Annotated in this window: 56 protein-coding genes, 1 tRNA gene and 1 pseudogene (1 of these 58 only partly in view); 19 read left to right on the forward strand and 39 right to left on the reverse strand. The window is 66.9% G+C overall.

Translation table 11 applies throughout. From position 1 onward, the window contains the following. Window positions 1-74 precede the first annotated feature (74 nt). The 6 genes from ACWAUG_RS09830 to ACWAUG_RS09855 form a co-directional block, all read right to left on the reverse strand. Window positions 75-1,409, reverse strand: coding sequence for a recombinase XerD (locus ACWAUG_RS09830; RefSeq protein ID WP_460802307.1), 1,335 nt, complete (start codon window positions 1,407-1,409; stop codon window positions 75-77). Window positions 1,410-1,462: 53 nt separating this feature from the next. Beyond that, entirely contained in the window at window positions 1,463-1,756 is a 294-nt protein-coding gene (locus ACWAUG_RS09835) for a helix-turn-helix domain-containing protein (protein ID WP_460802308.1), read from the reverse strand. A 47-nt stretch (window positions 1,757-1,803) separates the two neighbouring features. After that, window positions 1,804-2,910 (reverse strand): tyrosine-type recombinase/integrase, encoded by a 1,107-nt coding sequence (locus ACWAUG_RS09840; RefSeq protein ID WP_460802309.1) that lies wholly within the window; start codon window positions 2,908-2,910, stop codon window positions 1,804-1,806. 405 nt (window positions 2,911-3,315) lie between these two features. Next, window positions 3,316-4,122: a class I SAM-dependent methyltransferase gene (locus ACWAUG_RS09845; protein ID WP_298036157.1), complete on the reverse strand. Its 807-nt coding sequence runs from the start codon at window positions 4,120-4,122 to the stop codon at window positions 3,316-3,318. Further along, window positions 4,106-4,633: a GrpB family protein gene (locus ACWAUG_RS09850; protein WP_460802310.1), complete on the reverse strand. Its 528-nt coding sequence runs from the start codon at window positions 4,631-4,633 to the stop codon at window positions 4,106-4,108. The genes ACWAUG_RS09845 and ACWAUG_RS09850 overlap by 17 nt, the downstream gene beginning before the upstream one ends. After that, a complete protein-coding gene (locus ACWAUG_RS09855) occupies window positions 4,630-6,987 on the reverse strand; it encodes an ATP-binding cassette domain-containing protein (RefSeq protein WP_460802311.1) in 2,358 nt (785 codons plus the stop codon). The genes ACWAUG_RS09850 and ACWAUG_RS09855 overlap by 4 nt, the downstream gene beginning before the upstream one ends. Window positions 6,988-7,111: 124 nt before the next feature. Between ACWAUG_RS09855 and ACWAUG_RS09860 the strand changes: the two genes are divergently transcribed. Further along, entirely contained in the window at window positions 7,112-7,738 is a 627-nt protein-coding gene (locus ACWAUG_RS09860) for an HdeD family acid-resistance protein (RefSeq protein WP_460802312.1), read from the forward strand. A gap of 68 nt (window positions 7,739-7,806) precedes the next feature. Here the strand turns inward: ACWAUG_RS09860 and ACWAUG_RS09865 are convergent, their stop codons facing one another. Next, window positions 7,807-8,571 (reverse strand): SDR family oxidoreductase, encoded by a 765-nt coding sequence (locus tag ACWAUG_RS09865; protein ID WP_298036148.1) that lies wholly within the window; start codon window positions 8,569-8,571, stop codon window positions 7,807-7,809. Between the two features lie 122 nt (window positions 8,572-8,693). Here ACWAUG_RS09865 and ACWAUG_RS09870 point away from each other — a divergent pair, with 122 nt between their 5' ends. From ACWAUG_RS09870 to ACWAUG_RS09885, 4 genes are all read left to right on the forward strand, one after another. Continuing rightward, complete coding sequence (locus ACWAUG_RS09870; protein WP_460802313.1) at window positions 8,694-9,164, forward strand: NfeD family protein; 471 nt, start codon at window positions 8,694-8,696, stop codon at window positions 9,162-9,164. Window positions 9,165-9,191: 27 nt separating this feature from the next. Next, on the forward strand, window positions 9,192-10,103 hold the full coding sequence (locus ACWAUG_RS09875; RefSeq protein WP_298036701.1) for an SPFH domain-containing protein: 912 nt from the start codon (window positions 9,192-9,194) through the stop codon (window positions 10,101-10,103). Beyond that, complete coding sequence (locus tag ACWAUG_RS09880; RefSeq protein WP_298036141.1) at window positions 10,100-10,879, forward strand: glycerophosphodiester phosphodiesterase family protein; 780 nt, start codon at window positions 10,100-10,102, stop codon at window positions 10,877-10,879. Before ACWAUG_RS09875 ends, ACWAUG_RS09880 begins: the two co-directional genes overlap by 4 nt. 104 nt (window positions 10,880-10,983) lie before the next feature. Continuing rightward, window positions 10,984-11,358 carry an RNA polymerase-binding protein RbpA gene (locus tag ACWAUG_RS09885; protein WP_298036140.1) on the forward strand — a complete coding sequence of 125 codons (375 nt, stop codon included), beginning with the start codon at window positions 10,984-10,986 and terminating at the stop codon, window positions 11,356-11,358. Here the strand turns inward: ACWAUG_RS09885 and lnt are convergent. The 9 genes from lnt to ACWAUG_RS09930 are packed head-to-tail and all read right to left on the reverse strand — an operon-like array spanning window position 11,355 to window position 21,100. Further along, on the reverse strand, window positions 11,355-12,893 hold the full coding sequence (gene lnt / locus ACWAUG_RS09890; RefSeq protein WP_460802314.1) for an apolipoprotein N-acyltransferase: 1,539 nt from the start codon (window positions 12,891-12,893) through the stop codon (window positions 11,355-11,357). The two genes, ACWAUG_RS09885 and lnt, sit on opposite strands and share 4 nt — an antisense overlap. Next, on the reverse strand, window positions 12,890-15,361 hold the full coding sequence (locus tag ACWAUG_RS09895; RefSeq protein ID WP_460802315.1) for a DEAD/DEAH box helicase: 2,472 nt from the start codon (window positions 15,359-15,361) through the stop codon (window positions 12,890-12,892). Before ACWAUG_RS09895 ends, lnt begins: the two co-directional genes overlap by 4 nt. Further along, a complete protein-coding gene (gene tatC, locus ACWAUG_RS09900) occupies window positions 15,358-16,125 on the reverse strand; it encodes a twin-arginine translocase subunit TatC (protein ID WP_298039470.1) in 768 nt (255 codons plus the stop codon). Before tatC ends, ACWAUG_RS09895 begins: the two co-directional genes overlap by 4 nt. Window positions 16,126-16,179: 54 nt before the next feature. Beyond that, a complete protein-coding gene (tatA, locus tag ACWAUG_RS09905) occupies window positions 16,180-16,437 on the reverse strand; it encodes a Sec-independent protein translocase subunit TatA (protein WP_298039466.1) in 258 nt (85 codons plus the stop codon). 33 nt (window positions 16,438-16,470) lie between these two features. Further along, window positions 16,471-17,457, reverse strand: a complete 987-nt coding sequence (locus ACWAUG_RS09910; protein WP_298039463.1) for a helix-turn-helix transcriptional regulator — start codon at window positions 17,455-17,457, stop codon at window positions 16,471-16,473. Next, complete coding sequence (locus ACWAUG_RS09915) at window positions 17,457-18,443, reverse strand: helix-turn-helix transcriptional regulator (protein ID WP_460802316.1); 987 nt, start codon at window positions 18,441-18,443, stop codon at window positions 17,457-17,459. Before ACWAUG_RS09915 ends, ACWAUG_RS09910 begins: the two co-directional genes overlap by 1 nt. Before the next feature lie 2 nt (window positions 18,444-18,445). After that, window positions 18,446-19,396 carry an FKBP-type peptidyl-prolyl cis-trans isomerase gene (locus tag ACWAUG_RS09920; RefSeq protein ID WP_298039457.1) on the reverse strand — a complete coding sequence of 317 codons (951 nt, stop codon included), beginning with the start codon at window positions 19,394-19,396 and terminating at the stop codon, window positions 18,446-18,448. Between the two features lie 10 nt (window positions 19,397-19,406). Then, window positions 19,407-20,423: a tRNA (adenine-N1)-methyltransferase gene (locus ACWAUG_RS09925; protein WP_298039454.1), complete on the reverse strand. Its 1,017-nt coding sequence runs from the start codon at window positions 20,421-20,423 to the stop codon at window positions 19,407-19,409. Beyond that, on the reverse strand, window positions 20,420-21,100 hold the full coding sequence (locus tag ACWAUG_RS09930) for an HAD family hydrolase (protein ID WP_298039476.1): 681 nt from the start codon (window positions 21,098-21,100) through the stop codon (window positions 20,420-20,422). Before ACWAUG_RS09930 ends, ACWAUG_RS09925 begins: the two co-directional genes overlap by 4 nt. Window positions 21,101-21,200: 100 nt before the next feature. Between ACWAUG_RS09930 and ACWAUG_RS09935 the strand changes: the two genes are divergently transcribed. After that, window positions 21,201-22,055, forward strand: a complete 855-nt coding sequence (locus ACWAUG_RS09935) for a PAC2 family protein (RefSeq protein ID WP_298039452.1) — start codon at window positions 21,201-21,203, stop codon at window positions 22,053-22,055. Here the strand turns inward: ACWAUG_RS09935 and ACWAUG_RS09940 are convergent. Then, on the reverse strand, window positions 22,052-22,879 hold the full coding sequence (locus ACWAUG_RS09940) for an undecaprenyl-diphosphate phosphatase (protein ID WP_298039449.1): 828 nt from the start codon (window positions 22,877-22,879) through the stop codon (window positions 22,052-22,054). The genes ACWAUG_RS09935 and ACWAUG_RS09940 overlap by 4 nt on opposite strands. A gap of 206 nt (window positions 22,880-23,085) precedes the next feature. On the opposite strand from ACWAUG_RS09940, the gene ACWAUG_RS09945 reads away from it, so the two are divergent. Further along, a tRNA-Leu gene (locus ACWAUG_RS09945) sits at window positions 23,086-23,169 on the forward strand. Between the two features lie 90 nt (window positions 23,170-23,259). Here ACWAUG_RS09945 and ACWAUG_RS09950 read toward each other — a convergent pair. Both ACWAUG_RS09950 and ACWAUG_RS09955 read right to left on the reverse strand, forming a co-directional pair. Further along, window positions 23,260-24,354 carry a VIT1/CCC1 transporter family protein gene (locus ACWAUG_RS09950; protein WP_460802317.1) on the reverse strand — a complete coding sequence of 365 codons (1,095 nt, stop codon included), beginning with the start codon at window positions 24,352-24,354 and terminating at the stop codon, window positions 23,260-23,262. A 38-nt stretch (window positions 24,355-24,392) separates the two neighbouring features. Then, a complete protein-coding gene (locus ACWAUG_RS09955; RefSeq protein ID WP_298039444.1) occupies window positions 24,393-26,135 on the reverse strand; it encodes a DEAD/DEAH box helicase in 1,743 nt (580 codons plus the stop codon). 125 nt (window positions 26,136-26,260) lie between these two features. On the opposite strand from ACWAUG_RS09955, the gene ACWAUG_RS09960 reads away from it, so the two are divergent. Then, window positions 26,261-27,109, forward strand: coding sequence for an SGNH/GDSL hydrolase family protein (locus ACWAUG_RS09960; RefSeq protein ID WP_460802318.1), 849 nt, complete (start codon window positions 26,261-26,263; stop codon window positions 27,107-27,109). On the opposite strand, the gene ACWAUG_RS09965 is transcribed toward ACWAUG_RS09960, so the two are convergent. Beyond that, window positions 27,098-27,898, reverse strand: a complete 801-nt coding sequence (locus ACWAUG_RS09965) for a TrmH family RNA methyltransferase (protein WP_298039438.1) — start codon at window positions 27,896-27,898, stop codon at window positions 27,098-27,100. The two genes, ACWAUG_RS09960 and ACWAUG_RS09965, sit on opposite strands and share 12 nt — an antisense overlap. A gap of 63 nt (window positions 27,899-27,961) precedes the next feature. Between ACWAUG_RS09965 and ACWAUG_RS09970 the strand changes: the two genes are divergently transcribed. Further along, window positions 27,962-28,801 carry a Sir2 family NAD-dependent protein deacetylase gene (locus ACWAUG_RS09970; protein WP_460802319.1) on the forward strand — a complete coding sequence of 280 codons (840 nt, stop codon included), beginning with the start codon at window positions 27,962-27,964 and terminating at the stop codon, window positions 28,799-28,801. Next, window positions 28,798-29,382, forward strand: coding sequence for a histidine phosphatase family protein (locus ACWAUG_RS09975; protein ID WP_460802320.1), 585 nt, complete (start codon window positions 28,798-28,800; stop codon window positions 29,380-29,382). The genes ACWAUG_RS09970 and ACWAUG_RS09975 overlap by 4 nt, the downstream gene beginning before the upstream one ends. A gap of 3 nt (window positions 29,383-29,385) precedes the next feature. On the opposite strand, the gene ACWAUG_RS09980 is transcribed toward ACWAUG_RS09975, so the two are convergent. The 5 genes from ACWAUG_RS09980 to ACWAUG_RS10000 are packed head-to-tail and all read right to left on the reverse strand — an operon-like array spanning window position 29,386 to window position 35,318. After that, on the reverse strand, window positions 29,386-30,198 hold the full coding sequence (locus ACWAUG_RS09980) for an HpcH/HpaI aldolase/citrate lyase family protein (protein WP_298039428.1): 813 nt from the start codon (window positions 30,196-30,198) through the stop codon (window positions 29,386-29,388). Continuing rightward, complete coding sequence (locus tag ACWAUG_RS09985) at window positions 30,195-30,668, reverse strand: MaoC family dehydratase (protein ID WP_298039423.1); 474 nt, start codon at window positions 30,666-30,668, stop codon at window positions 30,195-30,197. Before ACWAUG_RS09985 ends, ACWAUG_RS09980 begins: the two co-directional genes overlap by 4 nt. Then, window positions 30,665-31,828 (reverse strand): acyl-CoA dehydrogenase family protein, encoded by a 1,164-nt coding sequence (locus ACWAUG_RS09990; RefSeq protein ID WP_460802321.1) that lies wholly within the window; start codon window positions 31,826-31,828, stop codon window positions 30,665-30,667. The genes ACWAUG_RS09985 and ACWAUG_RS09990 overlap by 4 nt, the downstream gene beginning before the upstream one ends. Then, window positions 31,825-33,765, reverse strand: coding sequence for an acetyl/propionyl/methylcrotonyl-CoA carboxylase subunit alpha (locus ACWAUG_RS09995; RefSeq protein ID WP_460802322.1), 1,941 nt, complete (start codon window positions 33,763-33,765; stop codon window positions 31,825-31,827). The genes ACWAUG_RS09990 and ACWAUG_RS09995 overlap by 4 nt, the downstream gene beginning before the upstream one ends. A gap of 5 nt (window positions 33,766-33,770) precedes the next feature. Continuing rightward, window positions 33,771-35,318 (reverse strand): carboxyl transferase domain-containing protein, encoded by a 1,548-nt coding sequence (locus ACWAUG_RS10000; RefSeq protein ID WP_460802323.1) that lies wholly within the window; start codon window positions 35,316-35,318, stop codon window positions 33,771-33,773. Between the two features lie 95 nt (window positions 35,319-35,413). On the opposite strand from ACWAUG_RS10000, the gene ACWAUG_RS10005 reads away from it, so the two are divergent. Further along, complete coding sequence (locus ACWAUG_RS10005; RefSeq protein ID WP_298039407.1) at window positions 35,414-36,025, forward strand: TetR/AcrR family transcriptional regulator; 612 nt, start codon at window positions 35,414-35,416, stop codon at window positions 36,023-36,025. Here the strand turns inward: ACWAUG_RS10005 and ACWAUG_RS10010 are convergent. The 3 genes from ACWAUG_RS10010 to pdhA are packed head-to-tail and all read right to left on the reverse strand — an operon-like array spanning window position 36,022 to window position 39,510. Beyond that, entirely contained in the window at window positions 36,022-37,386 is a 1,365-nt protein-coding gene (locus tag ACWAUG_RS10010; protein WP_298039402.1) for a dihydrolipoamide acetyltransferase family protein, read from the reverse strand. The genes ACWAUG_RS10005 and ACWAUG_RS10010 overlap by 4 nt on opposite strands. After that, window positions 37,383-38,393: an alpha-ketoacid dehydrogenase subunit beta gene (locus ACWAUG_RS10015; RefSeq protein ID WP_460802324.1), complete on the reverse strand. Its 1,011-nt coding sequence runs from the start codon at window positions 38,391-38,393 to the stop codon at window positions 37,383-37,385. The genes ACWAUG_RS10010 and ACWAUG_RS10015 overlap by 4 nt, the downstream gene beginning before the upstream one ends. A 1-nt stretch (window position 38,394) precedes the next feature. Beyond that, on the reverse strand, window positions 38,395-39,510 hold the full coding sequence (gene pdhA / locus ACWAUG_RS10020) for a pyruvate dehydrogenase (acetyl-transferring) E1 component subunit alpha (protein ID WP_298039393.1): 1,116 nt from the start codon (window positions 39,508-39,510) through the stop codon (window positions 38,395-38,397). 168 nt (window positions 39,511-39,678) lie between these two features. Between pdhA and ACWAUG_RS10025 the strand changes: the two genes are divergently transcribed. Then, entirely contained in the window at window positions 39,679-40,152 is a 474-nt protein-coding gene (locus tag ACWAUG_RS10025) for an Lrp/AsnC family transcriptional regulator (protein WP_298039388.1), read from the forward strand. On the opposite strand, the gene ACWAUG_RS10030 is transcribed toward ACWAUG_RS10025, so the two are convergent. Beyond that, window positions 40,124-41,053: an alpha/beta fold hydrolase gene (locus ACWAUG_RS10030; protein ID WP_298039385.1), complete on the reverse strand. Its 930-nt coding sequence runs from the start codon at window positions 41,051-41,053 to the stop codon at window positions 40,124-40,126. The genes ACWAUG_RS10025 and ACWAUG_RS10030 overlap by 29 nt on opposite strands. A gap of 59 nt (window positions 41,054-41,112) precedes the next feature. Between ACWAUG_RS10030 and ACWAUG_RS10035 the strand changes: the two genes are divergently transcribed. Continuing rightward, entirely contained in the window at window positions 41,113-41,826 is a 714-nt protein-coding gene (locus tag ACWAUG_RS10035) for a 3'-5' exonuclease (RefSeq protein ID WP_298039382.1), read from the forward strand. A gap of 61 nt (window positions 41,827-41,887) precedes the next feature. Here ACWAUG_RS10035 and ACWAUG_RS10040 read toward each other — a convergent pair whose 3' ends face one another. Both ACWAUG_RS10040 and ACWAUG_RS10045 read right to left on the reverse strand, forming a co-directional pair. Beyond that, window positions 41,888-42,142, reverse strand: a complete 255-nt coding sequence (locus tag ACWAUG_RS10040) for a type B 50S ribosomal protein L31 (protein ID WP_298039379.1) — start codon at window positions 42,140-42,142, stop codon at window positions 41,888-41,890. Between the two features lie 92 nt (window positions 42,143-42,234). Then, window positions 42,235-43,020, reverse strand: a complete 786-nt coding sequence (locus ACWAUG_RS10045) for an ABC transporter ATP-binding protein (RefSeq protein ID WP_298039377.1) — start codon at window positions 43,018-43,020, stop codon at window positions 42,235-42,237. 96 nt (window positions 43,021-43,116) lie between these two features. Here ACWAUG_RS10045 and serB point away from each other — a divergent pair, with 96 nt between their 5' ends. Then, on the forward strand, window positions 43,117-43,752 hold the full coding sequence (gene serB / locus ACWAUG_RS10050) for a phosphoserine phosphatase SerB (protein ID WP_298039374.1): 636 nt from the start codon (window positions 43,117-43,119) through the stop codon (window positions 43,750-43,752). Window positions 43,753-43,834: 82 nt separating this feature from the next. Here the strand turns inward: serB and ACWAUG_RS10055 are convergent, their stop codons facing one another. Continuing rightward, the gene (locus ACWAUG_RS10055) at window positions 43,835-44,545 is read right to left on the reverse strand and encodes a beta-ketoacyl-ACP reductase (protein WP_460802325.1); all 711 of its coding nucleotides are present in this window, start codon (window positions 44,543-44,545) and stop codon (window positions 43,835-43,837) included. A 90-nt stretch (window positions 44,546-44,635) separates the two neighbouring features. Between ACWAUG_RS10055 and ACWAUG_RS10060 the strand changes: the two genes are divergently transcribed. From ACWAUG_RS10060 to ACWAUG_RS10070, 3 genes are read left to right on the forward strand one after another with little or no spacing between them, the layout of a single operon-like run. Then, a complete protein-coding gene (locus ACWAUG_RS10060; RefSeq protein WP_298039370.1) occupies window positions 44,636-44,995 on the forward strand; it encodes a DUF3099 domain-containing protein in 360 nt (119 codons plus the stop codon). Continuing rightward, window positions 44,992-45,183 carry a hypothetical protein gene (locus ACWAUG_RS10065; RefSeq protein WP_298039366.1) on the forward strand — a complete coding sequence of 64 codons (192 nt, stop codon included), beginning with the start codon at window positions 44,992-44,994 and terminating at the stop codon, window positions 45,181-45,183. The genes ACWAUG_RS10060 and ACWAUG_RS10065 overlap by 4 nt, the downstream gene beginning before the upstream one ends. Next, the gene (locus ACWAUG_RS10070) at window positions 45,180-45,995 is read left to right on the forward strand and encodes an SURF1 family cytochrome oxidase biogenesis protein (protein ID WP_460802326.1); all 816 of its coding nucleotides are present in this window, start codon (window positions 45,180-45,182) and stop codon (window positions 45,993-45,995) included. Before ACWAUG_RS10065 ends, ACWAUG_RS10070 begins: the two co-directional genes overlap by 4 nt. Window positions 45,996-46,028: 33 nt before the next feature. Here ACWAUG_RS10070 and trmD read toward each other — a convergent pair whose 3' ends face one another. The 4 genes from trmD to rpsP are packed head-to-tail and all read right to left on the reverse strand — an operon-like array spanning window position 46,029 to window position 48,005. Continuing rightward, the gene (trmD, locus tag ACWAUG_RS10075; RefSeq protein ID WP_298039362.1) at window positions 46,029-46,715 is read right to left on the reverse strand and encodes a tRNA (guanosine(37)-N1)-methyltransferase TrmD; all 687 of its coding nucleotides are present in this window, start codon (window positions 46,713-46,715) and stop codon (window positions 46,029-46,031) included. A gap of 15 nt (window positions 46,716-46,730) precedes the next feature. Then, window positions 46,731-47,351: a ribosome maturation factor RimM gene (gene rimM / locus ACWAUG_RS10080; protein WP_460802327.1), complete on the reverse strand. Its 621-nt coding sequence runs from the start codon at window positions 47,349-47,351 to the stop codon at window positions 46,731-46,733. Beyond that, complete coding sequence (locus ACWAUG_RS10085; protein ID WP_298039356.1) at window positions 47,335-47,565, reverse strand: RNA-binding protein; 231 nt, start codon at window positions 47,563-47,565, stop codon at window positions 47,335-47,337. The genes rimM and ACWAUG_RS10085 overlap by 17 nt, the downstream gene beginning before the upstream one ends. A 5-nt stretch (window positions 47,566-47,570) precedes the next feature. Further along, the gene (gene rpsP / locus ACWAUG_RS10090; protein WP_460802328.1) at window positions 47,571-48,005 is read right to left on the reverse strand and encodes a 30S ribosomal protein S16; all 435 of its coding nucleotides are present in this window, start codon (window positions 48,003-48,005) and stop codon (window positions 47,571-47,573) included. 207 nt (window positions 48,006-48,212) lie between these two features. On the opposite strand from rpsP, the gene ACWAUG_RS10095 reads away from it, so the two are divergent. After that, window positions 48,213-49,358, forward strand: a complete 1,146-nt coding sequence (locus ACWAUG_RS10095) for a glutamate--cysteine ligase (RefSeq protein ID WP_298039352.1) — start codon at window positions 48,213-48,215, stop codon at window positions 49,356-49,358. A gap of 1 nt (window position 49,359) precedes the next feature. Here ACWAUG_RS10095 and glpK read toward each other — a convergent pair whose 3' ends face one another. Next, the gene (glpK, locus tag ACWAUG_RS10100) at window positions 49,360-50,859 is read right to left on the reverse strand and encodes a glycerol kinase GlpK (protein ID WP_460802329.1); all 1,500 of its coding nucleotides are present in this window, start codon (window positions 50,857-50,859) and stop codon (window positions 49,360-49,362) included. 106 nt (window positions 50,860-50,965) lie between these two features. Next, window positions 50,966-51,932: pseudogene (locus ACWAUG_RS10105) on the reverse strand (sugar-binding transcriptional regulator). A gap of 88 nt (window positions 51,933-52,020) precedes the next feature. Between ACWAUG_RS10105 and ACWAUG_RS10110 the strand changes: the two are divergent. Further along, window positions 52,021-53,730 carry a glycerol-3-phosphate dehydrogenase/oxidase gene (locus tag ACWAUG_RS10110; RefSeq protein WP_298039344.1) on the forward strand — a complete coding sequence of 570 codons (1,710 nt, stop codon included), beginning with the start codon at window positions 52,021-52,023 and terminating at the stop codon, window positions 53,728-53,730. 56 nt (window positions 53,731-53,786) lie between these two features. Here ACWAUG_RS10110 and ffh read toward each other — a convergent pair whose 3' ends face one another. Then, window positions 53,787-54,906: the 3' portion of a signal recognition particle protein gene (gene ffh / locus ACWAUG_RS10115; RefSeq protein WP_460802330.1), read on the reverse strand. It continues 437 nt past the right edge of the window; the window shows 1,120 of its 1,557 coding nt (coding positions 438-1,557); its start codon lies beyond the right edge, outside the window; it ends in the stop codon at window positions 53,787-53,789.

A 54,906-nucleotide genomic window follows, 5' to 3' on the forward strand; every position in this document is an offset into this window, starting at 1 on the left:
CTATGCTGTCCAAGCCGACCACGATCAGCTGGTGGGAATCAAATAGCGCGAGTCTCCATCAGACCCAGGGCGCTTCAGTTGTAGCTATAGCCGAGGCTGTCGGCGACGATCGGTGCTGGCATCTCGAGAACGAGTGTCCGTAGGGCGGCGTTACGCGCACCGCGCAGGTCGATTCCGCGATCTCGGAGCTTGTGCATCATCGTCGACTGGTGCATAGGTTCACCCGGCCTGGCCCCAGGGAACAACCACTGACTGTTGCGATGCGCCGAGGTATTCGTGTTCGGCAGATCTCTCAGATGGGCTCGTACGATCTCGTCGAATGGCGTGGGCACGACGAGTTCATCGGCGGTGATAGCAACCGTCAGACGGTCACCAGCATCAGCAACTTGCGAGAGACGCATGCGCGCGATTCGAGTGAGCGGCTGCGCGTAGAGGAGAAAGAGCATGCCTGCGACTTGCTCGGCCGTTTCGGACTCGACGTGCGTGTTGAGGAGCGTTCGAAGATGCTGCACGCGCTGCTGCTGCGTGATGATCGGCTGCGTCTTCGCTACGCGGTACGGGAACTCGACCGATGCGATGTGACCGTTCTTGACGCCCCAGCGCACGAATGTACGGGCGAGACTTCGCGTGGTGGGACCTCCAGTCAGCCAATCGTCTACATCTGCTTGCACGCATTCCGACGGCGTGTGTCCGCGTTCACGCAGATGACGGAGGAATCCGATCGCGGTGGACGTGCTCTGTTTGGCCGATAGGAACGTCCCTTTGCGCATTTTTCCTGCGGCGTCGAGGGCGTGCATTCGTTGTAGATGCACCCAGCGGGCGAACTGTCGAATCAGTCGCGCCTCGCTTGCGGGCTCAGCCGCGGTCATTTGATCGACCCAGGCTTGGAATCGTTCGATGTCGAAGTTCACACGTTCGAGGAGTCCGTGTTCGATGCAGAGCTGGCGGAGGAACAAGACTTTTTCGGGGGAGGGGTGCGTCGTGAACGTGTCATGCGTGAGCGGCGCAGCTCCGGTCGCGAGGTCACGCAGGAGCTGCTTCGCAGCGGGATTGACGGTGAGCCATATCGTGGCGCTTCGAGCGAGAGTCTGCGTTGAGAGAGCGTCGAAGAGTGGTCGGACGATGGGGGAGATGTCGCCATCGTCCCCGGCGAGGAGCCCGCTGAGATCGTCGGTGAGGCAGCAGTGCGCGCAGAGCCCTCGTCGTACCGGTTCGTCCTCGCGGCCGCAGCGAGTGCAGCGGAAGTCTTTTGGGATGTCGGCGCAGTCCACGCATGCTGGTTCGCCGTCGATGAGTCCGGGCAAGAGGCGCGTGGTGCCGCAGGAGATGCACGCACCGTGGATGCGCGTGGCTCGCTGGTAGCAGCGGCGACAGATGCGTCCTTCCGGCCACGTCGTGGCGAACTTCACGCCGGACTGCTGGCAGCGGGCGCAGACAGCGTGGGGTTTGTCTGGTGGAATGTTCATTCGGGGCGGTGGATGCGGGCGCGTCGCGGGCGCATCGCGTCCTTCCGGTCGCTGGACCCGCCGTTCGTGCCGTTCGCGGCGAGCCTTGCAGGTGTTGCGACGACGGCGACGGGGCAGAGTTCTTCGAACGTGCAGTCGAGCACGTCAAGCAGTGCCCCTAAGAGCGCGATGCTCATTCGCTCAGGTTTTGCACCGACGAGCCTGTAGATCTGCGACGCCGAAAGCTCGATGCCACGGTCCTTCAACTGAGGGATGAGGTCGGAGATATTGTGCATGCCGCCAGCGGTCATCAGTTCGCGCAGCCGCCAGGTGTACTCGATACGTCTTTGCACGTTGTTCAGTTCTCCTTCGGGCTGTCGGTGGTCGTGGCGTGAGCCATGCGGGCGATTGCGTCGTTGACGACGCGGGCGCGGTAGTCGGGGGAGAGGCCGGTGTAGATAGAGGTTGTCGATGCGTGTTCGTGGCCGACCTGCTGCTGGATGAAGAAGGCGTCGTATCCGATCTCCACCAGGTGCGTGACGTAGGAACGGCGCAGGGAATGGAAGTCGAGCGTGTCGTCGAGGCCAGCTTCGCGCTTGACCTCGTTGAATGCGCGTGACACCGAGTCCGCCGCGATCGGCGACGCCCCGTGGCCGCGTTCACTCGGCCACAGCATGGTCGCCAGCGGCGCGACGAAGAGGGGACGCACCTCTGTCAGCCATTCTTCGATACATTCGACGGCCCAGGCGAACTCTGGGAGTGTGAGCACCGCGCGGCGTTTCGGGGGAGACCCACGCATCGCCTTGCCGTGTCGGACATAAACGATGCCCAGGTCGTTGAACTGACGCGCCTGTGGGTTGGAGGCGAGATCGACGAGATCGAGCATTCGCACTTCGTTGCGGCGCAACCCCCACGCGTAGGCGGTCTTCATGAGTGTGGCAATACGGAACGCCGGGATCCAGCCTTTTGACCCAGCGCGTCGGATACGCACGACTCGTTCATCCGCGCAGTCAAACAGGTCTTCCAGCTCATTGCGGGTGTAGGGGCGTTTGCCCGGTTCGCCGACTGCGTCCTGCACATGACGGGCAGTGTTCCACTCATGGAAGACCTGAGCGGGGTGAGTGCCGAAGCGTTCCCAGCACAGCTCTCCCCATCCATACGTGGGGTCCGTGAGATATCCAAGAAACATGCGCAACGCATTCTGGTAGCCGAGCACCGTCGATCGCGACCCGCCTCTGAGTGCACGCAGCTCCATGAAGAAATGATCGACCTGCTCTACAGTCCACGCCCACGGATACTCCTCAGCGAAGTCACGAAACCGCTCAGCGAGGCGACGTCGACTAACGATCGTCGATAGCGACAGGTTCCTCGCGAGCTGTTGAGCCGACCATCCGTCTAGCATTGCCGCCCACACTGTCTCCGGCTCGTTCAGGATCGCGACCCCCGGGGGCAGCAACGCACGCACGGTCGCAGCGTCCGGAGAGCGGGGGGATTGAGTTCGCATTATGTGCGAAAGTATCGCATGATCTGCGAACTGGCGTCAAAAGCCGGGACAAAATACCAGGCCAGATGCAATTTGCGATCACCTTCTCGCTGTCATCCGGGCGAATGAAGCGAGGATGGAGCGGCATCCATGCGAGGTCGTGGGCAAGCTAACCCAGGAGAGTCGTGGCAACCGGCGTACTCGCATCTACCGAGAACATGTCGTCTTCGATCTGACATAATGTGCATTATCGGCTTATCCATTGCAACCGATACAGCCCTCGAACCGATCAACGCATCACGCCGCTTACTGGTGAAAGACCTCCGCATGCTCCGCGCACAATGAGAGCATAAGTACGAACCAGAGCGAGTCGACAAAGTTCAGGAGTCACCCAGCTCGCTGCACGACACCGATGCCAAGTAGGTGTCCGCTGAAGTCCCGGATACCGGGCGTCGAGCTCGATGCCCGAGCAATCGTGCGGGCCGCCATCGCAGCATCCGGGCCGGCGTCGGCCGGGACCTGTTCGAGGAAGAGCCCCGCAGGGCCCTCGATGCCGTGGACCTCGACATCCGCGATACCGTCCCGCGACAGCTCATCGCTGAGCTCTTCCGAGGTATGGAAGTGTCCTACTGGAAAGCGGATGCGCGGAGAAGGCTTGCCGTCTCGGAGCAGGCGGATCCATTCATCCGTATCTCCTGTCGCCGGATCGGTGGTCAGGTAGAGCTGACCGAAGGCGATGAAGCGCGAGATGGCCCCGGCGAAGATGTGACCGCCCTGACGGGTGACCCGCACGGCCTCCGCGATCGCGAGATCGCGAGCCTCCGGTTCGGCCAGGTGATACAACGGCCCGAGCATGATCGCCGCCTCGAACTCCGCGTCCGAGAAGGGCAGGTCCCGCGCATCATCCACCTGTGCGTCGAGGCCCGACCTGCGGGCCGCATCGACGTGGTTCTGCACCGGGTCAATGAGCATGACCTCATATCCCGCGTCGCGGAGGGCGACGGCATGAGCACCTGCTCCCCCGCCGATATCGATGATCCGAGAGCCCGCAGGAACGTGCGAACGGACCAGCTCCTGCACACGGTCGAACTCGAGCGGCCCCTGCGCAGAGCGCGTCGTAAGGCGCGCCCGCTCGTCGAACACACCGCCGTAGTACTCCTGAATGCGTCGGTCGATATCAGCCTGCAGCGTCATGCGCGCTCTCGTCTGTCGATATCCCCGCAAGCAGTGCGGCGACGATATCTGACTTGCCCGCGGTGTACGCGCCCCAGCCGGTCGCGGTGGCGGCAGACTGCCGCTTCACCTCAAGATAGCGATGCCGCGCCGCGGCGTCGCTTCGCAGCAAGTCGCGGAAGGCCAACCGACGCCGCCATTGCTCACCTCCGGCTTCAACGACGTGCACCACTGCCTCACGAGCGCCCCGAGACGGCACGCTCAACCACGCGTGGCGATCACGACACCCTTCCTCATCGAATCCCGCGTTCTTAAGAACCCTCGATACGACGGCGATCTGTTCTCTTGGCACACCCACGAGCACATCCACGACATCCTTTGCCTCGTATGCCGGGACTGCCGTCGAGCCAATATGGGCGATTCGAGCGCCAGGAGCGAGACTGTGGATTCTCGCCGCGAGCGATTCGAATCGCGCATGCCACTCCGCGTCTTTTCCGCTCACCAAGATCACAGCGGTACCGTCGTCGTTCACCGCACCCCCACGTACTCCGCGAGGTACTCGCCCGTCAGCGTCGATTTCGCCGCCACAAGATCCGCCGGCGTGCCCTCGAACACGATCCGTCCGCCGTCATGCCCCGCTCCGGGACCGAGGTCGATGATCCAGTCCGCGTGGGCCATCACCGCCTGATGGTGTTCGATGACGATGACGGTCTTGCCAGTATCCACGAGACGGTCCAGCACGCCGAGGATCGTGTCCACATCTGCGAGATGAAGCCCCGTCGTCGGCTCGTCGAGCACGTAGACGTCGCCTTTCTCCCCCATCTGGATCGCCAGCTTCACACGCTGGCGCTCACCGCCCGACAGAGTCGACAGGGGTTGGCCGAGCGAAAGATATCCGAGACCGACATCGGCAAGGCACTGGAGGATCTTCACCGCCGCAGGCAGCTTCGCTTCCCCCTCGGAGAAGAAGTCCAAGGCCTCCGCGACGGGCATATCGAGCACCTCGGTGATGTCCTTGCCTGCGAGCCGGTATTCGAGCACCGATGCCTGGAACCGTTTCCCGCCGCAGTCCTCGCAGGGCGTGGAGATGGTGTCCATGAAGCCCAGCTCGGTGACGATGACACCCGCGCCCTTGCACGACGGGCACGCACCCTCGGAATTGGCGCTGAACAGCGCCGGTTTCACCCCGTTCGCCTTCGCGAAGGCCTTCCGGATCGGCTCCAGCAGGCCCGTGTACGTCGCGGGATTACTGCGCCGGGACCCCTTGATCGCACTCTGATCGATCGCGATGACGCCATCGCGAGGTGCCACCGAGCCGTGGATCAGCGAGCTCTTGCCGGAACCTGCGACACCCGTTACGACGGTCAGCACCCCGGTCGGGATGTCCACATTCACGTCCTGCAGGTTGTTCGCATCCGCACCGCGGACCTCGATCATTCCGGTCGCTTCGCGCACAGCATCCTTCAGCGAAGCTCGATCCCCCAGGTGCTTTCCCGTGAGCGTCCCACTGGCACGAAGATCATCGACGGAACCTTCGAAGCAGATCTCTCCGCCTCTGGATCCGGCTCCTGGTCCGAGATCGACGACACGGTCGGCGATCGCGATCGTCTCCGGCTTGTGCTCGACGACGAGCACGGTGTTGCCCTTGTCGCGCAACTGCAGCAGCAGCGCGTTCATCCGCTGGATGTCGTGCGGGTGCAGGCCGATGGTCGGCTCGTCGAACACATAGGTCACGTCGGTGAGCGCCGATCCCAGATGCCGGAGCATCTTGATGCGCTGCGCCTCTCCCCCGCTCAGCGTCCCCGACGGCCGCTCCAGGCTGAGATAACCCAACCCCAGCGTGACGAATGCATCGAGATTCGCGCGCAAAGACCCCAGCAATGGGCCGGCTCCGGGGAACGAAAGACCGCGGACCCAGGCTGCGAGATCCGTCACCTGCATCCGACAGGCATCAGCAATGCTGACGCCCTCGATCTTCGACGAGCGCGCGCCCTCCGTGAGTCGGGTGCCATCGCATTCGGGACAGGTCGTGAAGGATGCCACACGCTCCACGAACGCGCGGATATGCGGTTGCAGCGCATCGAGGTCCTTCGACAGCATCGACTTGGTGATCTTCGGGATCAGCCCCTCGTAGGTCATGTTGATGCCGCTGATCTTCACCTTCGTCACCTCGCCATAGAGGAAGAGGTGGCGCTGCTTCTCGCTGAAGTCCTTCACCGGTTTATCGGGCGGGTAGAACCCGGATTCGGAGAAGCCCTTCACCATCCATCCGTCGGCGGTGTAACCGGGAACCATGATGGCTCCCTCGTCGAGCGACTTGGACTCGTCGACGATCTGCGCGAGGTCGAGATCGGAGACCGCACCCCTGCCCTCGCACCGCGGGCACATCCCACCGAGGTAGATCGCGTCCTTCACGATCTTGCGCTCGCCGTTCGGGCCCGTCATCACACCGCTGGCCTTCTGCGTCGGAATGTTGAAGGAGAACGCCGTGGGGCCCCCGATATGCGGCTCCCCCAGCTTGCTGAACAGGATGCGCAGCATCGCATTGGCATCCGTCACCGTGCCGACCGTTGAACGAGGGTTCGCCCCGAGCCGCTCTTGATCCACCAGGATCGCCGTCGTCAACCCTTCGAGGACGTCGACGTCGGGACGCGGGACCGAGGGCATGAACCCCTGCACGAACGCGCTGTAGGTCTCATCGATCAACCGGCGGGATTCGGCGGCGATCGTATCGAAGACGAGCGAGCTCTTCCCCGATCCCGAGACACCCGTGAAGACCGTCAGCCTCCGCTTGGGAATATCGACGTCGATGCCCCGAAGGTTATTCTCCCGGGCACCCCTCACCCGGATGAAATCATGCGCATCCGGCGTAGCCCGATCGCTCATAGAACCTCCTCGTTCACCGGGTTTTGTCCCGGTGCGACAATCTTTTCACGTCGCCGCACCCGCCGGTACCGGACTTAGCACTAATGTGTGGCGTATCCGCCAGGTTCTTCGAGAGAGGCCCCGCATGTCTGACACCGCCCCCACAGCAACGCCGCTGTTCCGATCCGCACGGATCGCCCTCGCCGTCTTCGGCGTCCTCGCACTCATCGCTGGCATCGCCATCCTCGTCTGGCCGCTGAAGTCGGCGTTCCTCGTCACCGGAATCATCGCCGCGTTCTTCATCCTCGCCGGCGTCACCTACATCGGACTCGGCATCTTCTCGAAGGCCAAGGGCTGGTGGGCAGGAGTCGGACACATCGTGCTCGGGCTTCTCTACATCGTCGCCGGTGCCTTCGCTTTCGTGAACCCGGTGGATGCCGCGCTGGGCCTGGCGATCTTCACCGCGGTGTTCATCGGTGTCAGCTGGATCGTCGACGGCATCGTCTCCCTGACGCTGCTCCACAAAGACGGCTCCAAAGTCTGGACGATCCTCTACGCACTGCTGAGCATCATCGCCGGCGTGATCGTCCTGTTCTCCCCCATGCTCGCCGCCGTCGCACTGTGGTGGGTCCTCGGCATTTCGCTCGTGGTTCTCGGCATCATCCAGATCATCCGTGCGATCACGCTCGGCAAGGACGAGCCGACGATCGCCGCGGAGACGGCACCGGATGCCGTATTCGCGCCGTCGGCGGCGCCCCCGGCGAACGGCTGACCGCGCACGAGAACGACGAAGGATCCGCCGGAGCATCCGCGGCGGATCCTTCGTCGTACAGGGTGCTGTTACTCAGCGATGAAGCCGCTCGTATCCCCGACGAGACGCGTGTTGTCGGCCGGAACGGGGTCGACAGCTGCGCGCGCGACCTCGGCCGCGAACTCGGAGACGTTGTAGAGCTTGCCCGCCGACTCGCGACGACCGGCGATGGCACCGGGGTTGGCGCGCTCGAGCAGGGTCGCGGTGATCGTGCCCTCGATCATGTCGCCGGAGACGACTGTGAAGCCGATGCCACGAGCTTCAAGCGTCGGGATCATCTCGCGCAGGGCATCTTCACCTGCGCGCTTCGACAGGGCGACGGGCTCGTACTCGGGCATGGTCGGCGTCGTGCGGATGAAGTGCGCCTGGTGGCTGGTGACGAAGACCACTCGGGATCCCTCGCCGAGCAGCGGGAGCGCGGCGTTGAGCACGTTGAGCTGGGCGTCGCGGTTGAGAGTGAGCGCGTAGTCCTCGGCCATGCCGGCTTCCATACCGCCCGACGCGTTGAGCACCAGCACATCGAGCGTGCCGTACTCCTCGACGATCTGCGCGAACATCGCGGCGACCGAGTCGGCATCGGTGAGGTCGGCACCCACCGTGATCGCCCGACGGCCGAGCTCGCGCAGCTGCGTCGCGAGCTTCTCGGCGCGCGGTGCCTTGTTGCGGAAGTTGATGACGACATCGGCTCCCGCTTCGGCGAAATAGCGGACGGTGTCCGCACCGATTCCGCGTGACGACCCCGTGACGAGGGCGACCTTTCCGTCGAGAGAACCTGCGGGCAGAACGTCGGTCACGGTGACTCCTTGAAGTGCGGGGAAAGCCGCGGAACACGCGACCTCAACACCTTACCAATGCCCTTTCTCCCACCCCGAAACGGAGAATTGCCGCGTGGTAGGTTGACGGCAGAGGAGGACACATGAACGATGCTTCGGTATTCGTGGAACTGGTCAGCGAGTGGTCGTGGATCGGCTGGCTCGTCCTGATCGCCTTATTCCTCGTTATCGAGATGCTCACGCTCGATTTCACCTTCCTCATGCTCGCGCTCGGCAGCGGTATCGGTCTCATCACCGGGCTCATCGGCACTCCCCTCTGGGCGCAGCTGCTCATCGCCGCTGTGGCGGCCGCGCTGTTCATCCTCTTCCTGCGCCCACCGCTGCTGAAAAGGCTTCATCGCAACGAAGACCCGACGAAGTCGAACATCGACGCGCTCATCGGTCTGCACGGCATCGCCCTGTCCGACATCACGACGCTCACCGGACAGGTGAAGGTCAGCAACGGCGACACCTGGACCGCGCGCAGCGAAGGCGCGCAGATCCCTCGGGGAGCCCCGGTAGAGATCGCTGCGATCAACGGCGCGACCGCTATCGTCCATCACCTCAACGACTAGGAGAACCTCGTGAACGATTCCTCGTTCATGCCCGCAACGATCGGGTGGATCCTCGCGATCGCCGTCATCATCTTCGTGGTCGTCACGGTCGCGCGCGCGATCCGCATCATCCCGCAGGCGACGGCCGGCGTGGTCGAGCGACTCGGCCGGTACCATAAGACCCTCTCCCCCGGTCTGAACATCCTGATGCCGTTCATCGACCGGCTGCGACCCCTCATCGACATGCGGGAGCAGGTGGTCTCCTTCCCGCCGCAGCCGGTGATCACCGAGGACAACCTCGTCGTATCCATCGATACCGTCGTCTACTTCCAGGTGACGGATGCCCGCGCCGCCACCTATGAGATCGCGAACTACCTCGGCGCCGTCGAGCAGCTCACGACGACGACGCTGCGAAACGTCGTCGGAGGTCTGAACCTCGAGGAGGCCCTGACCAGCCGCGATGAGATCAATGGTCAGCTGCGCGTCGTGCTCGACGAGGCCACCGGCAAGTGGGGCATCCGCGTCGGTCGCGTCGAGCTCAAGGCGATCGATCCGCCCGCATCGATCCAGGATTCGATGGAGAAGCAGATGCGCGCCGAGCGCGACCGTCGCGCGGCGATCCTCACCGCCGAGGGCACCAAGCAGTCCGCGATCCTGGAGGCCGAGGGGGCGCGCCAGGCCGAGATCCTGCGCGCCGAGGGAGACAAGCAGGCCGCGGTTCTGCGCGCTCAGGGCGAGGCCGAGGCGATCCAGAGCGTCTTCGCCTCGATCCACCAGGGCGCCCCGGACGACAAGCTGCTCGCCTACCAGTACCTCCAGATGCTCCCGAAGATCGCCGACAGCCAGTCCAGCAAGCTCTGGATCGTGCCCAGCGAGCTGACAGAGGCGCTGAAGGGCATCGGAGGGGCATTCGCCCCGCGCGCCGGCTCGCAGCCGCCCACAGGAATGCCGGGAGCGTGAGCCACCCGTATTTCGAAAGGGCCCGATACCCTCGTGTGCTCGCTCATCGAGGACTCATAACGGGTGCTGGCGCCGACTCCGGCATCTGGGAGAACACCGCAGCGGCCTTCGCCGCAGCGCACGCAGCCGGCGCCGAGTACGTGGAGACGGACTGCCGAGTCACGGCGGATGGCGATGTCGTCCTCTTCCACGATGAACGCTTGACGCGGATGCTGAAGGATCACCGAGCCGTTTCTCAGGTGCGCACGCGGGAGCTGCGCGAGCGCTTCGCGGCCCACGGAGGACTCCTCACGGTCGGCGAGATGCTCGAGATGTTCCCGGAGACGCGTTTCAACATCGATGTGAAGACGGATGCCGCGGCACAGGTCCTCGGGCCGATCATCGCACCGCACGCCCACCGAGTGTTGGTCACGAGTTTCGTCGATTCCCGTCGCGAACGAGCCGTTTCCGCAGTCCTCGCGGCCGGCGCGAAGATCAGGCCGGCGACGTCCGCCGGCCAGCGCACCACGATGCGCGTTCGTGCTGCCAGCGCCGTGGGCCTGTCCGCTGCAGGAGCGTTACGGGGCATCGACGCACTGCAGATCCCTGAACGTTTCGGAGCACTCCGGGTTCTCACGCCGTCGCTTCTGCGCGCTGCTCGCCGCTCGGGCGTCGAGGTGCACGTCTGGACCGTGAACGAGCCCGCCGAGATGCGACGTCTCATCGGGCTCGGCGCAGATGGCGTCGTCACCGACCGTGCAGATCTCGCGCTGAAGGCGCTCCCCGCCGCTTTCTGATCGCGGGCCTGGGATTCCACTGTGAAACGCCCGGGTATCGTGCCTGCGTTGAGCCGCTCCACAGGCGCGTTCGATATACCTGAGAGCGACGAGAGGACCACAAAATGGCAGACCGCAGCTTGCGCGGCATCCGACTCGGCGCCCAGAGCCTACAGAGCGAAGAAGGCGTCGTTTTCATGGAGCGCCGTGAGACCACGTACCTGTGCGAGACGTGCAACCACGTGACCAACCTGATGTTCGCCGCCGACGCTGAGCCGCCGCAGACCTGGGAGTGCCGCGCATGCGGCGCCGAGGCTGTGCTCCGTGTCGATGGGAAGACCATCACCCCTGATGCCGTCGACGAGAAGGCAGCCCGCACGCCGTGGGACATGCTTCTCGAGCGTCGTACGCGCGCTGAGCTCGAGGAGCTCCTCGAAGAGCGTCTCGCGTTCGTGCGCGCCCGCCGTGGCGACACCGCTCAGGAGAAGATCGGCGCCTAAGACCGCCGACGACGGGCGCGCCACCACCCGAAAAGGAGCGCGCCCAGTCCTCCCCAGAGCAGAACCCGCTGCACAACTGGGCCGAGGACGACACCCGCTGTGAGGCCGGTGCGAAGTTCGACATCGTCGAGCATCGCACCGGCCTCATCGGCGTTCAAGGAAGCGATCGTCGTCCCGTCTGCGCTGATGATCTGGCTGGCGCCTACCGTCGAGATGTTGACGACGCTGCGGCCCGTCTCGATCGCACGCATACGGGCGAACGCCAGCTGCTGCTGGTTCTCATCCGTTCCCCGGAAGTCGGCGTTGTTCGTCTGGAAGACGAGTACCTCCGCTCCCCCGAGCACGCCCTCACGGATCACATCGTCGTAGATCACATCGAAGCAGATGGCGAGGCCGACGAGGATGCCGTCGACGTCGACGAGCGGCGGATTCGTTCCGTGCGTGTACTCCCGGCCGATGAGCCCGATCAGATCGGGCACGATCGCGTTGTAGAACTCCCGATCGGGGACGTATTCGCCGAAGGGAACCGGGTAGCGCTTGTCATGGATCTGATCGGCGGTGCCGTCCGCCGTCCACAGCATCGACGTGTTGTAGTAGAGCCCGTCTCGCCCCGTCGCGGTGTTCACCAAGAGCGGTGCGTCGATCCGATTCGCGAGTCTCGTGAGGCGGCGGGCGGTCGACGCATCCTGGAAAGGATCGTAATCGACCCCGCCCTCGGGCCAGACGAGAAGATCGATGTCTTCTCCGATGAGCGGGCGGGTCGCCTCGGTCTGCGCATCGATCACGGAATACGGCTCCCGCTCATCGAAATAACCCGTGGGGCCGTTTCCCTGCACCGCGGCGACGCGGATGCTGCCGGAGGGCGTCGTCGGAAAGGCCGGAGTCAGCAGGAGGACGAGTCCGAGCACCACCGGCACGGCAAGGCGGACCGGACTCCGCCAGGCGCGCAGGCGCACCACCTCGAGCACCATGGCGACGAAGAACACGATGAGGAAGCTCAGCCCGGTGACACCGCCCCAGGAGGCGACGGTGGCCAACGGGCTCTCCGACTGGGTCATCCCCAGACGCGCCCAGGGGAAGCCCGTGTACGGCCAGGAACCGAGAACGAGCTCGCGCCCGGCCCAGAGCGCCGCCACGACGGCGGGCAAGAGAACCAGACGTGCGCTCGACGAGGGGAAGGCCCGCGGAAGCCAGCGGTAGGCCAGAGAGATCGAGACGAGACCGACGCCCGTGAGCACGCCCTCGAGCGTTGCCAGGGCTGCCCAGGGGAGCACGCCGAGATATCTGGACGTCCATTCGACGAGCAGGAAGAAGAACACGCATCCGTAAACGAGTCCGACCAGCAGCGCTCCGCCGATACGGCGCCCGATGAGAGCGGGCAGCACCAGGGCAACCGAGAGGAACGCCGACAACCACAGCCCGACCGATGGATAGCTCAGGTCCATGAGGACGCCGGCGAGGGCCGCCGAGATCACGGCCAGCCACAGCGGCATCAGCGCGCGCTCCGTCGCACCGCCCTCTCGGTCTCCGGTCACGTCGACGTATATGCCACGATGCCGCGCCGCACGCCTTCGAGCGCCTGCCGCGCCGTCCGGGCAAGCGTCGCGTCCTCGGCGACGATCGAGAGCTGGTCGAGAAGATCGATGGTCTGCTTGCTCCAGCGCACGAAGTCCCCCGCGGCCATGTCGGCCTCGATGAGCACGCGGTCGAGCACGGCACCGCGTGCCCAGGCGTGCATCGCGCCGGAAAGCCCGGCGGCGAGCGGCTCGGAACCGGGCAGATGGTGGCTCTGCTCGAGGTCGTCGAGCTCCGCCCAGAGCTGCTCGGTCTTCTCGAAGGCGACGCGGAACGCTCCGCGGGGAAGGCCGCGCCCTCCCGAGGTCGCCTCATCGCGCCGCGGCTCGTACACGAGGCTGCAGGCCATCGCCGCGAGCGACGGCGCATCCAGCCCCTTCCATAGCCCCTGGCGCAGGGACTCGGCGACGAGCAGGTCGCGCTCGCCGTAGATCCGCCGCATGGTGCGCCCGGCATCGGTCAGAGCCGTCTCCTCGCCTTCGCCGGTGACGTAGTCCAGTGTCGTGAGCACATCGACGACGCGGTCGAAGACCCGTGCGACCGTCCCGGTGCGTGCCTCGATCTGCGAGCGTGTGCGGTCGGTCTGCCGCTTGAGCTTCCAGTAGCGCTCCGCCCAGCGCGCGTGCGCCTCACGGTCGGGACAGCCGTGGCATCCGTGCCTCTGCATCACCGTGCGCAGCTTCTGGATGCGTTTCATGCGCTTATCGCGCGCCGCGCGCGCACCGTGAGCATCTTGACGGTTCTTCTTCTCGAGATCGCTGAGCTCGCGTCGGATGCCGGCGTACTCCAGGAAATCCCCGTGCTCGCACTGCATGGCGGTGCGGTAGCCCGTCAGAGACTCTTCGGCCTCGCGCACCTGGCGCGCCAGCCCCACGACGGCACGATCAGCCTGGAACTGCGCGAACGATGACTCGAGCACCTCGCGCGCCCGGGGGCGTCCGAAAAGGTCGATGAGGTTGACGGCCATGTTGTATGTGGGCCGGAAGCTGGAGTTCAGCGGATACGTGCGCCGTGAGGCGAGAGCGCCCACCGCCTGCGGATCCATGCCCTCGGTCCACTGCACCACCGCATGACCTTCGACATCGATACCGCGGCGTCCGGCACGGCCCGTGAGCTGGGTGTACTCGCCCGACGTTATCGCGACACGCGCCTCGCCGTTGAACTTCTCCATCTTCTCGAGCACGACCGTGCGCGCCGGCATGTTGATGCCCAGCGCCAGAGTCTCGGTCGCGAAGACGGCCTTGACGAGTTTGCGTCGGAACAGCTCTTCGACGACCTCCTTGAATGCCGGGAGGAGGCCGGCATGGTGCGCCGCGACGCCCCGCTCGAGGTTGTCGACCCACTCGAAGTAGCCGAGAACCCCGAGATCCTCGTCCTTCAGTGATCGGGTGCGCTCCTCGACGATCTCGCGGATCTCGGCACGCTCTTCCGCGGTCGTCAAGCGCAAGCCGGAGCGGCGCACCTGCTGGACCGCGGCATCGCATCCGACCCGGCTGAAGATGAAGAAGATCGCCGGCAGCAGGTTCGCCCCGTCCAGCAGGCGCACGACCTCCGGTCGATCCATGCGTTCGATGCGAAGCGGGTTCCCCCCGCGAATGGCGCGCTTGCCGCCGCGCTGCGGACGCTGCTCGCTATGCCCGCCTCGGCGACCATGGCGCGCGCCGTATCCGCGCGAGGATTCATTGCGCGATCCCGAGGACCCGCGCAGGCGCATGAGCTCCTGGTTCACGGTCGCCGTCGCGACACCGGCACGGTCATCGAAGAGCGGGAGCAGATCATCCCGCACGAGAACATGCTGCTCGAGAGGAACCGGCCGGATCTCCGAGACGATCACCTCGGTGTCGCCACGGACTGTGTCGAGCCAATCGCCGAACTCCTCGGCGTTCGATACCGTCGCGCTTAGGGAGACGAGACGCACGCGCGTGGGCAGGTGGATGATGACCTCTTCCCACACCGCCCCGCGGAAACGATCGGCCAGGTAGTGGACCTCATCCATGACGACATAGCGCAGATCCGCCAGTGCCGGCGAGTCCGCGTAGATCATGTTGCGCAGCACCTCGGTGGTCATCACCACGATGCGCGCATTGCCGTTGACGTTCGTGTCTCCCGTGAGCAGCCCGACGTCGTCGGGGCCGTACACCTCGACGAGCTCCCGGTACTTCTGATTCGACAGCGCCTTCATCGGCGTCGTGTAGAACGCCTTGTCACGGGGCGTCTGCATCGCGAGATGGATCGCGAACTCTCCGACGATCGTCTTGCCGGCTCCGGTGGGGGCGGCGACCAGAACGCTGTTCCCCCGCTCCAGCGCGTGGCATCCCTCGATCTGGAAGGGATCCAGGTCGAAGCGCTGCTGCTCGGCGAATGCCGACGTCTCGGGGTGGGAGGCCGCCTGGCGGGCGGCGGCGTAGCGTTCGGCCGGAGAGGTCATGATGCGTCATCCAAGAGGAGTCCCTGCGCTTTCGCACGCTTGCGCCGGCCGCGATCCAGGATCATCGACAGGATGCTGGCCACAAGGTAGAGCACGACGAGGATGCCGGCCAGCAGAAGCATCGAGAAGATGTCGGCGGCGGGCGTCGCGATGGCCGCGAACAACGAAGCGATCAGGACTGCCCACCGCCAGCCCTTCAGCATCGTCTTCCCCGTCAGCAACCCCGCGAAGTTCAGCGCCACCATGAACACCGGCAGCACGAAGGCGATGCCGATCACGATGATGAACTTGAAGATGAAGTCGTAGTACTCCTTCGCGTTGAAGTAGTTGACTCCCCCCTCCGGCACGAAGTTCGACATGACCTCGATCACGTGCGGGGCCACCATCACCGCGACATAGGCCCCGCCGAAGAACAGCGGGATCGCGGCCGAGACGAACCCGATCGTGTACTTGATCTCCTTGCGCGTCAAGCCGGGCATGATGAATGCCCAGATCTGCCAGAGCCACACCGGAGCCGACAGCAGCACGCCGATCGCGAAGGCGATGCGCAGGCGCAGATCGAAGGCCGAGGAGACCCCCGAGAACACGAACTGCGCGAACGGAGTCTCGGTGCCGCGCGCCTCGTCGAGGATGCGAATCGGTGAGGTGATGTACCAGATGATCGCATCGGTGACGAAGAACGCGATCACCATTCCGATGACGACACCGATCGCCGAGATGATCAATCGGCGGCGCGCCTCTTTCAGATGCCCGCCGAGCGACATCCGTCCATCGCGACGCGGCTTCGGTGAGGCCGGTTTACCCAGCTCCGCCACCGGTCAGGAGCTGCGCGGCGGATTGTCCTGATCAGCAGGACGGTCCGTCGGACTCTGCGCCGGGGCAGCAGGCGGCGTCGCGGTTGAGTCAGTGGCCGCATCGGCCGCGTCATCTTCCTTCAGCGCCTTCATCTCGCCCTTGAAGACACGGGCGGACTGGCCGAGGCTCTTCGCCAGGGCCGGAAGCTTGGCCGCACCGAACAGCAACACGATGATGATCAGAATGATCACCAGGTGCGGTCCTGCGAAAAGATTTCCCATGTATTGCTCCTCAGGAGGGGGTTTCGTGCAAGTCTAACCGAGCGTCTCTGAATCCGGGTCCGCATACAGATCAAGGGCAGCCGCGGCCCAGTCGCGAGCGGAGGCGCGGGCGACCGGTGGATCCAGCACCTCCAGTGCACCGCCCAGCCTCGCCGCCGGCCTCTTGATCCCCCGTGGGTCGGCCATCTGGATCGTCAAGGAGACGAGATCGCCCGCCGAGTCGACATCACCCTGCGGAAGATAATCGACCAGCAGCGGAAGAAGACGTCGGTCGACACGAACCGATACCGCAGATTCCTCACCCAGACTCCCGAACCCCTCCGGAATCGTGGCATCACCGTGCGCGATGACGATGTCGGTCACGGCCGCATCGCTCACTCGGTCGAGGTGGAAGGTTCGCATGGCTTGACGCATATGACACCAGCCCTGCAAGTACCACTGCCCGTTCGTGATCAGCACCTGCACCGGATCGACCGTGCGGATCGTGGGCTCGGCGTCTGGAGCCTGATAGCGGAACGACAGGGCGACCCCGCGCTCGAGCGCCGAGGCGACGATGTCGCGCACCGCATCGACGGCTCCCGGAACGATCACCACGTCGGCCGGAGCATCCGCCGCAGCCCGCGAGAGCTTCGCGAGCAAGCCGTTGACCAGGCCAGAACCCTCCACGGCCGGAACGGACGCCACCATCTGCAGTCCGGCGAGCAGCGCCGCCGCCTCGCGCGCTGTGAACCGCGGAACGCGGTTCAGCCCGACGTGGTTCGTGATCTCGATCGTGTCTTCATGATCGAGAAGATCCCAGTTGATGTCGAACATCTCATGCGGCTGCTGCCAGTAGCCGTCTTCGCCCGGCAGGCCGATCACCGTCAGCTTCTCGACCATCGCACGCATCTCGTCGACGGACACGGCGAACTCATCCGCTGCTTCGCGGAGCGAGACCTGACCACGCTCGAGCAGATAAGGAACCAGAGTCAGATATGCCCGCACGCGATCGACCGCGAGAGGCTTCGGCGCGTCGGCCATCACTCCCCCCTCCCCTCATGAGCGGCGACCGTCGCCCGCAGGCGCGCGATCACCGCTACGCGCAGATCAGCGGGCTCGACGACGCGCACCTCCGGACCATATGACGCGAGCTCATCCGCGAGGATGTGCATGTCGACATAGGGAAGGTCGAAGCCCTGGGTTCGCGCTGTCGCGCGCCGGCCCAGCCGCAACGCCGCCTCGGTGCCCGGGGTGATCTCCACGACCGCGCTGTTGCGTGCGGCCACGGCCTCCAGCCCTGCGCGGGCGCGGGCGCCCGCTCCCTCGCGCTTGGCGGCGTCGAAGTGCTTGCGCGTGAGGGCCACATCGCCGACGATCCGGCTGAGCAGGAAAGTGCGCTCGCCCTCGGACGAACGGTCGATCCCGTAGACGTGCCAGCGGGCCTCGTACTCGACGAGCGCGAGCGGCTCGATGCTCCGCCGCTGCGGGATCCCCTCCCCCGGCTTCAGATAGTCGAACTCGACGATCCGGGTGTTCTCGATCGCGTTCTGCAGGGGCGCGAAACTCGACTCGTGCGTGGCCACCCTCGGCGCGTATCCGATGATCGGTTCGTCGCCGTCGATTCCCAGAGCCCGGATCTTGCGGACCCCGGCCTGCGCATCGGCAGAGGCCGATCCGGCACTCCACACGCTGCCCGCCAGCTGTAGCACGGCGAGTTCCGCTGCGCTGAAGACGATGTCGTCAGGAAGGACGTACTCGGCCTGCGGGATGCGGTAGCGGGCCTGCCGGAGATCATTCGGATCACTGGATTCGCCAATGGTCTCGATCGGGACGCCGAGCGCTCGCAGCTCATCCTTATCGCGCTCGAACATCTTCTCGCGAGCATCCGGCCGTGCACCCGAATCAGCGCGCTGGCGGTACCCCGAGACGTTGTCGAGGATCTGCTGCTTCGTGAGACCGATCTCCGTCGCCATGAGCGCCACGACGAGATTCGTCTGACGCTCCTCCGGAGGGATCCGCACGGCCATGGTTAGCCTGCTGCCGCCGATGATTCGATGGCCAGGATGTCGACGACGAAGACGAGCGTCGAGCCGCCGGGGATCGAGCCCGTGCCCTGCTCGCCGTAGCCGAGCTCCGGCGGAACGACGATGAGAACCTGCGATCCGACTGTCTGCCCGATGAGGCCCTGCGAGAAGCCGGGGATCAGCTGCTGCAGGTCGAAGATCGTCGCGCCACGTTCCCACGACGAATCGAAGACCTTCTTATCCGCCCAGGTCACTCCCGTGTACTGGACCAGCAGGCTGTCGCCCTCGGCGACGGTCTCGCCATCACCGGCGATCAGCGTCTGCGCGACGAGCTCCGTGGGAGCCTCGGTGTCGGGGACGATGATCCCGGGGCGTCCGTCCGGTGCGCGGACCACAGAGGGCAGCCCGCGTCCGTCGTTGAACTGGGCCGTTCCCTCCGCGCGCGACGGGAAGACAGAGACGACGTCGAGCACGACGACCGCAGGCTCATCGACGCCGAAGGCCATGGCCGCTTCGTCGGCGGAGAAGACGACGACGGATCGCGTTCCCTCCGTCGCGCACTCCAGCGCCGCGGCCAGCGCGGGACCGCTCTGCGCATAATCGGCGACCGAGACCATCTGAGAAACCTGCTCGTCGTATGCCGTCGCGCCGATGAAGTCACCGGTCTCGCCGGAGTACACGCTGAACTCGACCAACGCCTTCTGCGTAGCCGAGGTGATCGCGCGCCCCTCACCGACGATGACGTCATCGAACCCGCTGACATCACCGATCGGCGTGTGCAGCTCGACATCGGGTGCGGTGCCGATCTCACCGCTGATGGTCGCGATGCTGTCGACGCCCGTCGACAGCGCATCGCGGTCGCAGCTGGCGCCGTCGAAGGCGGGCGCTGCGGCGCACCCGGTCAGAGCGGCGGCGGCGAGGCTGAGTGTGGCCAGAGCGGCAGACGATTTACGCACGTTTTCCAGTCTATTCCGAAGCCTGCTCGCCGGCGCGCGCCGCGGCGGCGTCTCGGGCGCCCTCGGCGGCCTTCGTCGCCTCGCGCACGCGCTTGCGCAGGTTCTTGTCGGTGATCTCACGGTCGCCCACCGCGCCGGGAGTCCACAGCTCGAGATCCTCATCGCCGTAGCTCGACTTCGATGCGCGGCGCTTGATCTCGGGTGCGACCGTGCCCGGTGCGAGACGTCGCGCTGTCAGCAGGAAACCGGTGTGCGCGACCATGCGGTGATCGGGACGCACGGAGAGCCCCTCGACATGCCAGCCGCGGACCATGGTCTCGGAGGCATCCGGATCCGTGAAGAGCCCGGTGCCGCGGATGTACTCCGCGACCCGGGAGAGCTGGGTGGCGGTTGCGATGTAGCAGAGGACCACGCCGCCGGGAGTGAGCGCCTCGGCCACGACATCCATGACTTCCCAGGGCGCGAGCATGTCGAGCACGACACGATCGACGCTGCCTGCGGCCTGCTTCTCGGGAAGAGCCTCGAGCAGGTCTCCGACGACGACCTCCCAGGTGTCGGGAGTCTCGCCGAAGAACGTCTCGACGTTCGCCTTCGCGACCTCGGCGAAGTCCTCACGGCGCTCGAAGGAGACGAGCGTGCCCGCAGGGCCCACGGCCCGCAGCAGAGACAGCGACAGCGCGCCGGATCCGACACCGGCTTCGACGACCGTCGCACCGGGGAAGATGTCGGCCTGCATAACGATCTGCGCGGCGTCCTTCGGGTACACGATCGCCGCACCGCGCGGCATCGACATCGCGAAATCGCGCAGCAGCGGACGCAGCGCCAGGTATTCGTGGCCGGAGGTGTTCGTCACGACGGAACCATCGGGCAGGCCGATGACATCGCGGTGGAAGAGCACTCCGTGGTGCGTGTGCATCTCGCCATCAGCGGTCAGCGTGATCGTGTGAAGACGGTTCTTGGGCCCTGTGAGCTGGACACGGTCGCCCTCGCGGAAGGGGCCACTGGGCCGGGCGGATGCTGAACTCATCGGGTCATTCCTTCATTGCGGGTGGTGCGGGCGCTCGAGAATGCGGCGACCACGTCGTCGACGGTTCGGCCGTCGAGCGTCGGCCAGAGGTGGTCGGCGCCGAGGCCGTCCAGAGCGATCATGTGGGGCACGGCGAGTGTGACGGCGCCGGATGCGACGCCGGATGCGAGACCCGTGATCGAGTCCTCGATCACGAGCGTGTCGGCGATGTCGACGCCGAGCGCATCCGCCGCCTGCAGATACGGTGCGGGATGCGGCTTCGCGTGCTCGACCTCGTCTCCGGCGACGATCAGCTCGAAGGCATCGAAACCGATGAGGTCGACCACGCTCTCGGCCATGCGGCGCAGCGACATCGTCACGAGTGCGGTGCGGATGCCGGATTCCTGCAGCGCCTGCAGAAGCTCACGCGCACCGGGCCGGAACGGGACGCCCCGCGTGGCCAGCGCCGTCCGCACATCGTCGGTCAAGCGATCCACGATCGCCTCGGACTCCATATCGACACCCACGGACTGAAGAATCCGGGCGCTCTCCATGAGGCCGTTGCCGACGAGCTGCAGCGCCTGCTCGTGCGACCAGGTCCCGCCGAACGATTCGACCAGCGCGGTTTCCGCAGCCATCCAGTACGGCTCGGTGTCGACGACGGTTCCATCCATGTCCCACAGGACAGCGTGCGGCATTTGAGTCACCGCACCATGCTAGCCCGGCCTGTGCGCCGTGCCGGCCCGGCGCCGACTAGCCTGGAAGGATACCCGCCGACCGGGAGGAAGGGAGAACCCGATGGATGCACTCGGAAATCGCATCGTCGTCGTCGCCTTCGACGGGTGGAACGACGCCGGAGAAGCCGCAAGCGGCGCCGTGCAGGCGCTCCGCGATCGCACCGACTACGAGCTGGTCCACAGCGTCGACCCGGAGCTCTACTTCGATTACCAGTACACGCGCCCCTCCTCGCAAATGGATGCGACGGGTCGTCGTGAGCTCCGCTGGCCGGAGGCCGCGCTCTGGCGCCCGGCAGAGCCCGCCGACGGCGAGCATCCGGAGCTGTGGCTGCTCACGGGAGTCGAGCCCGCACGCACCTGGCAGGCGTTCGCGAACGAATTCATCGATGTCGCCCTGCGCGATGATGTGACCGGTTTCATCCTGCTCGGTGCGATGCTCTCCGATGTGCCGCACACCCGGCCGATCTCGATCTTCAGCGCGAGCGCGAACGAGCAGGTTCGCGAGACGCTCGACCTCGAGCGCTCCCTCTACGAGGGCCCCGTCGGCATCCTCAGCGTTCTCGAGCACTTCGCCGAACGCGCCGGCATCCCGACGGCGACCCTGTGGGCCAGCATCCCGCACTACGTCGCCTCGGCGACGCCCTCCCCCAAGGCAACGCTCGCTCTGCTCGATCGCCTCGAGGAGCTCACCGGCATCGATGTGCCGCGCACGCGCCTGCGCACGGATGCCGCGACGTGGGAAGCCTCGATCGACGCCGCTGCGGCGGAGGACGAGGAGATGACCGACTACATCCACCAGCTGGAGCGCACGCGCGACACGTGGGACTCCCCCGAGGCATCCGGCGACGCCATCGCCCAGGCCTTCGAGAAGTACCTCCGCCGCCGGGGCGAAGGCCCCGGCGACCGCAAGCGCTAGGCGGCGATCGCGCCGGTTCCCAGCAGAACGAGCAGTGTGGCGCCGAGCAGGATGCGGTAGATCACGAACGGCAGGAAGCTGCGCTTGGAGATCCAGCTCATGAAGAACGCGATCACGCCGAGCGCGACAACGAACGCGATTCCGGTCGCGGCGATCGTCTCGCCCATCGAGAAGTACTGATCCGGCGAGTTCCAGCTCTTGAACAGCTGGTAGAAGCCGCTGCCGAACACTGCCGGGATCGCGAGCAGGAACGCGTAGCGCGCCGCCGCGGCGCGTTCGTACCCCAGGAAGAGCCCCATCGTGATCGTTCCGCCCGAACGGGAGACGCCCGGGATCAGCGCGAGCGCCTGTGCGACGCCGTAGAGGATGCCGTGCGGATACGTGAGCTGGTCGAGCGTGCGCCGCTTGGCGCCGACGTAGTCGGCGACTCCGAGCAGGATGCCGAACACGATCAGCATGATCGCGACGATCCACAGGGACCGCAGCACGGTTTCGATCTGGTCGGCGAAGAGCAGTCCCAGCACCACGATCGGAATGCTGCCGATGATGATCAGCCATCCCATGCGCGCATCCGGGTCGTTGCGGGGCACGCGACCCACGAGCGAGCGGCACCACTGGGAGATGATGCGCACGATGTCCTTCCAGAAGAAGACCACCACGGCCGCCTCGGTGCCGATCTGGGTGATGGCGGTGAACGCCGCCCCCGGGTCCTCCCCCGAGCCCGTGAAGGTGCCCACGATGCGCAGGTGGGCGCTGGAGGAGATCGGCAGGAACTCAGTGAGTCCCTGGATGATGCCGAGGAACAACGCTTCAAGCAGGTGCATGGAGGGTCTTTCTGGATGGTTCGGGAGCGGGCCTCAGCGTTCGCGGCAGAAGCAGAAGTGCCGCCGGCTGATCGACGACAAGCGAGTCTACGCCAGCAGGAATCACGGCCGAGAGGAGCGCGGCACGCCCGGGCTGCACCTCGGTTCGGCACTCCCACACACTCCTGGTAATGTTTCATGAGTCGGCAACGACGGAAACACCACCCGCGCGGGTGGCGGAATGGTAGACGCGCTAGCTTGAGGTGCTAGTGCCCGAATAGGGCGTGCGGGTTCAAGTCCCGCTCCGCGCACAGTACGAAGAAGGGCCCCCAGAGATGGGGGCCCTTCTTCGTTGTCCGGCCGTTCCTCGTCCGTTGCGCGACTGATCCGCGCCGCGCGATCTACACGGCGCCGACGTCGAACAGCAGGCCGAGCAGGTACGTGACCGCCGCAGCGCCGAAACCGATCGCGAGCTGCCTCAGCGCACGACGGCCGGGAGGTCCCCCGGAGACGATTCCCACGAGGGCTCCCGTGCCCAGCAGTGCGACTCCGACGAGCGCCAACGCCGTAAGGATCGCGGTGATCCCCTCGAGGCCGAATATCCACGGCAGCACGGGGACGATCGCTCCCGAGGAGAACAGCAGGAAGCTCGACAGAGCCGCAGACCAGGCCCCGCCCACCACGTCCTCGTCCGGCGACAGCACGTTCACCGGCGCGGTCGAGGAGCGCCGCACGCCGGCTTGAGCCGCACGGATGATGCGCCGCGAGCGGGTGAGCGCCTCGTCCGAATCCATTCCGCGCGCTCGGTACACCAGCGCAAGTTCGTTCTCATCGATATCGAGGTCGCCGGCCGACTGCGCGGCGTCGTCGTTCGCCTCGGTGGAGGCGAGCAGTTCGCGCTGCGATCGAACGGAGACGAACTCCCCCGCGCCCATCGAGAGCGCGCCCGCGAGCAGGCCCGCAATCCCGCTGAACAGGACGAAGGTCGACCCGACTCCGGTCGCCCCGATGCCCAGCACCAGCGCCAGATTGCTCACGAGGCCGTCGTTCGCGCCGAACACCGCCGCGCGGAACGACCCCGACAGACGGCGGCGCCCTCGGGCGGCGAGACCGCGCACGACCTCGCCGTGGATCTTCTCATCCGCCCGCATCGCCGCGGTGGCGTACTGCTCGCTGTCGTAGGGCGAGCGCGCCTCGGCGCTCTGGGCGAGCACGAGGACGAACACCGAGCCCAACCGGCCCGCCATCCACGCCAGCAGTCGTGAGCGGATGCCCGCGCGCGGCAGCCGTGCGGGCTCACCACCGAGCAGATCGAGCCAGTGCTTCTCATGGCGCCGCTCGGCGTCGGCGAGGCTCTGCAGGATCTCCCGCTCCTCGCCGCTGCGACGCTCGGCCAGCTGCTCGTAGACGCGCCCCTCGAGGCGCTCCTCGACGAGATAACGCGCCCATCGGCGCCGATCGGCGGGCGTGGGCACAGCGGGTACCGACGTGGTCATGCGAACTCCCTGACGGATGAGGCGTGACCCCACGCTAGCTAAGAACGCACCCGCTTACGCAGAACATCGATGCGCGACTGCAGCTGCGTCACGGTCGCCTGGGGCACGGCAGGGCCGCCGCAGATGCGGCGCAGCTCGGCGTGCACGGCGCCATGCGGCTCGCCCTTCTGGCGGGCGTACAGGCCCACGAGGCTGTTGAGCAGCTGACGCTGCTCGCGCAGCGTGCGGTGCAGGGGCTGCGGGATCGTCGTGGTCGCCTCCGGACCCGCCGATGCCTCGCGAGCCTCGCGGAGCTTCGACTGGCGCGACTGGCGCTGCATGAGCAACTCATGCACGTGCTCGGGCTCGAGGAGTCCCGGAATGCCGATGAACTCCTCTTCTTCGGGGGTTCCCGGTTCGGCGAGCTGACCGAAGTCCTGCCCCTCGAACACGATCCGGTCGAAGTGGGCGAGCGAGGAGATCGCCTGATAGCTGAACTCCTGAGTCAGGGCGTCGGAGGTCTCCTCCTCGCGGTTCGCGCTCTCCAGCAGCGAATCGTCGAGGCCGTCCTCGTCTTTGCTCTTGCGGTCGAGCGCGTGATCGCGCTGCTTCTCCATCTCGTTCGCGAGCTTCATCAGCACGGGAACATGCGGGAGGAATACGCTCGCGGCCTCGCCGCGACGGCGGGCGCGCACGAAGCGGCCGATCGCCTGCGCGAAGAACAGCGGCGTCGACGAGGAGGTCGCGTAGACACCGACGGCGAGACGGGGAACATCGACGCCCTCGGACACCATGCGCACCGCGACCATCCACCGTCGGGTGTTCGCGCTGAACGACTCGATGCGCTCGGAGGCGGTGCTGTCATCGGAGAGAACGACGGTCGGATGCTCACCGGTGAGGCTGTGCAGGATCTTCGCATACGCGCGGGCAACGGTCTGATCCGTCGCGAGCACCAGACCACCGGCATCCGGGATGTGGTTCCGGATCTCGGTCAGCCGGCGATCCGCGGCGGAGAGCACGGCCGGCATCCATTCGCCCTCGGGGTCCAGCGCCGTGCGCCAAGCCTGCGAGTTGACGTCCTTCGTGTTGTCTTGGCCGAGGTGCGCCTCGAGTTCATCGCCGGCACTCGTGCGCCAGCGCATCTTGCCCGAGTACATGTGGAACAGGACGGGCCGCACGACGCCATCGGCCAGAGCCCGGCCATAGCCGTAGGCGTAGTCGGTCGACGATACCCGACCACCCGACTCGTCGGGGGCATAGGTCACGAACGGGATCGGTGCCGTGTCGCTGCGGAACGGGGTTCCCGACAGCGACAGCCGCCGCTTCGCTGGACCGTAGGCGTCGCGAATCGCGTCTCCCCAGCTCAGCGCATCGCCGCCGTGGTGCACCTCGTCGAGGATCACGAGGGTCTTCGCGTCTTGCGTGAGGTGGCGGTGCACCGACGATTTCGCCGCGACCTGCGCATAGGTGACGACGACGCCGTGGTACTCCCGAGAGGGCGCCCAGTGAGAGTTCTTGAAACGCGGATCGAGGCGGATGCTGACGCGGGCGGCGGCATCGGCCCACTGCGTCTTCAGATGCTCGGTCGGCGCCACGACGATCACACGGTTCACCTCGCCCATGCGCAGCAGCTCGACCGCCAGGGTCAGCGCGAAGGTCGTCTTACCGGCCCCGGGGGTCGCCGCAACGAGGAAGTCCCTCTGATCGCGGGCGAAATAGGTCTCCAGAGCCTCACGCTGCCAGGCGCGCAACTTATCAGCCGTACCCCACGGGGCACGCTGCGGAAAGGAGGGAGAAAGCATCCTCTCCAGCGTAATCGGTGCCGCCGACACTCAAGGCCGTGCTCTGCTCTCGGCCGCCCCATAGGGGTAGGCTCATCCGCGCCGACACCCCGATCCCGGGTGCGCCAACCCTGGAGGAGACCGTGATGACAGCTCAGGATCCGCACCGCACGCCCTTCGTCGACAACGAGGGCCCCCACCCCTGGCACCGATTCGTCGCCGTCGGCGATTCTTTCACCGAGGGGATCGGCGACCCCGATCCCGAAGCGCCCGGCGGGCACCGCGGCTGGGGCGACCGCGTGGCAGAGGTGCTCTCCAGCCAGGTCGACGACTTCGCCTACGCGAACCTCGCCGTGCGCGGCAAGCTCATCGCGCAGATCGTCGCGGACCAGATCGAACCGGCCGTCGCCCTGCGACCCGATCTCGTATCCATCTGCGCCGGCGGCAACGACGTGATCCGACCGGGAACAGACCCCGACGACATCGCCTCGCAGCTCGAGGACGCCGTCGCACGTCTCGCGTCGACGGGAGCCGCGGTGCTGCTGTTCACCGGCATCGACACCGGCTTCACCCCGGTGTTCCGCGCCTTCCGCGGCAAGGTCGCGATCTACAACGAGAACGTGCGCGCCATCGCCGAGCGCCACGACTGCATTGTCGCCGACCAGTGGGCGCTGAAGACCGTGCAGGACCCGCGCTTCTTCGACGACGACCGTCTGCACTACAACGCCCTCGGCCATCACGAGGTGGCGCGCATGGTTCTCCGCGCGCTCAACGTCCCCAACGACCTCCAGGCCATGCATCCCGACCCACTGCCCGTTCGAACCTGGCGCGAAGCGCGCGGCGAGGACCTGGGCTGGGCTCGGGAGCACCTCGTCCCCTGGGTGCTGCGCCGTCTGCGCCATCAGTCCTCGGGCGACCTCATCACCGCGAAGCGCCCGGACCCCGCACCGGTCGTGCCGCACCGGAGCAACAGCACGGACGAGTCAGCCGGCTAGCGCCCACAACGCCACCGCTGCCGCTGAGGCGACGTTGAGCGAGTCCACGCCCCCACGCATCGGAATCGTGACGACGGTGTCCGCCCGATCGATCACGTCCCGCGACAGTCCGTCTCCTTCCGTGCCCAGCACGAGCGCGACCCGCTCCGGACGCTGATCGCGGAAAGCATCGAGCGGGACGGCGTCATCGCTCAGCGCGAGCGCCGCGATGTGGAAGTCATGCTCATGCAGCTGAGTGACAAGATCGCCCCAATCATCGAAGCGCGTCCACGGCACCTGGAACACCGTGCCCATGCTCACCTTCACACTGCGGCGATACAGCGGATCCGCGCAGCGGGCGGAGACGAGCACGGCATCCGCACCGAGCCCCGCGGCCGCGCGGAACGCCGACCCGGTATTGGTGTGCTCGATGAGGTCATCGAGGATGAGCACCAGACGCGCATCGCGCAGCACCTTAGCGACCTCGGGCAGCGCCGGCCGGCGCATGGCCGCAAGTGCGCCCCGATGCACCGCGTACCCGGTGACGACCTCGAGCACGTCATCCGGTGCCACATAGACCGTGACGTCGCGCTCCCCCAGGGCTTCCTCGACGGAAGCGAGCCGTCGCCGCTGCACGAGCACCGAGCGCGGCTCGTGCCCGGCCGCGAGAGCGCGCTCGATGACCTTCGCGGACTCGGCGATGTAAAGGCCCTCCGCGGGTTCCTTCACCCTTCGCAGCATCGTGTCGGTGAGGTCGCGATAGTCACTCAGACGGGAGTCGTCCGGATCCGTGATGTGCTCGATGCGCATACCCCCAACTCTGCCACCCGCGGCACACGCGAACGGACGCCGTAGACTCCCCGGGGAGGATCTGTGACCACGACGACCGACACCGCGCTCGCCGCGGAGATCGCACGTCTCGGCGATCTGCTGCGCGGACGCCGGACCACAGTGCTCACGGGAGCCGGGATCTCCACCGCCTCCGGCATTCCTGCCTATCGCGGTGCCGGTGCTCCCGCACGGGCGAATCCGATGACCGTTCAGCGGTTCCTCGGAGACGAAGCGGCGCGTCGCCGATACTGGGTCGGCGGCCACCTCGGATGGCGCGCGTTCTCCTCCGCCGCGCCGAACGCCGGGCATAGGGCACTCGCCGAGATGGAGCGGCAGGGCACCGTCGCGGGGATCATCACACAGAACGTCGATGGTCTCCACCTGCGGGCAGGCAGCACCCGGGTCATCGAGGTGCACGGCACGATGCGCCGAGTCGGATGCCTCCGCTGCGGTCAGGTCTTCGATCGCGGCAGCGTCGCCTCCCAGATCGAACAGCGCAACCCCTGGGTCACCCGGCCCGAGAACATCGAGCTCAACCCGGACGGCGATGTCTCCCCCGCCAGCAGCGATGACTTCATCATCCCGACGTGCACGGTGTGCGACGGCATGCTCAAGCCCGACGTCGTCTTCTTCGGCGAATACGTCCCCCGGGAACGCTTCCGCTCCGCCGAGTCCCTTCTCCGCTCCGGCGACGCGCTGATCGTCGCCGGTTCCTCTCTCGTCGTGAACTCGGGGGTGCGTCTCGTCGAGCGCGCCCGCCGCCGCGGCATCCCCCTCGCCATCATCAATCACGAGCCCACTCGTGCCGACCGTTGGGCCGATATGACGCTCGCCGCCGACACGAGCATGGTGCTCCCGGCCCTGCAGGAGCTCCTCGCATGACGCTCATCACCCTCGTCCGCCACGGCCAGACCGACTGGAACCTCGCGCGGCGCATTCAGGGGACAACCGATATCCCCCTCAACGACACCGGGCGGGAGGACGCCCGATCTGCCGCCGCGCTCCTCGCCGCCGACACTCACCACGCCGTCTATGCCAGCCCGCTGAGCCGGGCGCACGAGACAGCGCAGATCATCGCCGCAGCTCTCGATCTCCCGGAGCCCCAGCTCAGCCACGACATGCGCGAACGCGAGTTCGGAGACGGCGAAGGGCTTCTCGTCGCCGAATACCTCGAACGCTATGCGGACTGGCACGTCGCGCCCGTGGGCGCTGAGACCCTCGACACGGTGCGCGACCGAGCCATGGGCGCGCTCGATGTCATCGCCCGCGAGTCCCGACGGCGATCCGCGCCGGCCGCCGAGTCGATCATCGTCGTCACGCACGGCGGTGTCATCCGGTCGCTGCTGAACCACGCCTCCAGCGGAACGCTGCCGCGCGAGGGCGAACCGCTGCTGAACGGATCGGCGCACCGTTTCGAAGCATCGCCGCACGGGCTGAGGATCCTCGAGCAGATCTCCCTCTGAATCTCACAGAACGCGCGCGAGCACGGTTCTCGCATGACGAAGCACGGGCTCGTCGATCATGCGACCCCGAAAGCGGAAGACGCCCGCGTTGCTCTCCGCCGCGGCGAGCACGTCACGCGCCCAGGCGATATCTGATGCCTGGGGCGCGTAGGCGGCGCGGATCGTCTCGACCTGAGTCGGATGGATGCATGCCGTGGCAGCGAAACCCGATGCCGCGGCATCCATCGCCTCCTCGCTCAGACCAGCACGGTCATCGATGTCGAGATGAACCGCATCGATCGCCGCCGCCTCATGCGCTGCGGCTTCGAGGAGGACACGCGAGCGCGCATATCGCACGACATCGCGGTAGCGGCCATCGCTGCCACGGCTCCCGGTTCCACCGAGAGAGGCGACGAGGTCTTCCGCTCCCCACATGAGCGCCACGACACGATCGTCGCGCGCGAGATCAGCGGCTCGACTGATCCCCCGCGCCGTCTCGCACAGTGCGATGAGTTCGAAACGCCGGTCGAAGAGGGCGAGCGCCCCCGGATCCTCCGCCTTGGCGACCATGACCCGGAAGAATGGTGAGGAGCGCAGCATCTCGACATCCGCGCCGTATTCCCCCGTGTCAGGGGCGTTGACCCGGACGATCACCCGCGCGGGGTCGAGATCGGCATGCTTCACCGCATCGCGAGCGCGCTGCTTCGCGGCGGGGTCGACGGCGTCCTCGAGGTCGAGGATCACGGCATCCGCCCGGGAGAACGCCTTCTCGAAGCGGTCCGGGCGGTCGCCTGGACAGAACAGCAGTGCCGGCCCGAGCTCGAACATGGTTGTCATCCCTCCTGCGGTGCGCAGTGGACGAGGACCGTCCGTCGCGCCGTCGCGACGACCACCCCATCCTGGTTCCTCCCGGTATGGGAGATGGTGCAGATCCCCTGGCCGGGACGGGAACCCGAAAGCCGCTTATCGATGATCACGCTCTCGGTGTAGAGCGTGTCGCCCGCGAAGAGCGGGTGCGGGAACGAAATATCCCCCAGCCCGAGCTGCGCGACGAGGGTCCGCTGCGTGAGCTGGCTGACGGATGCTCCCACCATGGTCGACAGCGTCCACATCGAGTTCATGAGGCGTCTGCCGAATTCCTGCTCGGCCGCGAAGGCCTCGTCGAGGTGCAGCGCCTGCGTGTTCATGGTCAACGTCGTGAACAGGACGTTGTCGGCCTCGGTCGCAGTGCGGCCCGGCCGGTGCAGGTAGCGCGCATCGAGTTCGAACTCCTCGAAGTACAGGCCGCGCTGCACGATCTCCTTCATGCCACCACCCCCAGTGCTCGTGCGATGACGAGCAGTTGCACCTCGGTGGTCCCCTCGCCGATCTCGAGGATCTTCGAATCCCGGTAGTGCCGGCCCACGGCGGACTCGTTCATGAAGCCGTTGCCGCCGAAGATCTGGGTCGCGTCACGGGCGTTGTCCATCGCCGCCTCGCCGGCGATGAGCTTGGCGATCGCCGCTTCCTCCGCGAATGGGCGACCGGCATCGCGCAGACGTGCGGCGTGGTGCCAGGCGAGCCGGGCCGTATGCACCCGGGCACGCATCCGGGCGAGAGTGAACTGGGCGTTCTGCCGGGTGCTCAGCGCACTGCCGAACACCGTGCGGCTCTTCGCGTACGCCACGGCGTCCTCCAGGCATCCTTCGGCGGCCCCGGTCGCGAGCGCCGCTATCGCGATGCGCCCCTCGTCGAGGATGCTGAGGAAGTTCCGGAACCCGGCGCCCTCCACGCCGAGCAGATTCTCCTGCGGCACGCGCACGCCGTCCAGCACCAGGGGGTGGGTGTCCGAAGCACGCCAGCCGACTTTGTCGTAACCGGGCTCGACCGAGAAGCCGGGTGTTCCGTTCGGCACGATGATCGTCGAGATCTGCTTGCGCCCGTCCATGACACCGGTGACCGCCGTCACCGTGACGAACCGGGTGATCGGGGTGCCGGAGTTCGTGATGAACTGCTTGGCGCCGTCGATGACCCAGTCGCCTTCGTCGAGGCGAGCGGTCGTGCGCGTCGCGCCGGCATCGCTGCCGGCTTCCGGCTCGGTCAGCCCGAAGCCCGCGAGTGCGCGGCCGGCGACCAGGTCCGGCAGCCAGCGTCCCTTCTGCGCTGCGTCGCCGAAACGGTGGATCGGCATGGCGCCGAGGCTGACCCCGGCTTCCAGCGTGATCGCGATCGACTGATCGACGCGGGCAAGGGCCTCGATCGCGAGTCCCAGGGCCAGATAGTCGCCGCCCTGGCCACCGATCTCCTCGGGAAAGGGCAGGCCGAAGAGACCGAGCTCCCCCATCTGTGCGACGACGTCCATCGACAGGGTGTGCGTCCGGTCTGCCTCATAGGCCTGCGGTGCGACGACCGTTTCGGCGAACTCGCGGACCATGCCGGCGAGCTCGCGCTCCTCATCGGTGAGATCCGCGCTGAATGCTGACGTCATGCTGTTCCTTCCTCTTCGGTCGTCGACGGGGTCACCGTCGCCATCACCTGATCTCGACGCGCCTGGTCGCCGACGGCGATCTGGAGGTGGACGGTGCCATCGTGGGGTGCGAGCACCGGATGCTCCATCTTCATGGCCTCGATCGAGACGAGCGGCTGTCCACGGGTGACGGATGCTCCGTCCTCGACATGCACGACGACCACCGCGCCCGGCATCGGGGCCCGGGCCTCGGGGCCCGCCGCCCGCTCCGGTGCGCGGTCGCGCGCGGCGAGCCGATGACGAAGCCGGGCTCGACGGTCGAGCGGCCGCAGCCGCAGTGCGCGACCGCTCTCCGAAACCCACACTGCGCCCTCGGCATCCATCGCCGCACTGACGACCGTCTCCACCGGATCCAGGCACTCGATGCTCGTGTCCTCCACGACCTCGCCGGCATCCGTGAGAAAAGCGACCGACCGGACCGCATCATCCCTCATCTGGGCCCAGACGGCCCCGGCCCGCGCTGCGGTGTCGCCGCGGCCCCGCGGCGCCTGGACATTCCACTCCTCCCGTGCCGCGCGAATCATCGCCGCACTGGGCGGCAGTGCCGTGACCGGCAGCAGGGTCTCGATGAGCCCCGTATCGAGATCTCCCGCGCGCACGCGCTCATTCGCGAGCAGCAGCCGCAGAAAGGCGATGTTCGTCTCCACACCGAGGATCACGGTCCGTGCAAGAGCATCGTCCAACCGCTGCAGAGCCGTGGTCCGGTCCGGTCCGTGCGAGATGATCTTCGCGATCATCGGATCGTAGAAGTCGCTGACCCGCCCACCGCTCTCGATCGCGGCATCCACCCGCACCCCCGCGGGAGGCTCGAAGCGCATGACGACACCGCTCGAGGGGACGAAGCCGCGCTCCGGCGCCTCCGCGTAGATGCGCGCCTCAATCGCATGCCCCGTGATGGGCGGCGCCGCAGGCAGGGCTCTTCCTCCGGCGACCGCGAGCTGCAGCGCCACGAGGTCGAGCCCGGTGACGGCTTCGGTCACGGGATGCTCCACCTGCAGACGCGTGTTCATCTCGATGAAGAAGAACTCCGACGGCGCGTCCGCATCCACAAGGAACTCGACGGTCCCCGCCCCCGTGTACTCGACGCTCTCGGCCACCCGCACAGCGGCGGCGAACAGGCGTTCGCGCACATCGGAGTCGAGCGCCGCCGCCGGCGCCTCCTCGATCACCTTCTGATGCCGGCGCTGCAGCGTGCACTCGCGCTCGCCGAGGGCGATGACGCGCCCGTCGCTGTCGCCGAAGACCTGAACCTCGATGTGCCGGGGCCGGCGGATCAGCCTCTCCAGAAGCAGCGCGTCAACGCCGAACGCGGCGCGCGCGACGCGGCGCGCCGATCCGAGTGCCGCGGGGAGGGCGTCCGCATCGGAGACGATCTCCATGCCTTTGCCACCGCCGCCCGAGCGCGGCTTGATCAGGAGGGGGAACCCGACCTCGGTCGCTCGCACAGCGATTTGGCCGTCGGAGAGCCCGGAGGCGTCGAAGCCGGGGACGACGGGAACGCCTCGAGCGGCGACGTGCTCGCGGGCGCGCACCTTGTCTCCCATGATCTCGATCGCCTCGATCGAGGGGCCGATGAACACGATCCCCGCCTCCGCACAGGCCCGCGCCAGAGCGGTACTTTCTGACAGGAAACCGTAGCCGGGATGGATGGCTTTCGCATGGGAAACCATCGCTGCGTCGATGATCCTCTCCACGCTGAGGTAGGAGTCGGCAGCGGCCGCGGGCCCGACCCTCAGCGCGAGATCCGCCTCGCGGACGTGCGGGGCATCTGCATCGGCGTCGCTGTGAACCGCGACGCTGCGCAGGCCCCTCGCCCGCACGGTGCGGATGATCCGGCGCGCGATCTCGCCGCGATTCGCGATCAGGACGGTGTCGAAGTCAATGTTGTCGGGAGTCATCTCGATCACATCCGGAACAGGCCGAAGCGGGATTCGGGCAGGGCGCTGCGGGCCACGACATCCAGAGCCAGACCGAGGACGTCTCGGGTCTTGTCCGGGTCGATGATGCCGTCGTCCCACAGCCGGGCGGTGGCGTAATAGGGTTCCCCCTGCGACTCGTACTGCGCACGGATTGGAGCTTCGAAATCGGATCGCTCCTGCGCGCTCCAGGACTCCCCGCGAGCGGCTCGCTGATCCTCGGTGACGGTCGCCAGAACGGAGGCCGCCTGATTGCCGCCCATGACGGAGATGCGGCTGGCCGGCCAGCTCCACAGGAAGCGCGGCGAATAGGCCCGCCCGCACATCGAATAGTTGCCGGCGCCGAAGGACCCCCCGATGATGACCGTGAGCTTGGGCACACGGGTCGTCGCCACGGCGGTGACCATCTTCGCCCCGTCCTTCGCGATGCCCGATGCCTCGGCCTCCGAGCCGACCATGAAGCCGGTGATGTTCTGCAGGAAGATCAGGGGGATGCCCCGCTGATCGCACAGCTCGATGAAGTGGGCTCCTTTGAGCGCGGACTCGCCGAACAGGACGCCGTTGTTCGCGACGATGCCGACCGGATGCCCGTGCAGACGCGCGAATCCGGTCACGAGCGTCGTCCCGTACAGGCTCTTGAACTCATGGAACGTGTCACGATCGATGAGTCGCCGGATGACCTCGTGCACCTCGTAGGCCGCGTTCACATCGACGGGGACGACGTCGTAGAGACTCGTCGCATCTTCAGGATTCGCTGAGGGATGGGTCTCCCAGGCGGGCTCATGCGGCGCCGGCAGCGTCTCAACGATGTCGCGGACGATCTCGAGGGCGTGCTCATCGTCGTCGGCCAGATGGTCGGCGACGCCGGAGCGCCGCGCGTGCAGGTCGCCCCCGCCGAGTTCCTCCCCTGTCACGATCTCGCCGATCGCGGCTTTGACCAAGGGGGGTCCGCCGAGGAAGATCGTGCCCTGGCCTCGGACGATCACCGTTTCGTCGCTCATCGCCGGAACATAGGCGCCGCCGGCCGTGCACGAGCCGAGGACGGCGGCGATCTGCGGGATGGATGCTGCACTCATGCGCGCCTGGTTGAAGAAGATTCGTCCGAAGTGATCACGATCGGGGAAGACCTCGTCCTGCATGGGCAGGAACGCCCCACCGGAATCGACGAGGTAAAGGCACGGGAGGCGGTTCTCCAGCGCGATCTCCTGCGCGCGCAGATGCTTCTTGACGGTCATCGGCAGATAGCTGCCGCCCTTCACCGTGGCGTCATTGCAGATCACCATGACGTGGCGCGCGTGCACGAGGCCGATCCCGGCGATGACGCCCGCACCCGGCGCCTCATCGCCGTACATCCCCTCGGCGGCCAACGGGGCGATCTCGAGGAAGGGGCTGCCCTCGTCCAGCAGACGGGCGATGCGGTCGCGAGGGAGGAGCTTTCCTCGCTCGAGATGACGTTCTCGGGAGCGCTGCGGGCCTCCGCGAGCCGCTCGGGAAAGGCGCTCTTTTAGCTCTGCGACCAGGCTTTCCTGGGACACGGCAAGTCCTCCTCGACTCACTCAGTGGCACGGCGCGGGCCTTTTCGGTTATTCTTCATTAACCCGACAATTTAGGTTAGCGAGCGTTAACTGAAATGACAACCCCTCTCACCGCACGGGATCGCGCCAAGGCCGAGCGCTCCGACGCGCTCCTCACCGCGGCCGCCCGACTCTTCGCCGAGCGCGGATACTCCGGCGTCAGCCTGGAAGACATCGGCGCAGCCGTCGGCGTCTCCGGCCCCGCGGTCTACCGGCACTTCACCGGCAAGCAGGCACTGCTCGGAGCCGTGCTCGTGCGCGTCAGCGAGCTCCTCATCCGCGGCGGAGCAGATGTCGTCGCGAACCTCGCAGACGCCGAAGAGCGGATGCTCGCCCTCATCGACTTCCACGTCGACTTCGCCCTGCGCCAGGCTCACGTCATCCGTGTGCAGGATCGCGACATCGCGCACCTCTCCGATGCCGACCGCGCTGAGGTGCGACGCCTCCAGCGCAACTACATCGACCTGTGGGTCGCTTCCCTCGCACCGTTGCTCGACGCTCCGACGGCCGAAGCACGCCTGCGCGTGCAGGCGTGCTTCGGGCTCATCAACTCCACGCCGCACAGCACGCGCAGCGCCAGCCGCACGAAGGCCTCGACCGCGGCGCTGTTGAACGCCATGGCCTACGCGGCCCTCACCGCCGCGGCATCGGACGCACCGAAGCCCTAGTGCAGCATCGCCCGCGCCGGGTCCTCGAGGATGTCCGCGACATCCCGCAGGAAGCGAGCACCCTGCGCGCCGTCCACGATGCGGTGGTCGAAGGAGAGGCTGAGCGTCATCATCTGCCGCAGCGCGATCTCGCCCCGGTGCTCCCAGGGCTGTCGTCGAACGGCCCCTATTGCGAGGATCCCCGACTGCCCCGGCGGCAGGATCGGCGTGCCGGCATCGATCCCGAACACGCCGATGTTCGTGATCGAGAATGTGCCGCCGGCCAACTGGTCCGGTGTCGTCCGACCAGCGCGGGCCGTGTCCGTCAGATCGCGCAGAGCAGCCGCGAGATCCGGAAGGCTCAACCGCTGAGCGTCACGGATGTTCGGGACGATGAGTCCGCGCTCGGTCGCTGCCGCGATGCCCAGGTCGACATAGTGCGGTTGGATGATCTCCCCCGCCGCCTCGTCCCATCGTGCGTTCAGATCCGGTGTTCGACCGAGCGCGAGGCAGACGACCTTCGCGATGATCGCGAGCAGACCGATGCGGTTCGCCGACGGATCATGCCCCTCGCGCAAGCGGGCGATGAGCTCCATCGTCGCGGTGACATCGACCGTGTGGAAGGTCGTGACGTGCGGTGCGGTGAACGCACTGCGGACCATCGCCGCGGCGGTGTGCTTGCGCACGCCGCGGATCGGGATCCGCGTCTCTCGATCCTGCACCCCCGACTCCTCCGGCGGAGTCGGCGCCGGAGCGGCAGGCATGGCGGGAGCCGGCGCCCCGATGCGCTCCGCATAGGCGTCCACGTCATCACGCGTGATCACGCGGTCACCGACTTCGGCCGCGACGAGCACGATGTCGACGCCGAGACGCTTCGCATGGGCGCGTACGGGCGGCGTCGAGCGAGGCCTCTCATCCGGGCGGGGCTCGGCCGGTGTCTCCGGAACGTCATCGTGCGGCGCCGCTTCCAGCACAGCGGCATCCGCACGGGTCGGCGCGGTCGAGCGTCGAGCCCGACGCACCGGAGCGCCCCCACTGCGGGAGGCCGCCCCGTAGCCGACGAGGTTCGGCGGCGACACCTCCTCATCCACGGCATCCTGATCACCCTGCTCGACGGCATCGGGTTCGGGCGCACCCGCACCCCCGCCGACATCGACCGCGATCAGGAGCGCTCCGACGTCGATGGTCTCACCGGCCTGTGCGTGCAGCTGCTGAACCGTCCCCTCATAGGGCGAGGGGAGCTCGACCACGGCCTTCGCGGTTTCCACCTCGGCGAGGATCTGGTTCAGCGCCACAGAGTCCCCGGGTGCGACCTTCCACTCGAGGATCTCCGCATCGGCGAGCCCCTCGCCGAGATCGGGAAGTCGGAACTCTTCGATCATGATCCGGCTCCCGTCAGGCTGTTCGGACGATCCAGCACCCGGTCAACGGCATCCAGAATGCGATCCAGATCCGGCAGATGATGCTTCTCCAGCTTCGCGGGCGGGTAGGGAACATCGTGGCCGGTCACCCGCAACGGCGGAGCCTCCAGGTACTCGAAGCAGCGCTCGGCGATGCCTGCGATGGCCTCGGCGGCTAGCCCCGCCTCGCGCGACGCCTCGTGAACGACGACGACGCGCCCCGTCCGCCGCACCGAGGCGTCGATGCATCCGGCGTCCAGCGGCGACAGGGAGCGCAGATCGATCACCTCGAGCGAGATCCCCTCCGCCTCGGCAGCGGATGCGGCATCCAGAGCCGTCCCCACCATCGCGCCATAGGTGATGACCGTCGCGTCCACGCCGGTGCGAACCCGACGCGCGACGCCCATCGGCACAGCATCCGCCAACGGCGACTCGCGGTCGACATCGCCCTTGCGGTGATAGAGCCGCTTCGGCTCGAAGAAGACGACCGGGTCATCCGAGGCGATGGCCTGGCGAAGCATCGTGTACGCATCGGCCGGATTCGACACCGCGACGACGCGCAATCCGGCCGTGTGCGCGAAATACGCCTCCGGCGACTCGGAGTGATGCTCCGCGGCACCGATCCCGCCCGCCCAGGGGATGCGGATCGTGATCGGCATCTTCACACGCCCGTGCGAGCGGTAGTGCATCTTCGCCACCTGCGAGACGATCTGGTCGAATGCCGGGTAGACGAAGCCGTCGAACTGGATCTCGACGACCGGCCGATAGCCGCAGAAGGCGAGCCCGACCGCGCTTCCGACGATGCCGGACTCCGCGAGGGGCGTGTCGATGACCCGTGCCGCCCCGAATTCGTCGAGCAGTCCGTCCGTGATGCGGAAGACGCCACCCAGCGCTCCGATGTCCTCTCCGAGGAGCACGACGCGATCATCGTCGCGCATGGCCTGGCGCAGGCTCTCGTTGAGCGCCTTGCCGAGAGTGAGCTGCTCCATGTCAGACCTCCTCGACGAACGATGCGAGATAGGAGGCGTACTCCTCGCGCTGGCGGGTGATCGCGCAGTGCGGTTCGGCGTAGACGTCATCGAAGACGGACAGCGGCTCCCGCGGCTCCATCTGCAGGCACGCGGCCCTCATCGCGCGGGCGAGGTCATCGGCATCCGCTTGGGCCTCGGCGACCTGCGCATCCGTGATCTCCCCGATCCGGCGCAGGTGCGCCTCGAGCCGATCGATCGGATCCCGGGTGCGCCAGAGTTCCAGCTCAGCCGCGTCGCGGTAGCGGGTGGGGTCGTCGGCTGTGGTGTGCGGTCCCATGCGATACGTCACCGCTTCGAGGAAGACCGGGCCCGCCCCGGAGCGGGCATGCTCGAGAGCCCAGCGCATCGCGGCGAGACACGCGAGGACGTCGTTGCCGTCGACGCGCAGGCTCGGGATGCCGAAGCCGGGCGCCCGGCCGGCGATCGGATGCTGCGACTGAAGCGCGACCGGCTCGGAGATGGCCCAGTGGTTGTTCTGACAGACGAAGACCACCGGTGCCCGATAGGACGCGGCGAACACCATCGCCTCGTTGACGTCGCCCTGGCTGCTCGCGCCGTCGCCGAAATAAGTGACGGCGACCTCCGGCGCGCCGTCGTGCTTGATCCCGAGCGCGTACCCGACCGCGTGCAGCGTCTGGGCGCCGATGATGATCTGCAGCGGGGCCATCCTCATCTGCTGAGGATCGAAGCCCGAACCGGCCTCCCCGCGCCACACACGCACGAAGTCGCCGGGCTCGGCGCCACGGGCATAGACCACACCGGTCTCGCGGTAGCTCGGGAAGACGAAGTCCTCCGGGGCGAGGGCACGTGCCGTGCCGATCTGAGCGGCTTCCTGCCCCTGGCACGGGGCCCACAGGCCCAGCTGCCCCTGCCGCTGCAGCGCCACGCCCTCCGCGTCGATGCGACGCAGAATCACCATGTCACGGTGCAGAGCTCGCATCTCGGCACCGGTGATGCCCGCGAGATAAGGGTCGAGATGCACGTTGGGCGCCCGGGTCCCATCCGGGGCGAGCACGCGCTCCTGCTCGTCGAGAGCAGCGGAGCGCTCGGGGGTCGGAGTGATCTGCGGTGACATCTTCGTCCTCCTGTCGTGTGTGTCCCTCGTGAGGATCTGCACGCCTGAACCGACATCGTCATCGGTCGTACCGAGCGTACGTCCGTTCATCACCACGCTCAAGCATTTCGGCCTGGGGTGAGCATGTTGCCAAAACTGCACCGGTGCACCCTGCTACGGTTGGGCGCTATGTCCGCTCTTGACCGTGTAGATCTCGAACTGCTCACCGCCCTCTCCGAGGATCCGCGTACGACCGTCGTCGCCCTCGCCGAGCGGCTCGGCCTCTCACGCAACACGATCCAGGCACGACTGGCCCGCCTCGAGCAGACGGGGGTCTTCCTGTCCTACGAACGCGCCCTCTCCCCCGAGGTGCTCGGCTTCCCCCTGCAGGCGTTCATCAGCATCGGGCTACGGCAAACGGAGCTGCCCCGCATCATCGCCGAACTCGCGCGGATCCCCGAGGTCCTCCAGGTCCATGGGCTCAGCGGATCGATCGATCTGCTCGCCCACGTCGCATGCCGCGATGCGCGCCATCTCTTCGATACCGATGCGCGAATCCTCTCGATCGAGGGCGTCGAGCGCACCGAGACATCGCTCGCGATGGGCGAGGTCATCCCCTATCGCGTCGCCGGGCTCATCGGCCTCGCGCGACGGGAACCCTGAGGAACCCGCGAATAGCACCCGCCGCTTCGGCGGGTGTCTCATAGTGGATGAGGTGCCCGACGTCGGCGATCTCGACGAGCTGCGCCTCGGGGAACATCCCCGCCAGCCGGCGCTCGTCCTCGATCGGCGTGATGTCGTCCTGCTGCGCGGCGATCAGCAGCGTGGGTGCGCTGATTCGCGGTGCGAAAGCGCGCACATCGTTCGAGACGCTCGCCACGAACGCATCGCGCAGCACATCACGATCGGCGAAGCGCGAGAAGTAGCGATCGTGCTGATCATGGATGAAGCGGCGCAGAACTCGATCCCGTGTCTTCGCCATCGTCACGCTCATCACCCGGACGATGAGACGACTGCGCAGAACCGCTGTCCCCCACCGCTCGGGAAGCTTGGCCCCTAGGTCGTAGTACAGCACGGCGAGGCGCGTCATGATGCCCTTCGGCCCCTCGAGGGCAGGGGCACCGATCGGGTTGATGAGGATCAGGCGTTCGGTCTCGAGCCCGCCGGCCACCGCAGCCGAGGAGACGATCGAGCCGAAGGAGTGGCCGAGGATCACAGCCCCCGGCGCGACCGCCGCAGAGAAATCGCGCAGCCACTGCGCATACGCATCGAGATCATGCGTGCGCCCCGGAAGCGGCGCACTTTCCCCGAAACCCGGAAGATCCGGCGCGATCACACGCACCTCGGGGAGGTAGGCGAGCACCGGCTCGAGTCCATGATGCTCACCGCGGAACCCGTGCACGGCGATGACTGTCGGCACATCGTCCGCAGCATCGGGCCCTGCGCCCTGCGGCAGCGGCGGCCCATATGTCCAGTACGCGGTCGTCCCCCCGAGCACCTCCACCTCACGGCGCTCGATCGGCAGACGGCTCAGCCTGTCGGCATACGGTGAGGGCACGGTCATCCCTCGATTCTACGGGCGAGCCTCCCCGCGATGTCCGAGGCCCTCCTTAGCGTGGAGCCATGGCGAACGAACTCCCTCCCTGGCTCGGACGCATCGGCGTCTTCGATCTCGAGACCACCGGGGTCGAGGTGACCAGCGACCGCATCGTGACCGCGCACGTCGGAGTCCTCGACGAGCACGGCACAGCCGTGGCCTCCCAATCATGGATCGCCGATCCCGGCGTCCCGATCCCCGAGGGCGCCGCAGCGGTGCACGGGGTGACGACCGAGCGCGCCCGCACCGAAGGCCGCCCGGCAGCGCAGGTCGTCGCAGAGATCGCCACAGCCCTGCGCGACCTGCTCGCACAGGGACTCCCCGTCGTCGCCTACAACGCGTCCTACGACTTCTCGCTCCTGCAGCACGAGTGCCTGCGCCACGGCATCCCCGTGCTCGAGAATCCGGGGCCGATCGTCGATCCGCTCGTCATCGACAAGCAGCTCGACCGCTACCGGCGCGGCAAGCGAACCCTGACCGCGGCCGCCGAGCACTACGGCGTGGCACTCGACAGCGCGCACGAGGCCTCCGCCGATGCGATCGCCGCCGGACGCGTCGCGCAGGCCATCGCCCGACGATATCCCCTCGGCGACACTGCCCATGAGCTGCACACGCAGCAGGTCGGGTGGGCCCGATCCCAAGCGGAGAGCCTGACCGAGTACTTCATCCGCATCGGGCGTTTCGACGCCGAGGAGTCGATCGACGGCTCCTGGCCCGTGCGCGCTGCGGTTGCCGACTGAGCCTCTCAGCACGAAAAAGGCCTCGATCTCCGAAGAGATCGAGGCCTTTTGTCGCGGAAGCTTACTTGCTGCCGCCGAAGCCCTTGAAGCGCTGGTTGAACTTCTCGACGCGACCGGCCGAGTCCATGATGCGCTGCTTGCCCGTGTAGAACGGGTGCGAAGCCGACGAGATTTCGACGTCGATGACGGGGTACTCGACGCCGTCGAGCTCCATCGTCTTGTCGCTCGTGACGGTCGAGCGGGTGAGGAAGGTCTCGCCGGAGCCCAGGTCGCGGAAAACGACTGCCTTGTACTCGGGGTGGATGTCAGTCTTCATGGGATTCCTTAGTTGCTGCCCTGGATTGTGCCAGGGACGAGGGAAGTCTGCGGTACAGAAAGCACCAAGGGACAATCTTATCAGATGGCGCCTCAGCGCGTTGCGCGCGCCGAGTAACGGCCCGCATCGGACGTCAAGGCGATCGGCATGCCGAACGCCTCGGTCAGCGCCTCGGCCGTGAGGGCCTCGGCGATCGGCCCGGCAGCGACGATCCCGCCCGCCTTGAGGAGCAGGACGTGGGTGAAGCCGACGGGGATCTCCTCGACGTGGTGCGTGACCATCACCATCGCCGGAGTGGTCGGCGAAGAAGCATATCCGCTGAGCAGCTCGAGCAGCTCTTCGCGGGCGCCGAGATCGAGCGATGCGGTCGGCTCGTCGAGCAGCAGGAGCTCGGGGTCGGTCATCACGGCGCGGGCGATCTGCACGCGCTTCTGCTCGCCATCGCTGAGGGTTCCGAAGGTGCGGTCGGCGAGGTGCTCGAGCTTCCAATCGCCGAGAACGCGCAGAGCGCGTCGTTCATCGATGTTCTCGTAGCGCTCGTTCCAGCGCCCCATGACGGAGTACGCGGCCGTGAGCACGACGTTCAGAACCGTCTCATCCCGCGGGATGCGCTTCGCCATCGCCGTCGACGCGAAGCCGATGCGCGGACGCAGATCGAACACATCCGTGCGACCGAGCGTCTCGTCGAGGATCGTCACCGTGCCCGAGGTCGGATGCAGAAGCGTGTCGGCCAGCTGCAGCAGCGTGGTCTTGCCGGCGCCGTTGGGCCCGAGCACCACCCAGCGCTGATCATCGGCGACCTGCCAGGACACGTGATCGACGATATTGCGGCCGTCGCGGCGCACGACGACATCAGTGAATTCCAAAGCGCTCGACATGTTTCCAGCCTATCGGCAGAGGCAACCCGCACCGCGACCATCCACAGGTGTCGTGCGGGCAATTCGGAGGATGCCGGGCGCGCTACGCTCGAACGCGTGACCACTGCGCGCTTCCTCGTCGTCCTCGATGCCGATTCCACCCTCATCCGCAACGAGGTGATCGAATTGCTCGCCGATGAGGCCGGCCGCGGTGCCGAGGTGCAGGCCGCCACCGAGGCCGCGATGCGCGGCGAGGTCGACTTCGCCACGAGCCTGCGCTCACGCGTCGAGGCCCTCGCGGGCGTGCCGACCAGCTCGTTCGAGCGCGTACTGTCGCGCATCGAGCCGACGCCCGGCGTCCGCGACCTCACCGCCGCCGTGCACGCGCGCGGCGGTGTCGTCGGCGTCGTGTCGGGCGGGTTCCTCGAGATCCTCGATCACATCGCCCCGACGCTCGGCGTCGACCGCTGGCGGGCCAACCGGCTCGCCGTCTCCGACGGCGCACTCACAGGTTTCGTCGATGGCGAGATCGTGGATGCCGAGGCCAAGGCGTCGTCGCTGCGTGAATGGGCCGATGAACTCGGCATCGACCCGCGCGCAACCATCGCGATCGGCGATGGGGCGAACGATCTGAAGATGATGGCCGCCGCAGGGCTGGGCATCGCGTTCAACGCGAAGCCGGCCGTGCGTGCAGCGGCGAGCATCGTCATCGGCCCGCAGGATCTGTCCGAGGTCATCGCGCTGCTGCCCTGATTCAGAGCAGTCGTCTCGACGACCCCGCATTCCTTGCCGCGCAGCGGCTCTGCACGATCAAATCCCGCTGAGCGGGTGCGCCTCAGTGCCCCATGCCGAGGCCGCCGTCGACGGGGATCACAGCGCCCGAGATGTATGCGGCATCATCACTCGAGAGCCAGGTCACGACACCGGCGACCTCATCGGCCGTCGCGAAGCGCGCGGCCGGAATGCTGGCCTTGTACTGCTTCTGCGTCGCCTCGGGCAGTTCCGCCGTCATGTCGGTCTCGATGAATCCGGGTGCGACGACGTTCGCCGTGATGCCGCGGGCGCCGAGCTCGCGAGTGACCGAGCGGGCGAAGCCCACCAGTGCGCTCTTGGATGCCGCGTAGTTGACCTGACCGGCCGAGCCGTACAGCCCGACGACGCTGGAGATCAGAACGATCCGGCCGAAGCGCGCCTTCAGCATGCCCTTCGACGCACGCTTGACGACGCGGAACGTGCCGCCGAGGTTCGTCGCGACGACGCTGTCGAAGTCGTCCTCACTCATGCGCATCAGAAGCGTGTCCTTCGTGATGCCGGCGTTCGCGACGAGGATCTCGATCGGCCCGAGGGTCGTCTCGACCTCTGTGAACGCAGCATCGATGGATGCCGCATCCGTCACATCTGCGCGCACTGTGAGAGTCCCCTCGGGACCCTCACCACTGCGGGCGGTGACGGCGACCCGATATCCCTCGCGGACGAAGCGCTCGGCGATCGCGCGGCCGATGCCGCGGTTTCCGCCGGTGACGAGGACGACACGTTCTGAACTCATGAAAAACACTCCTGATGGGCTGTCGGTCGGGCCGTCGCAATCCTATCGGGCGCCGTCGGGGCATCCGACGCGGCGTAGGCTGGAAGCACCGTGAACGCCTCCCACCGCACCCCCGCCGTCACCTCCCTGCCGCAGGCCCCGCAGGACGAGGCTCGGGTTCGCGAGCGCAATTACTACATCACCATGGGCATCCGCATGCTGTGCTTCGCCCTGACCGTCCTCATCACCCCGTACGGCTGGTACACATGGGTGTTCGCGATCGGCGCCGCCGTGCTGCCCTACATCGCCGTGGTGTTCGCCAACGCGATCATCCCCACCCCCACCTCCAGCGCCGAATCCCCGACCCTCGAGATCTCCTCCAGGCCCGATGAGACGGCAGCGGAACAGCCAGCGACTCCCCCGCCGACGATCGTCATGATCCAGGAGACGCCGCCGGAGGAGCTGCCATGAGCGCCGAATGCTCCCGAGCCTCCTGCCGGAATGCCGCCACGCACCACATCGTCTGGCGCAATCCCCGCATCCATTCAGAAGACCGGCAGAAGATCTGGCTCGCGTGCGATGAGCATGCCGATTTCCTGCACGACTATCTCTCGGCCCGAGACTTTCCCGTCTCGAAGCATGAAGGACTCCCCGCATGAACAACCGCTTCCTCCGCTGGGGCGTTTACCTGCTCGTCGCGATCGCGTTCGCAATCGCCTGCGTGCTGCTTTCGAACTGGCAGTTCGACCGCAATGAGAGCCGCGCGGCTGATATCGAGCTGGTCGAGGCCAACTACGATGCGCCGCCCGTCGCCCTCGGAAGCGTGATCGGCGCGGATGGCGAGTTCTCGCCCTCCGACGAGTGGCTGCCGGTCACGGTGACCGGCGAATATCTGCAGGACGAGCAGGTACTGGTGCGCAACCGCCCCCACGGCGGGACGAGCGCCTTCGAGATCATCGTCCCCCTGCGCGCGGAAGATGGCACCGTGCTCCTGATAAATCGCGGCTGGGTGGCCCCCGGCGAAGGCCCCCTGCCCGATGAGATCGCTGCCGCACCGACCGGCCCGGTCGAGGTCACGGTGCGCCTGCGTCCCGGCGAACCACTCCCCTCGTCCGGACGCAGTGCCCCCGAGGGCCAGGCGCCGACGATTCACCTGCCGAGCATCGCCGAGATGGCCGGCGAAGACGCGATCGTGAGCGCTTACGGAGAGCTGATCGACGAATCGCCCGCGCCTGACGCCGCACTCGGCGGTTACGACAAGCCGACCGCAGACCCGGGCCCGCATCTGTCGTACGCGATCCAGTGGATCCTGTTCGGCGTCATGGGGTTCGTCTTCATCGCGTACATGATCCGCACCGAGGTGCAGAAGCACCGCGAGGAGGCCGAGGGGCGCCCCGCACGCCCGGCGAAGAAGAAGCGTCGTGACCGTGATGCCGACGCCGAGGACGAACTGCTGGACGCACGCGTCTGACCAGCCGGAGCCCGTGCGCGGAAACGAAAAGGGTCAGTCGGCGAGCAGATCCGGGCGACGTCGTTGCGTGCGCTCCAGCTGCTGCTCGTGGCGCCACGTCGCGATCGCACCGTGGTTTCCGCTGAGCAGGATGCCGGGCACCTCGCGATCACGCCAGTTCGAAGGCTTCGTGTACGAGGGGTACTCGAGCAGACCGTCCTCGTGGGATTCCTCCACGAGGCTCTCGGGGTTTCCGACGACACCGGGGATGAGGCGTCCGACGGCTTCGATCATCGCCATGGCGGCCACTTCTCCCCCGTTGAGGACATAGTCGCCGAGGCTGACCAGGCGCACCTCGCCGAGGGTCGACGCGTATTCGAAGACGCGCTCGTCGATTCCCTCGTAACGGCCGCAGCCGATCACGATGTGCTCGCGGTGCGCGAGATCTCGGGCCGTCCTCTGACGGAAGACCTCTCCTGCCGGCGAGGGGAAGATCAGCGTCGGGTTCTCGGAGTCCGTCGTGAGCTCGTCGAGGGCCCGCGCCCAGGGCTCCGGCTTCATGACCATTCCGGCGCCGCCCCCGTAGGGCGTGTCGTCGACGGTTCGGTGACGGTCGTCGGTCCAGTCACGAAGATCATGGATACGGAGGTCGATCAGCCCCGTCTCACGGGCCTTCCCCAGCAGGGACAGCGCGAGACCGTCGAAATAGGACGGGAAAATGGAAACGACGTCGATGCGCATGCGGTGAGCGACCGATCAGGCGTCGGATGCCGGTGCACTGTCCGCCGCGTCGGGCTCACCGGCGTCGGGGAGTTCTTCGAAGAGGCCGGCAGGTGGTGTGACGATGATTCGTCCGCCGGCGATGTCGACCGCGGGGACGATGGCCTCCACGAAGGGAACCATCACCTCGCCGTCCGTTCCGGTCGGGCGAACGATCAGGAGATCCTGCGCGGGCATGTGCTCGACGCGCACGAGTTTTCCGATGACCTGTTCGTCACGGACGATGTCGAGGCCGACCAGCTGGTGGTCGTACCAGGCGTTGTCTTCTGCTTCATCGGCGTCCTGGTCGATCCAGAGGATCGCACGCACGAGGCCCTCGGCCTCATCGCGGTCATCGATGCCTTCGAAGAAGACGACCGGGTTGCCGTTCATCAGACGGTACTCGCGCACCGTGATGGTCTTGCGGTGCCACGGAGATGCCTCGGGCACCTGCAACGTGAATTCCGCCCCGGTGACGAAGCGTCGCTCCGGGTTGTCGGTGTACAGCTCGAGCTTCAGACCGCCCTTGAGGCCATGGGCCTTGACGAGGCGTCCGACGCGGAGCTGGTTCTTGCCCTGGGGAGCTTCTGCAGATACCACGTCAGTCGTCCGCGACATCGACGCGGACGCGCTGCCCGTCGGCCAAGGCGCTGACGAGTGTGCGCAGTGCCTTCGCGGTCCGTCCGCCGCGCCCGATCACGCGCCCCCGGTCGTCGGGGTGCACGCGCACCTCGAGGAGGTCGCCTCGCGGCGACGTGGAAGCGGTGATGGTGACATCTTCCGGGTGATCAACGATCCCCTTGACGATGTGCTCGAGCGCGGCGGACAGCACAGCGATTACTCCGCGTCAGCGGCGGGAGCCTCGGCGGCCTCCGCGTCGGCAGCGGCGGTAGCCTCCTCAGCGGGAGCCTCCTCCTTCTTCTCCGCCTTGGGCTTGACGACCGATTTCTTGGAAGCGTCGGCCTCGAAAGCGGCCTTGGGCTCGGCGACCTGAACGGTCGAGACCGCGTTCTTGTCGCCCTTGAACTTACCCCAGTCGCCCGTGAGCTTCAGCAGAGCGGCGACCTGCTCGGTCGGCTGAGCACCGACGGAGAGCCAGTACTGCGCACGCTCGGAGTCGACCTCGATGAACGAGGGCTGCTCGGTGGGTTGGTACTTGCCGATCTCCTCGATCACGCGACCGTCGCGCTTGGTGCGCGAGTCGGCGACGACGATGCGGTAGTACGGTGCACGGATCTTGCCCATGCGCTTGAGACGAATCTTGACAGCCACGATTCTCCTGAATTGTGTGGAAGGAAACGAACTGATCGCCCGGAGAGTGGGGTGCACACCCGGCGGAAGCTCAAATGAGTGGACGAGATCTGGATAGAGGGTCGAGAACGTCGTCCGACCCTCTATTCTGCCAGATCCCGACGCCAGGAGCGAAATGCACCGTCGGAACACGCCGACATCCGGGCCCGAGCGTGTCAGACTGGCCCCGTGACGCAAGACTTCGCCGAGTCAGACCGCTCGACCGTCGGCCTGGAGTGGGAGATCATGCTGGCCGACCCCGAAACGGGCGACCTCGTCGGGAGGGCCCCGCAGCTGCTCGCCGCCCTCGAGGACGAGAGCGCTGCGGAGCGGCACACCGTCACCGGGGAGCTGCTCACCAACACGATCGAGGTGACCAGTGGAATCGGCCGGGATGTGGCGCATGCGGTGGGAGACATCGCGCAGGCCATCTCCGCTGTGCGCGCGGCGACGGATCCGGCCGGCATCGAGCTGCTCTCCGCCGGCAGCCACCCGTTCGCGCAGTGGTTCGACCAACAGGTGACCGACAAGACGCGCTATCACCGGATGATCGAGCGCACCCAGTGGTGGGGGCGCAACATGATGATCTGGGGCATCCACGTGCACATCGGCATCGAGGATCGCGACAAGGTCTTCCCGATCATCAATGCGCTGGCCGGCTTCCTCCCCCATCTGCAGGCGCTTTCGGCGTCGAGCCCGTTCTGGGCGGGCGAGCGGACCGGGTACGCCTCGAACCGCGCACTCGTCTTCCAGCAGCTGCCGACCGCGGGGCTCCCGTGGATGCTGGAGTCGTGGTCGGACTTCGAGCGCTACCTCGACGACATGGTGCGCACCGGCGTCATGGCGGATTCCACCGAAGTGCGCTGGGACATCCGTCCGGCGCCGCGCTGGGGCACGATCGAGGTCCGCGCGTGCGATGGGCTGTCCACTCTCACCGAGCTCGCCTCGGTCGCCTCACTCGTGCAGGTGCTCGTCGAGCACTTCTCCCGCATGCTCGATGACGGACGGGAGCTGCCGACGATGCCCGCATGGTTCCACCGGGAGAACAAGTGGCGCGCCGCCCGGTACGGTCTCGACGCGACGATCATCACGGATGCCGCGGGCACGCAGCGCCGGGTGGGCGAGCACCTGCGCGAGACGCTCGACGCGCTCGAGCCGATCGCCGTCGACCTGGGGTGCGCCGCCGAGTTCGCCGGCATCGGCACGATCCTCGCGGATGGAGCGAGCTATCAGCGCCAGCTTCGCGTCGCCGAGGCGTCCGACGGCGACCTTCGTGCGGTCGTCCAGCACCTGATCCGGGAGTTCCGCACCGGTCCGGGAGCTCCGGTCGTCTGAGTCAGCCCTCGTCGACCCAGTCGAAGGTGCGCGTGACGGCCTTGTGCCAGCGGGCGAGACGCCGGTCGCGTTCGGCGTCGTCGATCGAAGCAGTCCAGCGCGCATCCTCGCGCCACATGCCGCGCAGCTCATCGCGGTCGTCCCACACGCCGACAGCGAGGCCCGCGGCGTAAGCGGCGCCCAGCGCGGTTGTCTCGATGACCGCGGGACGGATGACGGGCACTCCGAGGACGTCGGCCTGCAGCTGCATGAGCGTGTCGTTGCCGACCATGCCGCCGTCGACGCGCAGTTCTTCCAGGGAGACGCTCGTATCGGCGATGACAGCATCGAGCACCTCGCGGGTCTGGAAGGCGACCGCTTCCAGCGCGGCGCGGGCGATGTGACCCTTGTGGGCATATCGGGTGAGGCCGAGGATCGCGCCGCGGGCATCGGGGCGCCAGTAGGGTGCGAAGAGGCCGGAGAAGGCCGGGACGATGTAGACCCCGGCCGTGTCCTCCACGGTGAGGGCGAGCGTCTCGACCTCCGGGGCATCCGAGATCAGGCCGAGGTTGTCCCGCAACCACTGGATGAGGGAGCCTGTGACGGCGATGGACCCCTCCAGCGCGTAGCGCGGGGCCTCGTCTCCGATGCGATACGCGACCGTCGTGATGAGGCCGTTCTCGCTGTCGACGATCTCCTCGCCGGTGTTGACGATGAGGAAATTCCCCGTCCCGTAGGTGTTCTTCGACTCGCCTCGCTCGAAAGCGGCCTGACCGAAGGTCGCCGCCTGCTGATCTCCCAGGATCGATGCGATCGGCGTGCCCGCGAGCACCGTCTCCGACGCCTCGCCGTAGATCTCCGCGGACGAGCGGATCTCCGGCAGCATCGCACGCGGCACGCGGAACGCGTCGAGCAGGGAGTCGTCCCAGTCGAGCGTGCGCAGATCCATGAGGAGGGTGCGGCTGGCGTTGGTGACGTCGGTCGCGTGCACGCCGTCTTCCGTACCGCCCGTGAGGTTCCACAGGACCCAGGTGTCCGGTGTTCCGAAGAGCAGTTCTCCGCGCTCGGCCCGCTCGCGGGCGCCGTCGACCTCATCGAGGATCCAGGCGATCTTCGAGGCTGAGAAGTAGGTCGCGAGCGGCAGTCCGGTGATGCCGGCGAAGCGGCGCACTCCCCCGTCTTCGGCGAGGGCGTCTATGGTCGCCTGCGTGCGGGTGTCCTGCCAGACGATGGCGTTGCCGATCGGCTCACCTGTGTCGCGGTCCCAGACGATGACGGTCTCGCGCTGGTTCGTGATGCCGATGGCGGCGACCTCGGATGCGTTGATCCCCGCTTCCCGGACGGCCTCATCGATGACCGTGCGCACGTTGGCCATGATCTCCTGCGGGTCGTGCTCAACCCAGCCCGGCTGCGGGAAGATCTGCTCGTGCTCGCGCTGCCCGGTTGCAGTGATCTCGCCGGTCTCGTCGAAGACGATGGCGCGCGTGCTCGTGGTGCCCTGATCGATGGCGACGATGTGCATAGGTGTTCTCTCCAGCCGGGGACGGCGTTGTCTGCTCTGCAGTCCAGAGTAGAAGGTTTCCGAGGATCGGATCAGCCGCGCTGCACGAACGTGCACCCTCGTGCGGTCACGTCTCGATAAGCTGCTCGGCGAGGTCCTCATCGAGGACGAGGTCCGTGATGAGCTTGGCGGCGATCGCGCCGCGCAGGCTCGGCAGGCGCTGCACGCCGGACACCACGCAGATGCGTCGGGACACCCGGGACAGCGCGGTGAACGCCGGACCGGTCGCGCGCTTGTTCAGCTCGATATCGCGCCAGCTTCCGTCCTGACGATAGAACACGGTCGCCACGTCGCCGACGACCTTCTGCTCGCGCAGCGATCGGTAGTCGTCCCGGTCGAGGTAGCCGCCGATGTAGACCCGACTGGGGATCTCGGCGAGGGGCGAGCCGAGCCCGAACAACACGATATCGGCGTGCGACTGCAGCTCGAGGACCCGGCGGGTGCTGTGCTCGCGCCACATCGCCTCTTTCGTGCGCGGTTCGTCGAAGAACGCGGGAACGGGGAACTGCTGGATGCTGGCACCGAAGGCCTGCCCGAAACGCTGGAGGATCTCACTCGCGTAGTCGACGCCCGTCGTGAAGGTGTTTCCGGCGCCGTTGAGCTGGACCACGGTCGAGTTGTGCGTCTCCTTCTTCGGCAGATGGCGACTGATCGCGTCGAGCGTGGACCCCCAGGCGATGCCGAGCGTCATGTTGGAGTCGAAGTACAGCGGCAGCTGACGGGCGGCGCTCATCACGACCCGTTCGAAGCGTTCGACGTCGGAGAGGGCCTGCGGGGTCGGCACGACGTGCGCCGCGATGCCGTAACGCCGGCGGATCGCCTCCTCGAGACGCAGTTCCTGCCCCTGCGGGGGTGTTCACGCGGATCTCGACGAGGCCGGTCTCCCGAGCGCGGGCCAGAAGCCTCGATACGGACGAGCGCGAGGTCGACAGTTCGCGGGCGATGGCATCCATCGTCATGTCCTGCAGGTAGTACATCTGTGCGGCGCGCAGGGCCGCGATGGCCTGCGGATCGCCGTGGGGACGGTCGACCATGGATACTCCTTGCACATTCGTGCACTCGGCTTGCGCGCTTGTGCTGACCGGCTCAGGATATACCGTGTACGCCCAGCAAGGAGAGACGATGAGCGCCCCAGGCACCACCCCGGCAGAACGAGACAACGTGCGCGCCGCACGCGAGGGCGGACGCAGCACCGTCGTCATCATCGGCGCCGGGATCAACGGCATCTCGACGTTCCGCGACCTCGCGATGCAGGGGGTCGACGTCCTCCTCGTCGAGCGCGACGACTTCGCCTCCGGTGCGACCGCCGCCTCCAGCCACATGATCCACGGCGGTATCCGCTATCTCGAGAACGGCGAGTTCCGCCTCGTCAAGGAATCGGTCACCGAGCGCAATGGGCTGCTCAAGATCGCACCGCACTACGTCAAGCCCCTCGAGACCACGATTCCGATCTACTCCACGTTCTCCGGCATCCTGTCCGCTCCCCTGCGGTTCCTGACCCACAAGCAGGGAAAGCCCACCGAACGCGGTGCTTTCCTCATCAAGATCGGTCTGACGATCTACGACCTGTTCTCGCGCGACGGCGGCTCCGTGCCCCGTCACCGCTTCGTCGGGCGCAAGAAGGCCCTCGCAGACCTCCCCCGCCTCGATAAGAACATCAAGTACACGGCGACGTATTACGACGCATCCGTGCACGACCCCGAGCGTCTGGCCCTCGATGTGCTCCGCGACGGCGAAGCCGCGCATGCCGGCGCGCATGCGCTCAACTATGTCGAGGCGATCGGCATGGATGCTGAGGGTCTCCGCCTGCGGGACCGCGAGACCGGCGCCGGGTTCTCGGTGAAGGCCGATGTCGTCGTCAACGCCTCGGGCCCCTGGACCGACCTGACGAATCAGGCGATGGGCGCGGAGACGACGTTCATGGGCGGCACCAAGGGTTCGCACATCGTGCTCGACCATCCCGAGCTGCTGGAGGCCACCGCCGGCCGCGAGATCTTCTTCGAGCACTCCGATGGGCGCATCGTGCTCATCTACCCGCTGAAGGGCCGCGTCCTCGTCGGAACGACCGACATCGACGCCGATCCGAGTGTTCCCGCGCGATGCACCGAGGAGGAGGTCGATTACTTCTTCGACCTCATCAACCATGTCTTTCCGACGATCGCCGTGGACCGCTCGCAGATCGTCTACCGCTACTCGGGCATCCGTCCGCTACCCCACCACGATGACACCGCTCCCGGCTTCGTGTCGCGCGACTACCGCATCGAGCGTCGTGTCGACGGCGGCACCGCCGTGTTCAGCCTCGTCGGCGGGAAGTGGACGACATTCCGCGCCCTCGGCGAGAACCTCGCCGACCACGTGCTCAGCGAACTCGGCCGCCAGCGCCTGACCAGCACGGCCGGCGTCCGCATCGGCGGCGGAAACGGCTTCCCGCAGACCCCTCGCCGCAGGCTCGAGTGGCTGCGCGACAACGTCGGCGATGATGCTCGCGGGCAGGAACTCTTCACGCGTTACGGAACTCGCGCGGCGGATGTCGCCGCGTTCATCGCCGCAGGCGAGGATGCTCCTGTCGTCGGCGATGCGCTCTCCTCGCGGGAGCTGGCGTGGATGGTGGAGAACGAGCAGGTGGTGCACGTCGCAGACGTGATCTTCCGACGCACGAGCCTCGCTTTCACCGGCGATGTGAATGCTGCGGTCATCCGCTCGATCGCCGAGGAACTCGCCCCGTTGCTGGGCTGGGACTCGGCCCGCGTCGACAGAGAGATCGAGCAGACCGCCGAGCAGCTCCTCGACGCTCACGGCGTGGATGTCGGGGTCGAGGTCGCCACGGCCTGACGGCCGGAGAGAACGAAGAAGGCTCCCACCGATGGTGGGAGCCTTCTTCGTGTGCGTCAGTTGTTGCCGAAGAGCTTCTGGATCTCGGCGAGTTCCGCCTCGGTCGGAGCCTTCTGACCGCCGAGCCCGAACCCGGATCCGGTAGCCGCGCCGGGTGCGGGCAGACCGGCGTTCTCAGCGGCGCGCTTGGCCGGGTTGCCCGAGCGGGATGCGCCCTTGGCCTTGCCCTTCTTGTTGCCCCGCTTGGAGGATGCGCCGGGGCGTCCCATGCCGGGCATCGCACCCATGCCGGGGATGTTCGGGGTGCCGCCGCGGGCGACGGTCTTCATCATCTTCGCCGCCTGCTCGAAGCGCTGCACGAGCTGGTTCACGTCGGTGACGGTCATGCCGGAGCCCTTGGCGATGCGCAGGCGGCGCGAGCCGTTGAGCACCTTGGGGTTGCGGCGCTCACCGGGAGTCATCGAGCGGATGATCGCCTCGGTGCGGTCGATCTCGCGCTCGTCGAAGTCGTCGAGCTGCTGCTTCATCTGGCCCATGCCCGGGAGCATCCCGAGCATCTTCTTCATCGAGCCCATCTTCTTCATCTGCTGAAGCTGGTCGAGGAAGTCCTCGAGGGTGAAGGCCTCGTTCGCGAGCTTCTCGGCGACCTTCATCGCCTCTTCCTCGTCGAAGGCCTGCTGGGCCTGCTCGATGAGGGTGAGGATGTCGCCGAGGTCGAGGATGCGGCTCGCCATGCGGTCGGGGTAGAACGGCTCGAGGTCGTCGAGGTTCTCACCCGTGGAGGCGAAGATGATCGGGCGGCCGGTGACCGATGCCACCGACAGCGCAGCGCCACCACGTGCATCGCCGTCGAGCTTGGAGAGGACGACGCCGGTGAAATCGACGCCTTCCTGGAAGGCCTTGGCCGTGTTCACTGCGTCCTGACCGATCATCGCGTCGATCACGAACAGCACCTCGTCGGGGTCGACTGCGGCGCGGATATCGGATGCCTGCTTCATGAGCTCGGCGTCGACGCCCAACCGTCCGGCGGTGTCGATGATGACGACGTCGTGCTGATGGCGACGGGCATGCTCGACGCCCTCGCGCGACACCTTCACGGGATCACCGATGCCGTTACCGGGTTCGGGTGCGTAGATCGTGGCTCCGGCCTGCTCGGCGACGACCTGGAGCTGGTTG

Source organism: Microbacterium sp. GXF6406, from assembly GCF_054798215.1.

Excerpts from the sequence above, each read along its gene's own strand:
- ACWAUG_RS09885 (WP_298036140.1), top strand. The coding sequence starts at position 10,984 with ATGGCAGACCGCAGCTTGCGCGGCATCCGACTCGGCGCCCAGAGCCTA.
- tatC (WP_298039470.1), bottom strand. The coding sequence starts at position 16,125 with ATGTCGCTCGGCGGGCATCTGAAAGAGGCGCGCCGCCGATTGATCATC.
- ACWAUG_RS09930 (WP_298039476.1), bottom strand. The coding sequence starts at position 21,100 with ATGCCGCACGCTGTCCTGTGGGACATGGATGGAACCGTCGTCGACACC.
- ACWAUG_RS09940 (WP_298039449.1), bottom strand. The coding sequence starts at position 22,879 with ATGCACCTGCTTGAAGCGTTGTTCCTCGGCATCATCCAGGGACTCACT.
- ACWAUG_RS09990 (WP_460802321.1), bottom strand. The coding sequence starts at position 31,828 with ATGACGTCAGCATTCAGCGCGGATCTCACCGATGAGGAGCGCGAGCTC.
- pdhA (WP_298039393.1), bottom strand. The coding sequence starts at position 39,510 with ATGTCACCGCAGATCACTCCGACCCCCGAGCGCTCCGCTGCTCTCGAC.
- ACWAUG_RS10025 (WP_298039388.1), top strand. The coding sequence starts at position 39,679 with ATGTCCGCTCTTGACCGTGTAGATCTCGAACTGCTCACCGCCCTCTCC.
- ACWAUG_RS09875 (WP_298036701.1), top strand. The coding sequence starts at position 9,192 with ATGCCCGCAACGATCGGGTGGATCCTCGCGATCGCCGTCATCATCTTC.
- ACWAUG_RS09895 (WP_460802315.1), bottom strand. The coding sequence starts at position 15,361 with ATGACCTCTCCGGCCGAACGCTACGCCGCCGCCCGCCAGGCGGCCTCC.
- ACWAUG_RS09910 (WP_298039463.1), bottom strand. The coding sequence starts at position 17,457 with ATGGCCGACGCGCCGAAGCCTCTCGCGGTCGATCGCGTGCGGGCATAT.
- ACWAUG_RS09975 (WP_460802320.1), top strand. The coding sequence starts at position 28,798 with ATGACGCTCATCACCCTCGTCCGCCACGGCCAGACCGACTGGAACCTC.
- ACWAUG_RS09955 (WP_298039444.1), bottom strand. The coding sequence starts at position 26,135 with ATGCTTTCTCCCTCCTTTCCGCAGCGTGCCCCGTGGGGTACGGCTGAT.
- ACWAUG_RS09935 (WP_298039452.1), top strand. The coding sequence starts at position 21,201 with ATGGATGCACTCGGAAATCGCATCGTCGTCGTCGCCTTCGACGGGTGG.
- ACWAUG_RS10045 (WP_298039377.1), bottom strand. The coding sequence starts at position 43,020 with ATGTCGAGCGCTTTGGAATTCACTGATGTCGTCGTGCGCCGCGACGGC.
- tatA (WP_298039466.1), bottom strand. The coding sequence starts at position 16,437 with ATGGGAAATCTTTTCGCAGGACCGCACCTGGTGATCATTCTGATCATC.
- ACWAUG_RS09855 (WP_460802311.1), bottom strand. The coding sequence starts at position 6,987 with ATGAGCGATCGGGCTACGCCGGATGCGCATGATTTCATCCGGGTGAGG.
- ACWAUG_RS10055 (WP_460802325.1), bottom strand. The coding sequence starts at position 44,545 with ATGAGTTCAGAACGTGTCGTCCTCGTCACCGGCGGAAACCGCGGCATC.
- ACWAUG_RS10110 (WP_298039344.1), top strand. The coding sequence starts at position 52,021 with ATGAGCGCCCCAGGCACCACCCCGGCAGAACGAGACAACGTGCGCGCC.
- ACWAUG_RS10030 (WP_298039385.1), bottom strand. The coding sequence starts at position 41,053 with ATGACCGTGCCCTCACCGTATGCCGACAGGCTGAGCCGTCTGCCGATC.
- ACWAUG_RS10005 (WP_298039407.1), top strand. The coding sequence starts at position 35,414 with ATGACAACCCCTCTCACCGCACGGGATCGCGCCAAGGCCGAGCGCTCC.
- ACWAUG_RS09845 (WP_298036157.1), bottom strand. The coding sequence starts at position 4,122 with ATGACGCTGCAGGCTGATATCGACCGACGCATTCAGGAGTACTACGGC.
- ACWAUG_RS10035 (WP_298039382.1), top strand. The coding sequence starts at position 41,113 with ATGGCGAACGAACTCCCTCCCTGGCTCGGACGCATCGGCGTCTTCGAT.
- ACWAUG_RS09870 (WP_460802313.1), top strand. The coding sequence starts at position 8,694 with ATGAACGATGCTTCGGTATTCGTGGAACTGGTCAGCGAGTGGTCGTGG.
- ACWAUG_RS10070 (WP_460802326.1), top strand. The coding sequence starts at position 45,180 with ATGAACAACCGCTTCCTCCGCTGGGGCGTTTACCTGCTCGTCGCGATC.
- ACWAUG_RS10010 (WP_298039402.1), bottom strand. The coding sequence starts at position 37,386 with ATGATCGAAGAGTTCCGACTTCCCGATCTCGGCGAGGGGCTCGCCGAT.
- ACWAUG_RS09915 (WP_460802316.1), bottom strand. The coding sequence starts at position 18,443 with ATGGCCGTGCGGATCCCTCCGGAGGAGCGTCAGACGAATCTCGTCGTG.
- trmD (WP_298039362.1), bottom strand. The coding sequence starts at position 46,715 with ATGCGCATCGACGTCGTTTCCATTTTCCCGTCCTATTTCGACGGTCTC.
- ACWAUG_RS09995 (WP_460802322.1), bottom strand. The coding sequence starts at position 33,765 with ATGACTCCCGACAACATTGACTTCGACACCGTCCTGATCGCGAATCGC.
- ACWAUG_RS10065 (WP_298039366.1), top strand. The coding sequence starts at position 44,992 with ATGAGCGCCGAATGCTCCCGAGCCTCCTGCCGGAATGCCGCCACGCAC.
- ACWAUG_RS10040 (WP_298039379.1), bottom strand. The coding sequence starts at position 42,142 with ATGAAGACTGACATCCACCCCGAGTACAAGGCAGTCGTTTTCCGCGAC.
- ACWAUG_RS09950 (WP_460802317.1), bottom strand. The coding sequence starts at position 24,354 with ATGACCACGTCGGTACCCGCTGTGCCCACGCCCGCCGATCGGCGCCGA.
- ACWAUG_RS09985 (WP_298039423.1), bottom strand. The coding sequence starts at position 30,668 with ATGAAGGAGATCGTGCAGCGCGGCCTGTACTTCGAGGAGTTCGAACTC.
- ACWAUG_RS09960 (WP_460802318.1), top strand. The coding sequence starts at position 26,261 with ATGACAGCTCAGGATCCGCACCGCACGCCCTTCGTCGACAACGAGGGC.
- ACWAUG_RS09980 (WP_298039428.1), bottom strand. The coding sequence starts at position 30,198 with ATGACAACCATGTTCGAGCTCGGGCCGGCACTGCTGTTCTGTCCAGGC.
- ACWAUG_RS10015 (WP_460802324.1), bottom strand. The coding sequence starts at position 38,393 with ATGGAGCAGCTCACTCTCGGCAAGGCGCTCAACGAGAGCCTGCGCCAG.
- ACWAUG_RS09925 (WP_298039454.1), bottom strand. The coding sequence starts at position 20,423 with ATGAGTTCAGCATCCGCCCGGCCCAGTGGCCCCTTCCGCGAGGGCGAC.
- rimM (WP_460802327.1), bottom strand. The coding sequence starts at position 47,351 with ATGTCGCGGACGACTGACGTGGTATCTGCAGAAGCTCCCCAGGGCAAG.
- glpK (WP_460802329.1), bottom strand. The coding sequence starts at position 50,859 with ATGCACATCGTCGCCATCGATCAGGGCACCACGAGCACGCGCGCCATC.
- ACWAUG_RS09860 (WP_460802312.1), top strand. The coding sequence starts at position 7,112 with ATGTCTGACACCGCCCCCACAGCAACGCCGCTGTTCCGATCCGCACGG.
- ACWAUG_RS09965 (WP_298039438.1), bottom strand. The coding sequence starts at position 27,898 with ATGCGCATCGAGCACATCACGGATCCGGACGACTCCCGTCTGAGTGAC.
- ACWAUG_RS09835 (WP_460802308.1), bottom strand. The coding sequence starts at position 1,756 with ATGACCGCTGGCGGCATGCACAATATCTCCGACCTCATCCCTCAGTTG.